Source organism: Candidatus Eisenbacteria bacterium, from assembly GCA_016930695.1.
Classification (GTDB): domain Bacteria; phylum Orphanbacterota; class Orphanbacteria; order Orphanbacterales; family Orphanbacteraceae; genus JAFGGD01.
Genome location: JAFGGD010000004.1, coordinates 1 through 46,326, shown reverse-complemented (window position 1 = coordinate 46,326; position 46,326 = coordinate 1). Strand labels below are relative to the sequence as shown.

The window sequence follows — 46,326 nt, the reverse complement described above, 5'->3', positions numbered from 1 at the left end:
GCGAGAAGAGGGAGGATGCGGAAGCATCCGGACCGTGCCCCGAAGGGAGACCGGTGGGGGAAGAGAATGAATCGATACCGATTCCAAGCGCCCCGGACTCCGAGAAGGATTACCCGTCCGTCCTCTTTCCCACACCGTGCCCCGAAGGGAGAGCCGGGGGCGGAAGAGGGAATCCGATTTCGATTTCGATTTCGATCGCGCTTCGAGTACGGGGACGTGTGAGGGAGTGTTTGAGCAAAGCCCGCCCTCCCCCGGCCCGCCCCGATTGCAGAGACTCTCCTCATTCGCGTCCCCGCGGGGCGGGAGAGAATCCGTCGCGAGGCGGCGGAACGTGAGGCGAGAGGTGGATTCGGACGAGCCCCTTCCCGGAATCGTAGCCCGAGCTACGATGAGGAAAGGGGCGATGGAGAATTCGCCTCGCAGCCCGCGGACCGGCGCCGCAGCAGGATTCTCTCCCGCCCCGCGGGGACTAAAACTCGGCGCTCTTGGGCGCGCGGGGGAAGGGGATCACGTCGCGGATGTTGGCGAGGCCGGTGGCGTAGTTGATCGTCCTCTCGAAACCGAGGCCGAAACCGGCGTGGGGAACGGTGCCGTAGCGGCGGAGGTCGCGGTACCACCAGTAAGGCTCCAGGGGAAGGCCCATCTCCTCGATCCGCCGGTCGAGGACGTCCAGCCTCTCCTCGCGCTGGCTCCCGCCGATGATCTCGCCGATGCCGGGGGCGAGCACGTCCATGGCGGCGACGGTTTTCCCGTCGTCGTTCTGGCGCATATAAAACGCCTTGATCTCCTTCGGGTAGTTCATCACCACCACCGGGCGCCCCACGAACTCCTCCGTCAGATAACGCTCGTGCTCCGACTGCAGGTCCGCCCCCCATCCGACCGGAAACTCGAAGCTCTTCCCCGACTTTTCCAGCGCCTTCACCGCGTCGCCGTACTCCATCCTCTCGAAGTCCGACGCCACCAGCTTCTCCAGGCGCGCCACGCAGCCCGGCAGAACGCGCTGGTCGAAGAAGGCCATGTCGTCGGGGCGCTCGTCGAGCAACGCACGGAAAACGTGCTTCAACATCTCCTCGGCGAGTTCCGCCGCATCGGAAAGATCGGCGAACGCTATTTCCGGCTCGATCATCCAGAACTCGGCGAGATGCCGGCTCGTGTTGGAGTTTTCCGCGCGGAACGTGGGCGAGAAGGTGTACACCTTGGTGAGCGCCTGGCAGTAGCTCTCGACGTTCAGCTGTCCCGAGACGGTCAGATAGGCCGGCCGGCCGAAGAAGTCCTCGGCGAAATCGATCTCCCCTTCCGGCGTGCGCGGCGGGTTCAACAGATCGAGCGTGGAGACGCGAAAAAGCTCCCCCGCTCCCTCGGCGTCGCTGGTGGTGATGATCGGCGTGTGAACCCAGACGAAACCCCGCTCGTCGAAGAAGCGGTGGATCGCCATCGCCATGCTGTGCCGCACGCGCGCCACCGCGCCGAAGGTATTGGTGCGCGGCCGGAGATGCGCCACCGTCCGCAGATACTCGAAGCTGTGCCGCTTCGGCGTGATCGGGTAGGTGTCGGGGTCGTCCACCCAGCCGACCACCGTGATCCGCGAAGCCCGAAGCTCCACGGTCTGTCCCTTCCCGCTCGACTCGACCAGTTCCCCCTCCGCCTCGACGGCGCAGCCGCTGGTGAGCCGCAGGATTTCGCTTTCGTAGTTGGGCAGGTCGGCGGGCGCCACCACCTGGATCGGCGCGAAGCAGGAGCCGTCGCTCACGTGCAGAAAGCTGAAGCCCGCCTTCGAGTCGCGGCGCGTGCGCACCCAGCCGCGCACGATCCCGCGCTCCCCGGCCGCCACGCCCCCGGCGAGAAGACCCGCGATGGACCAGACCGTCATGATTCTCCCCGATCCGGCGCGGCCGCGCCGACCCCGGCGCGGCCGCCCGATGTGATACAGCGAAAGCAAAAAGAGCGAGGCGCGCCCCCGCGTCTACTCGTCGACTTCGATCACCTTGGTGCCGGCGAACTTATCCCCCCAGCGCCGCCCCTCCTCGTCGGAGAGGACGAGCACCACCTCGAGGATCATCACCACGAGGGAAAGGATCGGCGCGAGGATCCACCCCAGAACCGGGATGATCATGAGCACCAGGGGAATCGCGAAGATGAAGTTCCGCTTCACCGAGACGCTCACGTCCACTTCGCCGCCGTCCACGCGGACCGGGCGCAGCTTCATCAGTTTCTTGCCGAGAGAACGCTTGTCCATGAAGTCGAAGTTGAGGCCGTCACGGGTGAGCATGTACGCCGCTCCGATCAGGCCGCCGATGACCGGAACCAGGCCGATCAATCCCGACAAGATCCCGTCGATCAGGATCGCGACGAAACGCTTGCCCAGGTCCGCCTTGGCCGTGGCGCGGTGCGCCGGTCCTTCCGGCTTCGGCTCCGGCCGGGCCTCTTGGTTTTTGGTCTCTTCCATTCGCTCCCATCCTCCCTCGGTCGGGGGTTTCGGGGGGGAAACGCCACGGGACCGGACGGGCGACCGAGACCGGCCCGGGACCCCGCGTTCCTCCGGATACTCCTCATCCAGGTTAAAGGATCGGATCGTGGGAACGCAAGGACGGACCGCGCCTCAAAGGAGCGCCGCGAGGGCCGCTTCGTAATCCGGTTCCTTGGAGATGTCCGGGACGAGCTGGGCGTGGACCACCTTACCCTCCCGGTCCAGGACGAACACCGACCGCGCCAGAAGCCCCGTGAACGGCCCGCCGGTGATCCGGAGCCCGTAAGCCCGTCCGAAAGCGCCTTCGCGGAAATCGGAGAGGGTGATCACGTTCTCCAGTCCCTCGGCGGCGCAGAAACGGGCCGCCGCGAAGGGGAGATCCATGGAGATGCAGAGCACCACCGTGTCGCGGCGCTTGGCCGCCTCCTCGTTGAAGCGGCGGACCGACGCGGCGCAGGTCGACGTGTCGAGGCTGAGGAAGACGTTCAGCACCACCTGCTTCCCCTTCGCCTCGGCGAGGGACATCTCCGACAGATCCCCCTTCACGAGGGTGAAATCGGGGGCTTTCGTCCCCGGCGCCGGGAGCGCGCCGACCGTCTCGACAGGGTCTCCCCGGAAAGTCGTCTTCGCCATCTTTTTACTCCTTTCCCGAACGGGGCTTGGCGCCCTCGTACATTTCATAACGGACCACCCGCCCGTCGAGGCCGCCGCTCGTGAGAGGGCGCTTCCAGGAGGGCCGGAGGCCGATCGAGCGGATCCACTGCCGCTCTCCGAAATATAGGGTGGCGTCGGAACCGGCGCACCGCTGCTTGAGGAAATCGCCGACGTCGCGCCAAAAACGGTTCATGTCTTGGTCCGGCACGGAGCGAATCCCGTAGGGAGGGTTGCTGACGATGGCTCCCCCTTCGACGCGGGAGATTTCCTGGAAGCGGCGGCGCTCGATGCGCACCCGGTCGCCGCCGGGGAGGCGGGCGAGGTTGGCGCGGGCGGCGCGCACCGCCAGAGGATCGGCGTCGCTCCCCGCGACGAACCCGGCCGGCAACGGGCGGAAACGGCGGTCCTCCTCGCTCCGCACTCTCTCCCAGACGGCGCGGTCGAAGTCGGGGAGGCGCTCGAAGCCGAAGCGTGTCCGGAGCTTCCCCGCCGGGATTCGGCACCCCCGCATCCACGCCTCGGCGAGTATGGTGCCGCTGCCGCACATCGGGTCGAGGAGGGGGCGGTCGCCGTTCCATCCGGCCATCTCCAGAACCGCCGCGGCGGTGGTCTCCCGCATGGGCGCTTCTCCTCCTTCGAGACGATAACCGCGGCGGTGAAGCGATCCGCCGGACGCGTCGGCGTGGATCGTCGCGTGGTCCGCGTGGATGTGGACATGAACGAGAAGGCTCGGGTTCTCCCGGTCCACGTTCGGGCGGCGGCCGAAACGCCCCCGCATCGCGTCGGCGACGGCGTCCTTCACCCGGAGCGCGGCGAAGCCGGAATGGCGGATCCGGCTGTTGGCGACGCCGGCGCGCACCGCGAAGGTGTCGTCCGGCCCGAGCAGAGACGCCCAGTCCAAGGAGAGGGCGGTCTTGTAGAGGTAGTTCGGGCTGTGACAGTCGAAACCGATGAGCGGCGCGAGAACGCGCGTCGCCAGACGCGAAGCGTACACGATCCGGTAGAGCGCCGCCCGGTCCGCTCGAAAAGCGACGCCCCGGAAGACGGTCCGCGCCGTCTCCCCGCCGAGCCGTTCGATCTCGGCGGCGACCAGCTCCTCCGTCCCCTCGCCGGCCTGGGCGAAATAGGCGTCATCTTGCTGATAGGTGAACATCGTTTCTCCGGTGCCGGTGATAGAAAACGGGGACCGCCTCCCCGTGCGCACCGCCCATTGTAGTGGGGGGGCTCTCCACAAACAAGCGGATCCGGTTATAAGAACTGAGGTTACACGGTAACCCGAGGGCGTTTATCGACAGGAAAAGAGTGGATCCGGTTGTCCGTCTTCACACAAGCGAGATTCGAAGTCCCTTCGATATTCTGAATCCGCGGTACGAATCACAAGCATCCGCCCTCAACCGCCGGTAATCGCCTTCCAGAGGAAGGGAAGCGACTCATCCATCCGATAATTCACGTCGGAATGGTTGTCGTCGAACTCTTCGTAGCGGTGCGGGATCCCGGCGCGCTTCAGTTCCCGGACGAAGACGCGGTTTCCGTAGTGCAGGCGGTACTGATCCCGGGAGCCGCAATCGATGTAGAGCCCGGCGAGGCGGCGCAGGTTCTCCTGGCGCTCCGGCTTCCGGACCATCGTGATCGGATCGTGCTCCAGCCAGCGGGCCCAGCGCTCCTCGTCCATCTCGCAGGTCTCCGGGTCGACGGGGAGCCGCGCGCCGAAGGGCGCCTCCGGATCGGGATCGTAGGTGGCGGCCATGGCGAGCGCCATCAGCGCGGTCAGATCCCCGCCGTCGACCTTGCGCGCCTTCTTCATGTGGTTCACGAAGGCGATCGTGTCGTGGCCGAAGGCGGCGAGCCGGTCGAGCGCAGCCGGAAACTCCACGCGGTAAACCAGGTCGAAAGCCATGTCGCCGCTGTGGCAGGCGACGGCGTTCCACGCGTCGGCGTGCTTCATGGCGTGGACGACGGCGCCGTAGCCGCCGCTCGACTTGCCGAAGAGCGCGCGGTGCTCCCGCCCGCGCCGGATCCGGAACTCCCTCTCCAGCGCGGGGATCATCTCCTCGACGAGGAAGACCTCCCAGAGCCCCATCGCGACGGAGTCGATGTACTGATTCCCGCCGAGAGATGTGAAGCAGTCCGGGAAGGCGAACACCGCCGGGCCCATCTTCCCTTCCGCGACGAGACGGTCGGCGCGCTGCGGTAGGCTCTCTCCGAAGAGGGTCCATGCGAGGTGCTTCGGCCCGCTCCCGGTATAGCCGGCCAGGTCGACGAAGAGCGGATATTCCTCCTTCGAGTCACCGTACCCTTCGGGGAGGTAAACCCAGACGCTCCGTTCCGCCGGGTCGCCGAGAAGGTTCCCAAGGAGCGCTTTCGAGCCGACGGTGATCCGCGCGATCTCCCCGCGAGGCGCCTGAAAATTGTGAACCGGCATGACGCTCCTCCTCCCGTCGCGGGTTCTCTTCGTCAGTCCTCCGGCGACCAGGGTCGTTGAAACCAGAAGTGATCGACCGGGCCGCGGCCGCCGCCGATGTCCGGGCCGCCGCGGATCGCGCCGGTGACGTACGCCTTGGCGCGGCGGGCCGCGGCGGGAACATCGTCCCCCAGGGCGAGGCGCGCGGCGAGGGCCGACGCGAACGTGCATCCGGTGCCGTGGGTGCCGCGCGTGCGAATCCGGGGCGCGGAAAGAGCGACCGTCTCCGTCCCGTCGGAGAGGAAATCCGTCGACTCCTCCTCCTCCTCCAGGTCCCCCCCTTTGAGGACCGCCCATCCCCGCGCCAGCCGCGCGATCTCGGCGGCGGCGGCGCGCAGATCCTCCGCGCCGCGAAGGTCGCGCCCGATCAGCGCCGACGCCTCGAAACGGTTGGGCGTCACCACCGTCGCGAGCGGAACGAGACGGTCCCGGAGCGCCGGGAGCGCATCGCCGCGCATCAGCTCGGCCCGGGTGGTGGAGACCATCACCGGATCGACGACGAGCGGCCGCGGACCCGCACGCTCCAACTCTTCCGCCACGCAGTCGATGATCGCCTCCGTGGGGAGCATCCCCGTCTTCACCGCCGCCACGTCGAAATCGTCGAAGAGGGCGCGGATTTGAGCGCGCACGCTCTCCACGGGCGCCTCGTGGACGTGGGTCACCCCCCGCGTGTTCTGGGCGGTAAGGCTCGTGATCGCCGACAGCCCGTAGACGCCGAGGGCGGCGAACGTCTTCAGGTCCGCCTGAATCCCCGCGCCGGCGCCCGAATCGGAGCCGGCGATGGTCATCACCTGGCGCATGGCGCCTCCCTTCTCTCGCGCCCATGACTATAGGGGAACCGCCTCCGCCGGCCAACCCCGCCCTTGCGGAGGGGCGGGCCGTGCGGATACACTGAGCGGCGCGCGGCCTACGCCGGGCCGCCGCGAACCCGCGGGGGAAAATCGTGGCCGGAGAGATGCGCTGGGAAAGGCTGCTCTCGTCGGAGCGGCTCGGCACGCGGTCCGGGCCCGCGCCGGACGAGGCGCGCAACGAGTTCCAGCGCGACTTCGACCGGATCGTCTTCTCCCCCGCCTTCCGCCGCCTCCACGACAAGACCCAGGTCTTTCCGATGCCGGAGAACGACCACGTGCACTCGCGGCTCACCCACAGCCTGGAGGTGAGCTGCGTCGGCCGCGGGCTCGCGACGCGCGTCGGCCGCGAGTTGGTCCGGCGACGCGGCCTCGACGACGACGACGACGCCCGCGACATCGGAGACATCGTCGCCGCCGCCTGCCTCGCTCACGACATCGGCAATCCCCCCTTCGGCCACTCCGGCGAACACGCCTTCCGCTCCTGGTTCCGGGAGCGGCGGGACATGCTCGCGCCCCGGATGACGCCGGAGGAGTGGGCGGACCTGGAGGGCTTCGAGGGAAACGCCCAGGGCTTTCGCGTGATCACCCGCCTGCAGATGGCGCGGGGACGGGGCGGGATGCGCCTCACCCACGCCACGCTCGGCGCCTACATGAAATATCCGCGCGCATCGATCATCGCCGTCGACCCGGGGAAGCGGCGGAGCGGCAAGAAGCACGGTTTCCACAGGAGCGAGAGGGATCTCTTCGCCGAAACGGCGGAGGTGCTCGGCCTCCCGCCGGTGGAAGGCGCCGGTGATTGGTGGCGCCGCCACCCCCTCGTCTTCCTGACCGAGGCGGCGGACGATATCTGCTACCAGATCCTCGATCTGGAGGACGGATACCGGCTCGGCAAGGTCGCCTTCGACGAGGCGCGGGATCTCCTCGCGGCGATCGTGCCGGAGAAGAGCCGCCACGGCGTCGAGACGGCCGAGGAGCGCCGCGCCTTCATCGGCTACCTGCGCGCCCGCGCCGTGGACGCCCTGATCCGCGAGACGGCGGACCTCTTCCTCGAAAAAGAGGAGGAGATCCTCGCCGGCGCGTTCGACGGGGCGCTGGTCGACGCGATCCCCTCCAAGGAGAAGGTGGACGCCATCACCCGCCTCGTGCTCCACACCTGCTACCAGGCGCCGGAAGTGCTGGAGACGGAGATCGCCGGTTTCCGAGTGATCGCCGCCCTGCTCGATCGTTTCGTCGAGGCGACCCTCGAACCGTCCCGGCCCGGCGCGGGGAAGATCCGCATCCTGATGCCCGATCTGTTCCGGGAAGCGGAGGGGGACGACGACTACCGCCGCATCCTCCGCATCACCGATTTCGTCTCCGGTATGACCGACGGCTACGCCGTTTCCGTCTTCCGCCGGCTCCAGGGGATCGTTCTGCCGCGCTGACCGGCACGGCGGACGGCTTGCCGACCCGGTCCGACCCGACTATGATGGAAGAGAGGGGCGCCCGCCCCTCCGAAAGGGTCAGCCATGAAAAGCCGCGAACGCCTGTTCCGACGATCCCTTCTCCTTCTCGGTTCCGTTCTCCTGCTTCTCCGGTGGCACGCCGGCGCGGCCCCCCCTCCGGAAGAACCGTCGGCCGAGGGCGATACCGCCGCCGTCCGGGCGGAGGCGGCCGGCCCGGTCCTCTGGGCGACCTACCAGGGGGTGATCGGCACCATCTCCGCCAGCTATCTCGAAGACGCCGTGGCCGAGGCGAACCGAACGGACGCGGCCTGTCTCGTCATCGAGCTGGACACGCCGGGCGGGCTGGACACGTCGATGCGGGTGATCGTGAAGAAGATTCTCGCCAGCGAGGTTCCGGTGATCCTTTATGTGTCGCCCAGCGGCTCCCGGGCCACGTCGGCGGGCGTCTTCATCGCCCAGGCCTGCCACGTCATCGCCATGGCGCCCGGGACGAACACGGGCGCCGCGCATCCGGTCAACCTCGCCGGGGGCTCCGATTCGACGATGACGGAGAAGGCGACCAACGACGCGGTCGCCTACATCCGGAGCATCGCCGAGGAGAAAGGGCGGAACGCGGACTGGGCGGAGGATGCGGTCCGGAAGAGCGTTTCCGTCGCCGCCCACGAAGCGGTGGAGATCGGCGTGGCGGACCTGATCGCCGAGAGCCGCGGGGAGCTCTTGGAGAAGCTGGAAGGGCGCGTCGTGACGACCGCCGGCGGCGAGAAGACGCTGCGCACCGAAGGGGCGGAAACGCGCGAGTTCCCGATGAGCAAGCGCTACCGCCTCCTCAACATTCTGAACGATCCGAACGCCGCCTATCTGCTCCTCCTGCTCGGGTTCTACGGCCTCTTCTTCGAACTCTCCTCGCCGGGCTCGATCTACCCGGGCGTGATCGGCGCGATCAGCCTGGTGCTCGGGCTTTACGCGCTCCAGAGCTTCTCCATCAATTACGCGGGGCTGTTGCTTATGGTTCTCGGGGTCGTTTTCTTCATCGCCGAACTGTTGACGCCCACCTACGGCATACTCTCCGCGGGGGGAGTGGCGTCGCTCACCATCGGTTCCTTGCTTCTCTTCCGCAGCCCGGAACCGTTTTTCCGGGTCTCCCTCGCGGTGATCCTGCCGGCGGTGGCTTTCTCCGCCGCCTTCTTCCTCTTCGCCGTCGCCATGGCGTTGCGCACGGCGCGGCGCAGGCCGGCGGTGGGCCGGCGGGCGCTCGTCGGCGCCGTCGGCGAGGCGCGCACGACGATCGCCCCGACGGGAAAGGTCTACCTGGACGGCGCTCACTGGACCGCCGAATCGGACGAACCGATCGAGGCGGGGGAACGGGTGCTGGTCGAAGAAGTACACGGCATGACGCTCCGGGTCCGCAAAGCCGGCCCGGATCGCAAGGAGGGTTGAAATGATCGCGCCTCCCCTGTTTATTCTGTTCGTGCTGATCGTGATCGTTCTCGCAAGCGCTCTGCGCGTGCTACGCGAATACGAGCGGGGCGTGATCTTCCGGCTCGGCCGCCTGGTCGGCGCGAAGGGGCCCGGGCTCATCTTCCTCATCCCCGTCATCGACCGAATGGTGAAGGTCTCTCTCCGGGTGCTCGCCATGGATGTCCCTCCCCAGGACGTAATCACCCGCGACAACGTGACGGTTAAGGTGAACGCGGTGCTCTATTTCAAGGTGTTGGACGCGGAAAAGGCGGTGGTGGCGGTGGAGAAGTTCCTCTACGCCACGAGCCAGATGGCGCAGACCACACTCCGGAGCGTGCTGGGCGAGCACGACCTGGACGACCTGCTCGCCAACCGGGAGAAGATCAACCAGCAGCTGCAATCGATCATCGACGAACGGACCGATCCTTGGGGCGTGAAGGTAACGGCGGTGGAGGTGAAGGACGTGGACCTGCCCCAGGAGATGCAGCGCGCCATCGCCCGCCAGGCCGAGGCGGAGCGCGAGCGCCGCGCCAAGGTGATCCACGCCGACGGCGAGTTTCAGGCGGCGGGGAGGCTGACCGAGGCGGCACAAAAAATGGCCGTGGAACCGGTGGCGATCCAGCTCCGCTACCTGCAGACGCTGACGGAGGTGTCGGCGGAGAAGAACTCCACCATCATCTTCCCCCTCCCGCTGGAGATGATCGAAGGGCTCTTCCGGAAACTGGGGGGACACCGCAAGGGCGAGGTCGAGCCGCCCGCGGTTTCTTAGCGCGGATAAACCGGCGGCCGCGCGCCGCGATCGCGAAAAAAAAGAGAAGCCCGGGGCGCGCGCTCCGGGCTTCTTTCATGAATCGTCGCGTCGCGGGCGATCAGGCGGTTCGCGCCGATTGCCGCGCGTACGCCTCCTCCATGCCGCGCAGCGTCTCCTCGGCGAGGGAGACGACCTCCGGCGAGAGGTCGATCTCTTCCCCCTTCTTCACCGATCGGGCGTGTACGTCCGACACGATCCGGTCTCCCGGATAGGCGGCGCCTGCGAAATCATAGATCCGGCGCAACCAAGCCGCCGGCTCCACGACCAGATCCTCGTAACGGATCATCCGTATCCGCGGGTCCGCGTCGAAACGACGCTCCAGAAAGACCCGGTTCCGGGCGCACCAGAAGAGAACCGCCGCGTCGTAAGGCTTCATCTCCTCCGAGTAGAACCGGCGGATCAGGGCGCGTGTCTCCTTCGAAACGCCGTCGTTTCTCCAGTTCGCCGGATCGTTGCCCGCGATGGGGCGGAGGTCCCGAACGCCGTTGTCGATCCCGAATTTTTTCAGGTTCGACGCGGCCACGTCCCGGTAATGGCGGAAGGCCCAGAGCGCCCTCGCGCCGGGAACGCCGTCGAGAAGCTCCGGCGTGTTCTGGCTCTCCACGATCGGCTTCAAAACCACGAGCCGGACACGGTCCGACTCGATCCGCCGGCGCACGCGCTCGATGGGGTCGAGGCGGAGCCCCTCCTCTTTGTCCCCCGCGGAGAGGGGGCTGTACTCGCCGTACACCCGCGACCGGGGATCGCGCTCGAAGAGCTGGCTCAGCATGGTCGTTCCCGACCGCTGGCATCCCATCACGAAGAGAACGCTCTCCGGCGGGCGCCGGGTGAAGGGGGACCGCCTCCGGATTGCCTTCCGGAGGCGGAACCACTTCCAGGAGAGCCCGCTCCACTCCGCCGAGACGGCGTGATCGGGGCGGCTCGATTGCGTCATGCCATTTCCCCTTCGGGCCGGGCGCGCCGGGCCTACTCTCCGCCCACGGAGACGAGCGCGATCCGCGCCGCCCGCGCGTCCAGGACCCGCGCGAGGAAGCCGCGAAAAGCGACGTAATCCTCCGGGCGGACCGGTTCGCCGCTCCAGAGGAGACGGGCGTTCATCGTGAGCCGGCTCCCTTCGATCGTGCGGGAGAGGCCCGCTTCCGCGCCGTTCCACTTCGCGTCTAAAGGATCGACGTCGAGAACGCTCCTGTCCCCGGGGATCTCGAAAACCCAGAGCGCCCGCGCATCGACGGGCCCCGCGGGAAAGAGGACGGCGTCACAGGCGCCGTGAGAACGCTCCATCCCGGGCGGCGTGAGGCCGGAGAGATCCGCCGCGAAAAGGGGCGGCTCGATCACGATCCGACCCCGGTCGTCCGGCTCCGGCGGGGAGGCTTCGATCTTCGCGGAGAACCGGATACGGTCCTCGCCCGACTCGTGCACGCGCAGGTCCTCGACGGAGGCGCCCTCGCACCAATCGGCGACCCACGCCCCGGCGAGTTCCTCCGGTTTCTCCGGACCGAGGGCGGCCAGCATCGGGCCGCTCATCACGACCTCCGCGCTCCCCTCGCCCGAGACGAGGTTCCAGAAGACGCGCACGTCGATCCGGTCCCCGCGGACCGGCGCGGTTTCGCGGCGGACCCGGGAGCCGTCGGAGGCGAAATAGGGGATCCCGCCGTCCATCGGCGGCAGGGAGGACACGGCGCCGCCCATCGGGTCGACCCACCAGAGGACTCCCCCGTCGTCGGTCACGCGAAGGAGCGGGTCGCCGAGCGCGTTCAGCGCGGGCGCGGCGACGGAAAGGGCGGCCCAACGGGCGGGAAGGATCAGCTCCGTCTTCCAGCCGCGGGTATCACAGCAGGCGAGCAGCAGCGCCGCCCGCTCCGCGGGCGTGGCGTAGGCACGGTCGAGCACGGCGCCGACCGTCCGGGGAGAGGCGAGAAATTCCCAAGGCCGATAGTGGATCGTCTCGGTCCGCTCTTTCGCCATCGACGTCCAAGACTCCAGCGTCTCCCGAACGCCGAGGGAAGGCCGCTCCTCCTCGATCTCCATGAGCGCCGCCCGGAGCGCCTCGTCCGCCTTCGCCGCGCGCCGCACCGCTCCGTCGAAATTCTCCACCGCCTCCTGCCAGTCCTTCGCCGAAGAGAGAGCGATCCAGGGAATCTGGTCGCCGAGCCGGCGGCCGGAGTCGTGGGGCCTCGCCGGAAGATCCTTCATGGTCCAAATGGTTCGCCCGCCCCGCAGCTCCGCCTCGGGCAGCGTGAACAGGCGGTCCGGAGGGTTCACCGTCTCGGCGGTGAGCCCGCCGCCCACGGAAACCGTCCCTTCCAGAATCGGGAACTCGCTCTGGGGAAAGAGAAGCATGTGGAAGGGGAGCGCGGCCGGCTCGAGATCGCGGATCGTGTAGTCCAGGAGAATGACCGCCTCCCGCACGAGCCCCACCCGGGTCACCACCATCTCGCGGATGTCCAGGTGGTCGACGGCGAGGGCGAGTTCGTCGGGCGTCACCTCGTTGGTGCCGCTGTAGCCGTTTTCCTCCGGAGTGGGCGTGTCCACCACGCCGCCGCCGGGAAGGTAGGTGCGGCTCGCGTGAACGATCATCTCCTGCCGCCCGTCGTCCCAGGGAATACGCGGATCGCCCAGGTGTTCGACGGCCCATTCCGTGTACATCTTGGTCAACCGCTGGACGCGGACCTCCGCCCTGCCGTCCCGCCAATCGACCCAAACCCCCTCGAAAAGGATCAGCCCGTCTTCGCCCGGGCGGGCGGCCTCGGCGGGGGCCGCGCCGACGATGGACCGGATCGCCTCCTCGCCGAGCGGTCCGTCCACGCCGCGATGCGCCGTCTGGCCCGCCGCCGGAAGAACCGCGACGAACAGGGCCAGAAGCGCCGTCCACAACAATACCTTGCTCTTGGTCATCGCTTCGTCCTCCCTATCGCGTCGCGAACAGGTCCGCTTCGGTCTTCTCCCGAAGCTCGCGGATGGTTTCGATCACGTCCGGATAACCGTCGACGGTGACGAACCGGTTCTTCAATTCGTATTCGGCGTTCAAAACGAGGCGGCTCCCCTCGGCGTTCCAGTCGAGCCGCGCCGCGGCGAGCGTTCCGTCCTTGTCGAGCCCCTCCGGCGCCTCCGCTTCGTATCCGCCGGGAAGGCGAACGGTCTCGTCGATCGTGACTTTCTGCGGACCGTAGAGGAAAACGCCGGTCGTTCGCTCGTCGCTCTCGGGCACGTTGTGGAGCCGGGAGATCCGCTCGTTGCGGGTGATGAAGAGGAGCGCCGGCGAATGGAAGGCGAGGTCGTCGCCGAGCCGGTCGGCATAACCGGGCACCCGATAGGTGAGGCGCATGACGCTGTCGATGGTGAAGTCGCGGTGGTCGGTGATGTCCACGTCGATCAGCTCCACCCGCGGATCGATGGCGCCGAGCCACCCTTCGAGAAAGGCGCGGCGGCCGTGCTTCGGTTGATCCCCCACGGCGCTCCGGATCCGTCCGTCCGAGATCCCCTTCCCCTCGAAGCGGAGCGTCCCCTCCAGCGCGCCGTCGGGGAGGATTCGGGCGTCGCTCCGAATCGCGAAGAGGTTGTCCTCCGGCTTGAAGGCGGGGATCATCATCAGCTCCTCCCCCTTCTCGCTGCCGATCACGTAGTGCTGCTCCCCTTCCCAGCGGCTCCAGAGCGGGTTGTTCCAGGGCGCCCAGGTCGGATCGAGCATCAGATAGCTTCCATCCTCCTTTTGCAGCGCCACCACGCAGTGGTTGAACTGGTCCGCCGGGATCGCCTCCACGCGGGCGCCGGCCATGGTCATGGCGGCGAAGGTGGGATAACCGGCGGCGCGGAGCATGGTGACCAGCATGCCGGCGATGTCCTTGCACACGCCCGCGCGGTCCCGGAAACTCATGATGCCGGGGTGGATGGTGTACCCCTCCCCCTCGCCCATGTTGAGGCCGCTGTAACGGATGTTCTGGGCGACCCAATGCAGGAGGGCGGCGATCCTCTCGTCGTCGGACTTCATGCCGGCGGTGATCTCGTCCACCTTCTCCTTGATCTCCGGCGTCCAGGCGAAGATCTCCCGGTCCTCGTTGACCTTGTAGAACCAGCGGCTTTTCTCCGGCCAGTCGGAGACGGTCGCCATCACCACCTTGGGAACGTAGTCGGACAAATCGGGGGCGCGGCGCTCCTCCGGGGCGGCCGGCGCGTCGTGGATCCAGAAGTGGTAGATGAAGCTCTCCTCGCCGAAGGTGAGGCTGCTCATAACCGCCTCGTTGTAGATCGAGTACTGGAGCGGTTTGTCCCGGGGGACGTGGACCGTGTACTGTTTCTCCAGCATCGGGTCCGCGTCGCGGAAGAGAACCACGTCGTAGAAGTGGCCCCGCATCGGCGGGATGTACTTCTCGTCTTCGCCGCCGGCGTCGAGATAGGCGATCTGAAAACCCTTCTTATAAGTGATCGTCTCCACGCCGTCCCCCGGCTCGAGCGCGGGGAGCGGGAGGACCAGCATCCGACCGCCCCAGAAGATGAGATGGGCCGGCGCCTCGGAATCGAGGACCGTCGTCAGGTCCACGTCCTCGTGCCCCCCCTCCTTCCGGTGAATCCGCACGGCGCGGAACTCGGTCAGGTTGGTGGCCGGATCGTAGTCGAATCGGACGGCGCGTAGTCCGCGCGCGCCCTCCCAATCGAGCACCTTGAGGAAGCGGTGCTGGAAAACGTGGGAGAGGCCGCTCTCCTCCACCTCCACCTCGGTGCGGTCGAAGAGGAGCAGGCGAGCCGCGCCTTCGTAGGCGTCGTCGTCCGTCCCTTCGAGAAGCGCCGTCGCCGCCCCCGGTTCGAGGAGATCGGGCCCGGCGATCACGGCGGGCGCCGCCGGGGCGAGAACGAGGATCAACAGCAAGAGAGCGGGCAATCGCATCCGAACCTCCTTGGGTGATCGGGGGGATTCTCCCGGATGGAACAACAGGGTTGATTGGAATCGCTGCATGGAAAGCCTATTGTCCAGGAGAAGCCGGAAAAAATCAACGATGCACGAGTTTGCGCGGACTCCGGTGCCGGTGCCGGGAATCGGAACGAGGACACCGGAAGGAGAGCCGCTGAAACCCGGATGATCCTGCTGCGTACTGAATTATGTTGGCCGGTAACGAGATTCGACGCCGAAAGCAGAGGAGGTTTCACGGAATGAAGCGTACCCCCATCGCCCTCTCCCTCACGGCTCTGCTCCTCGCCGCCGCCGCGGCGCCCGTCACCGCGGCATCCCTCGACCTGGGGGCGGCCCGGACGGGGATTTCTTTTGGTAACTCTAAAAAATGGAACGGGTTGCGGTTCAACCTCGTGGACGAGAGAGTGCGGAGCGTGCGGGGGGTGAATGTCACGCTTTGGATCCCCGAGGAAAATAACCGTTTCCATATGGATGGGATCGCGGCCGGTCTGGCGGCCCCCTGCTTCGGACGGATGAGGGGGATCGCCGTCGGCGGAGGCGGTCTGGCGGGCGGCGACATCTACGGGATCGGCATCGGCGGGATCGGTTGCGCGACGGAGAAAGTGAATGGAGTGCTGATCGGCGGTCTGGGGTGCGCCACGCAGGACGCGACCGGGATCATCGCCGGGGGGATCGGTTGCGCGGCCGAGGACGTAAACGGGATCCTCTTCGGCACCGTCGGCGCCGCGGCTCAGGATCTGGACGGAATCGCCTTCGGCGGCGTGGGGATCGCGGCGGAGGACGTCCGGGGGATCCTGATCGGCGGAATCGGTGCGGCGGCTCAGTCGGTGCGCGGGTTCGCCTGCGGATCGATCGGCCTGGCCAAGGAGGATTTCACCGGGATCGGAATCGGCGGAGTGGGGATGGCGGGCGAGAGGATGGCCGGTCTCTTCGTCGGCGGGATCGGCGTCGGCGCCGAGAGCGTGCGGGGGATCGTGATCGGCGGCGTGGGCGTCGGCGCGCAGGACATCCATGGGCTGGCGCTCGGCGGGATCGGCCTCGGCGCGGAGAGAATACGGGGAATCGCGATCGGCGGCGCGGGGGTCGGCGCGAAGCGTTTCCGCGGGTTCGGCGCCGGACTGGCCGGCGTGGGAGGCGGGAGTCTGCGGGGCGCCTTCGTCGGCTCCTTCATCGCCGCGGAGAGGGTGCGGGGCGCCGCGATCGGCGGCCTCTACACGCACACCAAGAGTTCCTTCCGCGGTTTCGCCACAGGCGCGGTGACGCGAATGGAGGGAACCAGCCGGGGCCTCACCATCGGCGTCGTCAACATCGCCGCCGTTCTCGACGGCGTTCAGATCGGCGCGATCAATTACGCGGGGAACAACGAGGGGTGGCGGAAGGTGCTCCCTCTGGTGAACTGGCACTGAGAGAATGCGGGGGGAGGGAAACGACGAAAACGCCCGGACCGAGCGGTCCGGGCGGAGGTTTGTTTCGCGATCGGGGGGGCGGCTTTCAGGGCTTCGTGCGCCCCAGCTCCCTCTTGGCGTCTTCGAGGAAAATGGCGAGATCGGCCAGGGAATCGTCGGAAAGGACGATGCGGCCTTCCTGATCCAGATCCACTTTGGTGATTCCCGGATTGTCCCGTTCGAGACGTTCCATGACCGTCGCCTGCTTCCGCACGGTGTGTAGGAGATCGCGGCTCGTGGCGAGCAAATCCTTCTGCTCCAGGGCGGAGCGGATGACGGCGGCGAGTTCCCGGGAGTCGATCGGCTTGGTGCAGAGACGGAAAACCTCCCCTTTATTAATCGCTTGAAGGGCCACATCCAGGTTCGCGTTGCCGGTCAGGAGGATCCGGATGACGTCCGGGTAGCGCGTCCGCACCAGATCGAGGAGCATCGTCCCCTTCAGCCCGGGCATCTCTTGGTCGGTCACCAGCACGTCGATTTCGTGCTCGTCCAGGACTCCCAGGGCCGCGGCGCCGTCTTTCGCCAACAGAACCCGGAAGGGTTCCTCCCGCATGCTCCTGCGGAGTCCCTTCAGGAGATGGGGATCGTCGTCCACGAACAAAACGGTATGTGCCATATCAAACGCCTCCGGTCAAAGACGATGAGAGCTGTTTTCCGGACGCCTCGCCGCCGGCTTCGTCGGTCGTTTTGAGAATTGTGCGGATCGGCTCCCGGATCCCGATGCGGTTGTGGAAGCTGTATATCCGCTTGAGCACGCTCTCGGTCACCTCCTGCCCCTTCACGATGAGCAACGTACCGGTTTGCGCGCGGACGTCCTCGTCGATCACCATGCCGGGCGTCAGCTCCTGCACGCGGAGTTCGCGTACATCCTGTTCCTTCTCCGGGCGGCCGTGGATGTCGCAGAAGAGGCCGAGCAGCTCGGGATCGTAGGCGCCCTCCCGCCCCCGCAGGGTGTCCAACGCCGCCGGAACGGAGAGCCGTTTGCGGGCGAGAAGGTCGTCGAAATCGGTCACGATCTTCAGGATGCGCGCACCGGTCGGAATTTCCTTGCCCTTCACACGGCTATGAGGGATGTCGCTCCCGTCAAAACGGCTCGTCTGATAGGCCAGGATCTCGCGCACCGGTTCGAGGCGGGGGATGTTGGCGAGCATCTGATCGGTCACGGAGAAGAGCTGCCCGACCTGTTCCAGATCTTCGGCGTCGAGATCCTCATAGTGGTAAAGCTTCTTCACCAGCTCGGGGTGAAGCGTGAAGCATCCGAGCTGGGAGAGCATGGGAGCGATCTCGATCGCCCAGCTGTCCTCCAGGTCGAGCGCTCCGATGAAGTCGACGATGTACTTGCGGAAACGCACCGCTTTACCGAACGCCTCGGGGTGCACCAGGGAGAGGATGTCGGTGAGGAGCTTGATGCTCCCGCGGAGCGTGTGTTGGAGAAGTTCCCTCTCCGCCACGATGAGGCGATACTGACGGACTCCCTCGTCCAACGCGCGGGCCAATATCTCGTGCTCGCAGGGCTTGCTCAGGAAACGAAAGATCTGGGTCTGGTTGATCGCCGAGATGGTGCTCTTCAGATCCGCCTGTCCGGTGAGCAGGATGCGGACCGTGTCCGGGTGTGCCTGGCGGACTTTTTCCAAAAACTGGATGCCGTTCATGTTGGGCATCCGCATGTCCGACACCACCACGGCGAAGGGACCCTTCTCGCCGAGGATACGAAGCCCCTCCTCGCCGCCCGTCGCTGTATGCACCGAGAACCGGAGTTGGAGAAGCCGCGAGAGGGCTTTCAACACCTGTTCCTCGTCGTCGACGCACAGAATCGGCGGTTTACTCCAATTCACGGCGCACCCCCCCCTCCCGCGAATTCACTGCCTGCGTTCTTCTCCACGCCCGGCGTGCGGGCATTCCTTCGGTCGACATCACTCCTTCGCTCCCGTGTACTCTTCCGCGCGATCCTTTCGGCTGTTCACTCGTTCGTTAGCCCGATAGACGGCGGTGGTGACGTCGAGCCCTTCCGCCATGGGGGCCGGCGGATTGTGATGGTAGGTAACCGCCTCGACGATCGTGTAGGGTAAAAACCAGAGTCCTAAAATGTATCCGCCCACGTCGGCGTGGGTGACCTGCCAGATCTCCCTCTCCGTTTCGACGCAGGAGCTTTGGCCCGATTCCGCGCGGCGCAACACCTCCTGATACTGATCGGGGTGCTCCGTCAGCAGAACGAGCTTGCCCACGTCGTGCAGCATCCCCGCGAGAAACGCGTCGTCCCGCTCCCGCTGCGTTCCCATCATCTCCGCCGCCTCGCTCCCCACCTCCATCCCGTGGTTCTGGAATTCCTCGAGCGAGAACTCGGCGGGGATCTTGCCCTCGAAGGCCCGGAAGGCCTCGGCGGACAGGAAGAGGCTCTTCAACACGGTGATCCCGATGTAGGAGACGGCCTGATTGATTTTGGTGATCCTCTGCTTGGGCGCATAGAACGCCGTGTTCACCAAATGAAGAATATTGGCGACCATCCCCACGTCCCGCTCGATGATTTTCACGACCTCGTCCAGCGCCGCGTCGGGATCGCTCAGTAGGCGAACGAGTTCGTGATAGGTGGTGGACAGGTTGGGCAAGCCGCCGATCTTTCCGATCCTCTGTTTCAGCTCTTCGTTGTTCAGCCGGTCGTGCATGTCACAGGCGCGCTGCACCAGCCGGATGATCGTCTCGCTGTCGCACGGTTTGGCGATATAGTTGTGGGCGATGGGAACCAAACGCATCGCCGTCTCCAGCTCGGTGTGGCCCGAGAGGACGATGCGGACCGTCTCCGGATAAAGCGATCGCACCTTCTCGAGCAATTCGGCGCCGGTCATCCCCGGCATCCGCATGTCCGAAACGATCACGTCGTGGGGTCGTCCTTCCAGAATCTCAAGCGCCTCCCGGCCGCCACCGGCGAAGGTGAGATCCCAGACGCACCCGGAGGCCATCAGCATCCTCCGAAGGGCGGAGAGAATGTGCGGATCGTCGTCGACGAAGAGCACCGATTTCTCCATGTCCGTCTCCTGCCCCTATACGATGGGGGATTCCGTCGTTTTCTTCTCGCGGATGGGCAACCGCACGATGAATGTGGTTCCGACCCCCGGCTCGCTCTCGCATCGGATGACGCCGTCGTGCTTGTCCACGATGACGCTTCGCGCGATCGCCAGGCCCTGACCGGTTCCCTTCCCCACTTCCTTGGTCGTGAAAAACGGCTCGAAGATCCTCCCCAGGATCTCCGGAGGAACGCCGCCGCCCGTATCGCCGATCCGTATCTCCACCCAATCGCCGTCCCGTCTCGCTTTGACGCGGATCATTCCCTTTTCGTCGGTACTCCCCTCGATTTTCGAGGCGATGGCGTCCGCAGCGTTCACGATCAGGTTCAGGATCACCTGATTGAACTCGCCGGGATTGCAAGGCACTTCATCAAGCCCCTCGCCCACATCGATTTCCAGATCGGCTACGTACTTCCAACGGTTTCTCGCCACCGTCGCCGTCGTCCGGACGGCGTGCTCGATATCGGTAGGCACTTTCTGCTTTTGGCCGGGGTGGGAGAACTCCTTCATGGCCTGCACGATCTCGCTGATACGGCGGATGCCGTCCCGGGAGTGATTCAACGCCTCCGGGATCTCTTCCCGGTAAAACGCTATGTCGAAATTTTTCAGGGAGCGGCGGTTTTTCTCCAAATCTTCCGGCGACCAGTCCGGCCCCTCCAACCGCCGTACCAGATCGGCGTAGTCCTCCAGATGGTCCAGCATCGCCTTGACGACTTGGGAGAGAAAGATGATGTTGTCGCTCAGAAACTGGGTGGGCGTGTTGATCTCGTGAGCGATCCCCGCCGCGAGTTGGCCGATGCTCTCCAGACGCCGCGCCTGCTCCAGCTCGGACTCCATGCTTTTCCGGTCCGCGATGTCGATGAAAACCTCGAGCAGGTACTCCTTGCCGCCGATCCGGACCGGAGCGACGCTTTTCAGCACCGGGAAAGCATTCCCCTCCAGGGGGTAAAACCACATCTCTTTGTTGCTGAAATATTTTCCCTGATCATAAACGGGACAACAGCCCTTCTCGGCATGGCAACACCATTTCGAGCAAGATCTGCCGATTATCTCTTCGCGCCGGAGTTCTCCCGCCATCTCCATGCCGACCAGATTGATCCATTGAATCTTCCGTGTCTCGTCGATCAGGATCACGCCGAAGGGAAGCGTGTCCAGAATCATGTTCAGCTCGTCGCGTGCTCGCTCCACCGTGGCGACCCGGTTCATCCGTTCGGTCACATCGGCGCCGGAAACGACGAAACCCGTCCGGGCGCCTTCCCGATCACGTACGGCGGTGATGATCCAGTCCACCATGCGCTCACCGGCGCCGGGGAGCGCGGAAGTGCACTCAAATCGTTCATCCCCATCCGACGCGTATTCGCCCGATCCGCCCCGGCTATTCGCCCACTCCCGGAACTCCGGCGAGTCGATGACGTCGAACAGGGGCTTGGAGAGCACCTCCTGTTTCTCTTTTCCGAGAGCTTCCAACAGTCCCGAACCGACCAGCACGATATTGTTCGACCGATTGGTGACGATGAGAAACCCGCCGGTGTTGCGCACGAGACCGCGAAGCCGGCGGGACTCGACCTGTAGCGCGCTGAGCGCCCTCTCCGTTCCGCGGCTCAGGCTCTCCGCCTCGTCCATTGTCGTAAAAACGTCCAGGATCGACGCCGTTCCTTCCAGTTCCTCCAGTTCGAAATGGCGGAGGTCATCCCGGCCGCGAACGAGGGGACGGCCGAGAAAAAGGCGCCCTCGCTCCGATGGGACCCAGAACCCGGCGAGCGGTACGTCCCCGCCGTCGGCGATGAGCGCAGCCTCCACGGAACGATCCGGATCTCCGGCGAAAAACGCCGCCCAGCCTCCCGTCGCCGGACCGCGCAACAGATCGTCGATCCGGCGCCCGGCGGGGCGAGTGACCCGGCTGAGGACGGCGGCGGAAACGTCGAGAACGATCCCGTTTCCGTCCGCCTCAACCGCGAATGGAAACTCCAGCCGCTCGGGCCGGACCGTCACACGGAACGCGCCGGACTCGGTTGTCTCACGAGGCTCACTTCGAACCTGCATTCGTTTTCTCCGATGTCGCCGTTCGTTTCGATCTCACGAACGGTGATCGGTCGATCGAAAAGATCGCCTACGCCTTCCAGTAAACCTTGGAAGAGGGCGAAGAGGCGGCGTTCGGATCGATAGCGCACGACCATACGATCCTCCCCCCTTTCCAGAACTTCGATGGAGGGAGGCTTGGCGTTCGGGATGCAGCTCACCACTTTGCGATGGATTAGACCCACCCGAGCCAGGAAGGAAAAGACGTCGTTTCCGGCGAGGGCGATGTAGGTGGGGTAGACCCGCTTCAACGTGTGCGGAACCAGGAAACGGCCGATGTCCCGTAGCAGGTCTTCTTTGATCCGGCCGGAATCCGCGCTGAGATGATCCAAGAGCCGCGCGGTCCACTCGTCGGGGTAATCCCGGGAAGGGTTGAAGCTGACCTCCCGGATGCCCGTTTCCTCTCTGATCTTCCACCAGGCTTCGTCGCCCCGGGTATGGACGACATACTCCTGGATCGCTTGATTGATGATCCCCTTCAACGCCGGAACCCCCCACGGATTATCGTTGTGGCCGCGAATCCGCCCACAGTTCCCCTTCACCGTTGCGTTAGCGAGGTGCTTTCGATCGAGGAAGTCTCACACGAATTATCGGTAGGATGGAGCAGCGTCTTGATCTTTTCGGGCGAGAAGGCCCGCAACACCCTTTTTATAAACGAGGATCCGGCGGTTTGAGGAGAACGGGCGCGCCGGGGGCCGGGGGGGGCCGGGGTGGGAAAGCCGGGACGCGCGAGGCCGAAAGAAAGGCGCCCGGACCGTGGAAGCCCGGGCGCCGAATCGGGAACGTTCGCGTTGCCGCGGCTATTTGCCCACGTATTTCTTCACCGCGCGGTACTGACTCTCGCCGTCCATACCCGCCTCCTTGAGCACCATCGCCGCCTGGCCGGAGCCGAGGAAGTGCCCCTTCTGGAAGGGGTGGAGCGTCGCGGCGCGGCCCCGGTCGGAGCGGATCCAACGGTACATGGTGGAGAGGGTGAGGCCGGTGATCCCCATCGCCTTTCGGGCGGCTTCCTCGGGGAAGATCCGGTCCTGCTCCTCCTTGGGCAGAAGGTCGAACAGCTCCGCGCTGGAGACATGGTAAACGTCCAGGTCGACGCCGTCCTTCTCGAGAAGGGGAAGCGCTCCCTCGACGAAGGCGTAGGCGGCGCCGCTCCCCTGGAGGACCACCACGCCGTCTCCTTTCCCCTTGGCGGCGCGCAGACGGTAGACGCCCTTTACGGACTCCGACGCGCTCGCCAATCCGAGCGCCTTCCGATCGAGGATGTTCTCGTTCGGACGAGTGACGAATGGGGCGATCACCGCGGGGCGCTTCGCGAGCGCCGCGCTCACCAGGTACCACATCTCCTGCGGGTCCCAAGGAGTGAGGGTGATCATCGTGCCGCGGGGGAAGTTCTCCTGCAACAGCTGAAGCGCCTGCGGGTCCGCGTGCGTCGGGCCGTCCTCGCCGGTCTTGATGCCCGCGTGGGCGCAGATCAGGAAGAGGGTGTGGAAGGGTTTGCCGCTCGCCTCCCGCTTCGCCTGCATGCCGATCGCGTGGAGCCGCGCCGGGATGTGGCCGAGGGGAGCGATGAAGGCGCCGTAGGAGGAGCCGGCGCCGATGTGCCGGCCGTAGGCGCCCAGACCGGACATGATGCCGATCATCGCGTCCTCGCAGATGCCGCCGATGGAGAGCAGGCGCGCCTCCGGGTTTGTCGCGGCGTTGTAGAAGCCTTCGGGGAAACCGCCGGCGACGAGGTTCACGCTCGTGGAGCCGAGCAGGTCCGCCGCGGCGGAGAAGAAGGCGCCGCCGGTGGCGAGGTTGTAATGGTTCAGCACCTTGCCCAGCTCGCCGCGGAGCGTGGCGCTCGATCCTGGCTCGAGGGCGAGCGACGCCGGCCTCTCCATGACCGACGAGGCGGCGAGTTCGTACGCCTTCTCGTTGTCCGGCGCCCCCTTGCGCGGCTTCCGGGCGCGACGGTCGAGTCGCTCCCGTGACGCGACGAGGGCGGCGGCGAGGGCGTCCACCATTTCACCATGGCTCTCCATCGCCTTGCGGATCACCAGAAGAGCGTCCCAGAAACACTCTTCCATGACCGCCGCTCCGTCCGGGCCGTCGCAGCGGTGCTTCCCCGCCGCGCATTTGGGCAGTTCCATCTTCTCGCCGGAGAGGAAGGGCTCCACCGACTCGAAGAAACCGTCGGTGCAGAGCTTGTGGCCGGCGCCGTGGGATGCGCGGCCCTCGATGCCGTAGCGCCAACCTTTGGTTGTGGTGTAAACGATCGCCGTGGGTTGATCGTTCCCCATCTTCAACGCCTTCCGCTGCGCCGCGGCGATCTGCTGGAAGTCGGTGCCGTCCGGGACGGCGATCACGTTCCAGTCGTGGAGGAAGAACAGCTCGGTCGGGTCCCACTGCACGTAATCGCCCGGCTTGTCGCCGGTGCGGCAGACGTGGTTCGAGTCGATGGAGGCCTGGTTCCAGTCCACATGGACGATGGCGTTCCCGATCGAAGCGGTGCCGGAGGCGGCGAGCGTCTCGGCGACGCGGCCCGGCGTCAGGCCCCCTTCGCCCTCGATGACGTGCACCTTGGGCGCCGCGTCCTTGCCGTAGTAGTCGATGGCGCCGTAGGCGAGGCCGAGGGAGGAGGCGACGCCGACGCCGGAGGCGCCGGTGGAAAGGCGCACGAAAGGAGTGGCCGGCGTGGGATGGCCGTCCAGCGCCTTGGAGTGGAACTTCTTGAAGAGGGGGGTGTCGGTGACCGGGTTGCGGCGGAAGCCGAGCAGGTCCTCCAGACGGAGCTGGTTTCGCGCGTCCTTCGGAAGGAGCTGGGGCGCGCCGATGCGGGCGATCTCGTTCCGGAGCGCCCACATGGCATAGAGACCGAGCGCCTTGTGGCCGGCGGCGTAGCTGATCAGGTCCGCATCGGCCCTGTCCGGATCGCTCACGTCGTAATCCATGGTCCGGAAGAGGACGTGCTGCACGAACCGCCCCGAGGAGATCGATCCGCCCGGATGGCCGGACATGGGGACATAGTTGAAGAGAAGCGCGCAGAGCGAGCGATAAATCAGGTCAAAGGTTTCTTGGTGCTTTTGCTCCTCGCTTCCGAGAGGGGCCTTGCCCGTTTGGAGTTCCTTTGTGATGTCGATGTAGACGCCGCGTCTCGGTCCGAGTTCGAATCCCATGGTCGTCTCCTTGTTCCGCGTGCCGTGAAGGCGGGGAATCCCCGCCGCTTTTGTGTCGAGGAAAACAAGTATACATGAGTCTCCCGGGAACCCCAACGGCTTCGGGCGGGGTGCGAGGGGCGGGGTCGCCTCCGTGAAACGCGATCCGGGGAGGGGCGTCAATTCGTTGCACTGAAAAGGGTTGAGCGCCGGGCTCGGCGGAATGCTTCGTATGTGGTATGATTCGGAGGCCGGACTTTTCTTCCCCGCGCCGGCGCGAGGTGACGCCATGCGCCCGTTCCGCCCGTTCCCGTTCGCGCTCTTCCTCTTCGCCGCGCTCTTCGCCGCCGCGCCGGGCATTCCCCTCGCCGCTCCGCCCGATCCGTCTGAGCCGCGTTCCGCAGAAGAGGGGACCGGTTTCACCTGCCTCGGACTCCTCACCGAGGAGGAGGAGGCGAAGCGGACGGGCGCGCTCGACTACAGGGTCGTCGATCTGGAGCCCTACCCGATCCGGCTCGCCGAGACGGTGAGCGCCCGCGACTCGGTCTACATCGTGGAGCTCTTTCAGACGCTGGTCCCTTACATGGAAAAGGTCTACGGGCCGGTGCTCTACGATGGCGCGCTCGGATTCAGCATCGACAGCACCCTGACCAACATGGCCTACGCCGGATACGGCGCTCTCCGGATGCCGAGAATCAGTCCCACCATCGGCGCCGACGGGGATGGCGACGGGCTCGTCGACGAGGATCCCTACAACGGGATCGACGACGACGGCGACGGCCGGATCGACGAGGATCCGGACAATGTCCCCTCCTGGGACAACATGTTCATCCATGAACTGACCCATGTGTGGCAGAGCCAGCTCATCTGGAGTCCGATCACGCCGAACTGGCTCGTCGAGGCCTTCGCCCGGGCGGCGGAGTACCTGATCCCCTTCGAGGCGGAGCGGGACGGCTGCCCTCGCCGCCTCGGCATCGAATCGATCGCCGAGCCGGTGGCGAATCTGGACCTCCACGACGAGGCGGGGGCGCAGGTGCTCGGCGGGGGAATCCGGCTGATCGACCGCGTGGACCGGAATCTCGCCTACCGGCACGCCGGCGCGACGCTTCTACTCCCGATCTTCGCGGAACTGGCGGAGGGGAGAAGCGCACCACATCCGATGCGGCGTTTCGTGGAGGAGATGAATGCGGAACGTCTGTCGTACGAACCTCGTATTCTCAGATCCGCCGTGGACCGCGCCTGGAACTCGCCGGTGGACGGTGTTTTCCCGCCGAGCCGATGGCTCTCCGCCCGCTCCATCGCTTTCGAGGATTTTCGTTTGGGCTCTTTCCTCGCCCTCTTCCCCACCGCCGCCTCCGGCGGCGTGAATCCGGGATGGCTCTACGTTCTGCTTTTCGAGAGGGTGACGACCTATTCCTATGACTATCGAACCGACGGGCGCGTCCTCGTCTACACGGGTCCGGCGGGAAGCGCGGTGCAACCCCTGGAGGAAGGGCCGACCTTCATTCATCCCCCCGCGCTGCCGCCGGGGGCGTATCTCGTCGAGGCGGAGGCGACCGGCGCGGAAGGGGAATCACTGCGCGCCCGCACCTGGATACTGAAGACGGCGGACGGGAGGAACGCCTTCTCCGAGTGGGGGGGCTCGGCGGTCGTCTTCGCGGGACCGGACGGAATCCCCTACGACCCGGTGGGCCTCCGCACCAACGGGCGGATCGTGGAGCGCGTGCCGGGAGGCGCGATCGTCGATCTCCCGGGCGGCGGATCGCTTCATTTCGAAAGCGACGCCGGCCCCCTCGGAACGATAACCATACCGGAGGGGTTTCCGAGGTTCGCCGTGATCGGCGCGAACCGGGATCCGTCGGAAGGTGTCGTCTCCTGGTCCCCCTATCATCCTCGACCGGGGGAGGAGGTAACCGTCTTCCTCCACAAGGGCGACTCCCCGCTCGATTCGGGAGGGAGCGATCCGCTCTTGAGTGTTTCGTGGTCGACGAGCCCGCTGCAGGTATTTCTCTCGAGAATCGCGGACCCCGATCTCTGGACCTGCCGAATCCGAGTGCCACCGGGCACGGAATACATGCATCTCCATTTCTCGTCCAGATACGATGATGGACATAGATTCAGATATTTCGCCGTCCCCCCGATCCTCTTCGACACTGAAAGCGGCGCGGGGTTTCTAGAGGCGCGCGTCGAGGGCGGGCGGCTCGTTCTGCTGTTCGACGGATGGGCGAACCGTTCCCGTTACCACCTCGCCTCGGCGCCGTCCGACGACGGACCGTGGACCGAGCGTCCCGACCCTCCGCGTCCGTTGAACGGCGACGCGACCCTCCTCGCCTGGGATCTGGACGATGGCGCGGCGGGACTCCGCTACCGCGTGATCGAACGCGCTTACGGGATGGAGAAGACGCTCGTCACGCTCGCGCATTCGATCGGGACGGAAAGCGCGGCGGAGGCCTCCGCCCCCTTCCCCAATCCGAGCCGCGCGGCGGTACGGTGGACGATCGAGACGCCCCGCCCGATGGATGCGGACTTCTCCGTTTACAACGCGGCGGGACGGCGCGTCCACGGGCCGGAGACGCTCCGGATCGACGCGGGGAGCGCGGAGATACTCTGGGACGGGCGCACTTCCTCCGGGCGCCGCGCCGCGGAAGGCGTCTACCTCCTCCGCATCGCCGCGCCCGGTTTCGAGGCGACCCGCAAGGTGGTGCTGATAGGTAAATAGGGACGGATCCCGAGTTTCTTCCCCTCGCCCCGCATCCCCACAAAAAAAGGGACGGACGAGTCGCCCGTCCCCCGCCGGCGGAGGGTCCTTTGGGTGCCAACAGTCCGGATCAGGGCGCGGGCGCGCAGGAGATGTCCTCCCGGTTCTCGTCCCAACAAGCCTCTTCCCCGCCGTTGTAATCCTCCACCAACAGACTTCCCGTTCCGTCCGCCTCGTTCCACCGGATGAACCAGTCCGCCCCCGCCGCGTCTTCGTGGTAGTCGATCCGGCAGTCGGCGTCGTAACGGATGTAACTCAACTCGTCCCCCGGATTCTCCATGTGATCCGTGACGCGCAGCTCCTCGAAGTCCGCGTCGTTCTCCCACTCTAGGGTCACCATCTTCGGCTTCCCCGCCAGGTTCCAGTCGTAGAAACGGAAAACGCCGGAGTGTCCGCCCGGACTCGTCTCTCCTTCGAACCAGAGTTCGCGGTCGACCGGCGGGTCGAGATGGAGGGCGGTGACCCGCATCTCCCACGTCGCGTGGTCCCCCTCGTCCTTTCCGCGGAGGCGGATCTGCACATCCTCGTCGGCCATCACGTGCGTGTACACCCAGAGGTATGCCCCATCCGGTTGCCGGCTCGGAAAAGTGTGCACCGCGAGGGCGAGGGCGGCCACGGGCGGCGCGAGGGCGATCTCGGTGAACGCGTGAAGGGCGACCACGCGGATCGCCGCGTTCAAAAAGTTCTGATGCGAACCGTTCAGCGCCTTCGCGCCTCCGTCGAAGAACCCGGTTTCAAAATCGAGCGAGGCCGCGTCCGGAAGGACCGGTGGTGATTCGTTCTTCTCCGGCGCGGTGGGCGCGTTTTCGGCGCATCCCGCGATCAGCGCGAGCCCGATCAGCGCCGCCCCCGCCCTGCCGATCCATCGCTTCTTCATCTCCTTCTCCTTTCCCTGCGCGTCGTCCTCGGCCCCCCGGAGGAAGCCCGCCTTTCCCTGACGAAGAAGATGTATTGCACGAGCCGTGCCAGGGAAGCCGCAGGAAAGCCGATCCGGCAATCCATTCCAAAACAACGCGTTGCCCGTTGGGGTCCGCGCGAACCCCGGATCGAGCGCCGTCGCGCGCTTTCACGGTTGCTGTTTCTTTTCACGGGAAAAGGAACGGGGCGCCCGGCGGAAAGACCGGACGCCCCGAGACGCGAAGCATGGTCGGGATCAGAAGTAATAGGAGAGACCGATCATCAGGTTCCCTCCCTCCCCCTCTTCCTCGATGGGCGTTTCCACGCGGAAGGTGGTCCCGTCGGGGAGCTTGGTCTCCGCGGTCTTGTTCGCCCAGTTGATGAAGGAGAGGCGGAGGCAGGTGTCGAGGGCGAAATGATCGTTGAAGAAATAGACCAGTCCGCCGCCGATCACCGCGCCGGAACCGGTGGTTTCATAGGAGTACGCGTCGCCCTCCTCGGCGGACATGAAGAAACCTCCCAACCCACCCATGACGTAGGGACGGAGGGGCCGGCCGAGCCGGAAAAGGTAGGCCGCCTCGAAGACGCCGCTGCCGGAGTAGAAATCGATATTGTCCTTGTCGGTGTCGTGCTCGGCGACGGAGAGGCGCAGGCGGAGGAGGAAGGATTCCGTGAAGGCCCAGCCGAGCTGCAGATCCAGCCCGCCGCCGTCCTCGTCGATGTAAACGCTCCCCGGCGGCGAACCTTCCTTGCGGTCCTCCGCGCCTAAATTATCGGTGTGCAGCCCGAGACCGAGGAAGAAGCCCTCCACCTCCGCCTCCGCCCGGGCGACCCGTGGAACGAAGAAGAGAAGCAGGACGGCGAGCGCCGAGAGGTAGACGCCTCCCATTCTCCGTCCGGTGATTCGCTGTCTCATGACGTTACTCCTCGCGAATGGATCCGTCCCTCTCCGCTTCGATGCGGTAGGCCTGGATCTTCTTGTGCAAATTGGTTCTGTCGATTCTCAAGAGGCGGGCCGCCTCGGAGACGTTCCCCTTGGACTCGGAGAGCGCCTCGCGAATACAGACCGCCTCGAACCGGCGCCGCGCTTCGACCAGCCCGCCGAGCCGGAGGATCTCCCCCGGCGGGGCGGCGCTTATCCCGCGCTCCGCCGGCGCCTCGTCCCCGGGCGCCGAATCGGCGAGAATCCCCGCCGCTCTCAGATCGGCGAGACCGATCTCCGGCCCCCGGGACATGATCACCAGACGCTCCACCACGTTGTTCAGTTCGCGCACGTTGCCCGGCCAGGGAAGGCGGTCGAGAACGACCTGCGCTTCTTCCGAAATCGCGCGGGGCGGCTGGTTGTTCTCTATGCGATATCGCTCGAGGAAATGAGCGGTGAGCTTCGGAATGTCCTCGCGGCGCTCGCGTAGCGGCGGCACCTCGATCGGCACCACGTTCAAACGGAAAAAGAGGTCCTCTCGGAAGCGACCCTCCGCGACCTCCGTATCGAGATTTTTATTCGTGGCGGCGATCACCCGCACGTTCACCTTGATCACGCCTCCGCCGCCGACTTTCTCGATCTCCCCCTCCTGCAGCACCCGGAGCACCTTCGCCTGGGCGCGCAGGCTCATGTCGGCCACCTCGTCCAGGAAGAGGGTCCCGCCGTCGGCCTGCTGGAACTTCCCCTCGCGGGAGGAGACGGCGCCGGTGTAGGCGCCCTTCATCGCGCCGAAGAGCTCGCTCTCGATCAGCTCCTCCGGGATGGCGGCGCAGTTCACCTTGACGAAGGGCCGCCCGCGTCGCGGGCTCGACTCGTGGACGGCGCGCGCCGCGAGTTCCTTGCCGGTGCCGCTCTCGCCGCGGATCAGGATGCGCGCGGTGGTCGGCGCCGACCGCTCGATCTCGGCGCGGACGCGGCGCATTGCCGGCGAATCGCCGAGCATGACGTGGCGACCCGCCTCACGCGCCTTCAACTCCCGCACCTCGCGTCCGATGGTGCCGAAGCGGAGGGCGTTCCGCACCGCCACCAGCACCCGTTCCTTGGTGAGCGGCTTCTCCAGGAAATCGAAGGCTCCCTCGCGGGTCGCCTCGACGGCGGTGGCGACGGTGGCGTGCCCGGAGATCATAATCACCATCTGCTCCGGCTCGGCCCGTCGAATCTCGCGAAGCGTTTCGATACCGTCCATGCCGGGGAGCTTCACATCCAAAACGACAAGGTCGGCGCCCCCTTCTCCGAACAGGCGAATCGCCTCCTCCCCGCTCGCCGCCTCGACGGTCTCGAATCCCTCGGGTCGGAGAATCATGTCCAGGGTGCGGCGGATGTTCTTTTCGTCGTCGACGATCAGGATCTTACCGGTCATGGCCGTCCTCGGGTTCCGGCGCTCCATACGGCGCCTCGGGCAGTTGAATCGTAAAGGTCGTTCCGCGGCCCGGCTCGCTCCGGATGCCGATCGTCCCGCCGTGGGCGGTGATGATTCCCTCCACGATGGGGAGGCCGAGCCCCATGCCGCCGCTCTTGGTGGTGAAGTCCGGCTCGAAGACGCGCTCCCGGTCGGCGTCCGGGATGCCGCATCCGCCATCGATCACGGCGATGCGAATCCCGTCCGCGCTCTCGGCGCGAAGGCGGACCCTCTCGGGGCGGCCGGCGGCGCGACAGGCGGCGAGGCCGTTGTCGATCAGATTGATGAGCGCGCGGCGCAGCTCTTCCGGATCGAAGCGGGCGGCGACGGACCCCCGGGGCGCATCGAGCCCGACCCGTTCCGGACCGTAGAGGCGCGACAGCTCCTCCAGGAGAGCGATCAGATCGCCGCGGCGCGGCTTCGGTTCCGGAAGGCGGGCGAAGTCGTGGAACTCCCGGACCAGCCGGCGGAGCGCCTGCACCTCCTCGTCGACGATCTCCGTCGCTTCTTCGAGGAAGCGGCGGTACTCGTCGTCGCCGTCGCCGGGATAACGGTCCCGGATCTCCTGCACCGCGAGCTGGATCGGCGTGAGGGGATTCTTGATCTCATGGGCGAGGGTGCGGGCGAGGTCGCGCCACGCCGCTTTCCTCTCCAGCCGGGCGACGGTGACGCGCTGCTCCGCCAGGCGCTCCACCATCCGGTTGAACGCCTCCTGCAGGACCCGCGTCTCGCCGCCGCCGCGGATGGGGACGCGCGTCTCCAGGTCGCCGGCGGCGACGCGGCCGGTGCTCGCCACGAGGTCCTCGATCGGCCGGGCGAGGCGCCGAGCCAACACGGCGCCGATCGCCACGGCGATGAGCAGAAGGAATAGATAGCTGAGCAGGAAGGGAACCGCGTAGCTGCGAACCACGGCGCTCCGTGAGAGGCGGAGCCCCTCGATGAGCGACATCGCCTCCACGATTCTCTCCGCCCGCTCGATCATTTCCGGTTCGAGGGGGCGCGCGAAGAGCACCCGTTCGCCGTCGGGGAGGGCGGCGACGAGGGCGAGCCTCCCCCCGATCCTCTCCGGCGCGGTGGTTCTCTCTCCCGGAACGGGGCCGCGGCCCGCCGCCCAGGCAATCAGCTCCGCGTCCTCCGGAGACGGCCCGGCGGCGGCGTCCCTCCCCTCCGAGAGCGGAAGGATCAGCAGATTTTCCCCGCCGGGGAGGGCGTTGATCGTTTCGATATCAAGCTTGTTTCGCGCGATCCGCGGCAGCCAGATCCTCTCCGTCTCGCCCCGAAAATCCGCTTTCGCCGCGCGGAGTCGCGCCCGCGACTCGTCCAGGCCGGCGGCGAGAGCGCCGGAAACCACATCGCCGGTTCCGGGGCCGAGACTCCGGGCGAGGAGATGCCACACCAAGAAACTCGCGGGAATCGCCGGGAGCAGGCTGACCACGACGAAGAGGGTGATGAGGCGATTCCTAATCCTGCGCATCGCGAAGCTCCTCGGGACGGAACCAGTCGGAAGAGGCGGCGCCCTCCGGCGGTCCTTCGTCGCCGCCGCCGAAGAAATAGCGAATCAACCCGCCGAAGCCGAGGGAGACTTCCCGGCGGTCCGCGTCGCGATCCGTTCCCGCGTCGCCGCCGGAGATCCAGTCGCCGATCCTCTCCTTCTCGGCGGGAGCGATGGCGTGGGAGACGATGCCGGCCCGGATCCGGTAGCGACGGCTTCCCTCCATCGCCGCGAGGGGCGCTACTTCCAGGCCGCTCAGGTCGCGCAGAAAACGCCGGAGGGAATCGATGTCCTCGAGGCGGCGCTCCGCGGCGGCGCGCCCCTCGTCGCGTACGCGGAAGATCTCTTCCCAGAGGTCGTAGGCGATCCGGAAGCGGACGGAACGGCGGACCAGGACGCGCTCCTCCTCGTCGACCAGCTCGACGACCACGTCCAGCGCAGACGGGAGCCCGCCCCGCATCGACTCCGCGGCCCGCTCGTCCGGCAGACCGGCGGTGGCGACGTCGCAGAGAAGGGTATCGCCGGAGAGGACCGCCTCCACGGCGACCACCCGCGGCCCTTCTTCGGACGCGGCGGCGGCGAGGGCCGAAAGCGCCGCGACGAGAAGACCGGCGAGAACGACGGGACAGATATGGGAAAAGGGGGGCCGCCGCTTCATCAGAAGGTCCACCCGAAAGAACCATTGATGTGATAACTTTCTTTCGCCGGCGTATCGGTGAGAGGGACGCCCACGTCCAAGCCGATCCATCCCACCCAGGGGAGGCGGCAGCGAAGGCCGTACCCGGCACCGATCGCCACGTCCCCCCAGGTCGGTTCTCCGTCGACGATCCAACCGTCCCCGGCGTCGATGAAGAGCAGTCCGGCGAGACGCGGGTTCGCCCGGTCGCCGACCAGCGCCCCGCGCATCTCGAGAGAGGCGCTCCAGAAGCGGGTTTCCCCTTCGGTGACGCTGAGGGACTGCGTGGGGAAACCGCGGACCGTGAAGAGGCCGCCCACGTAGAAGCGGTCGAACCAGGGGGCGCGCGGCGTGGTGACGCCCGCGCGGAGCCGCGCGCCGAAGGAGAGCCCCCCCGCGGAGCGATAGGCGCGGACATCGGCGGTGGAATAGGGGAATCCCTTGTCGTGATCGAAGACGCCGCCGACGCGGAGCCGTCCCCAAACGCCGGCGGCCGGGGTCGCGGCGACGAGCCGCTCGCTCCGGTTGTCCCAGATCAGATCGAGGCGGGCCGTTCCCCTTACCCGCTCCCCCACGTCGGCGCGGATCTCCGGGGGAAGGTCCTCATAGGCGAGTTCATCCCCCGTCTCGATCCCCCGCGTCTCCCGATCGTTCCACGCCTCGGCGACGGACTCCACCTCCGCCGCCTCGAAGCCGGCGCCCGCCTCGAGGGTGAGCCTCGAGCGGATCTCGCGGCCGCCGTACAGCTCGAAACCGCCGCGGGCGACGGAGTGCTGGTACTCGACGCCGTTTAAAAAGTAGATCCGCCCGTAGCCGATGGCGGACCCGTACAGGCCATAGTAGGATTTGCGATCGCCGAAGCGAGGTTCTTCATATCGAAAGGTCGCTCCGCTCATGCGATTGCCGATGACGACCTGCGCGCGCACTCTTTCGCCGTTGCCGAGACGGTTGTCGGCGCGAAACTCTACGGGGATCAAGTACCAACCGGAGAGGTCCTGATAGCCTGCGCCGAAGCGCCACTCCACCGGCTTCTCTTTCGCGTCGACGATGAGGACGATACGTCCCCTCTCCGAGCCGCGCCGCGAGGAGACATCCACATCGGCGAAGATCTCGCTCTCGCGGAGGTTCTCGATGGCTCGGGGGAGCGAATCGGGCGGCACACTCTCACCCGGTTCCAATCCGAGAGCGGCCCAGATCGTCGACTCCTTGGTGCGGTCGTTCCCGGTGACTTCGATCGCCTCGACGATCAGCCCGTCGCCCGACTCCTCGGCGGCGGCGAATGCGCCCGTCGCCGCGGCGAGAACGGAGCCGCAGACGAGGTAAAGAAGAAGCAGCCCGCGCGTCCGTCTTCCCGCCATTTGCCTGTTTCGTATCAAAGAGAACACCCTCTCCACCTCCGGTTCCTAGCCCGGAGAGAGTCCATCGCAAGGGCCGTGCCCGCGCGTCTCCACGGGAACGAGCGGGCTTGCTTTTTGTAACCCATTTTAGATCAACGCGTTGAAAAAATATATCCGGGACGGTCCCCGCCCGACGCGGTCAGACTAGCAGGTGGTGTGAAAATTCACAACAGGTATCGATTCTCTCCTGTCGCGCCCCTTCCACAGAGGGGATGCGATGAAAGGGCCCTCGGAACCGGATTCATTTTTCTCGGGCGAAGCGGAGGAAAAGGTATGCGGTTCCGGGCGCGCGCCGATCCCCCCTACTCCCCTCCGAGCTCCGCCGCGATCGCGAAGATGGCGTGGGCGCCCGGCATCGGATACCCGGTGATCGTCTCGTAATCCTCGTCCAGCAGGTTCCGGCCGGCGACCTGCAACTCCACGCCGGCGCCGATCGAACGGGCGAGGGTGAGATTCAGTAAGGTGTAGCCGGGGAGTTCGTCCTTCCGGCCGTTCGCCCCGTAGAGACGGTCGACGCGCCTCGCCTCGCCGCTCACCCGGAAACCGTGGCGGCGCGACGAAACGGTGAGCCCGAGCATCTGCTCCGGCTTGCCGATCGTCTCGTCCTCCAGGTCCTGGAAGGCGGCGAAGAGGCGGCCGCGAAAGAGCGGGTGCGCCCAGCGCAACTCCCACTCGATCCCTTGATGGGTGAACTCTCCGCTGTTCACGTAGGCGGGCGGCGGCGCGGTGAAGAGGATCATGTTGTCGCCGGTCATCCGCCAGAGAGAGACCTCGGTCGCGACGCGGCGCGTCATCTCCCACGCCGCGCCGAACTCGACGTTCACCGTGCGCTCCGGCTCCAGATCCTCGTCCGACGGCGGGAGGAGATAGAGGTCGCGGATCGTCGGCGAGCGGAAGCCGCGCGAGGCGGACGCGCGCAGCGTCAGCACCGGCAGCGCTTCCACCGCCACGCCCCCCTCGGGCACGAAGATCCAGCCGTAGGTGGTGTGGTGGTGCGCCCGCGCCGTGCCGGCCAGCGTGATCCGGCTCGTCACCGGCGCCTGCAACGTGAGCGACGGCGCCGTTTCGACGATGTGATAGGCGCCCCAGTCGGTGACGCCCGTCTCGGTCCGCGTCTCCGCCTCGCCGCCGGCGCGCGAGAAATCGAACCCGGCGGTCGCCACGTATCCACGCCCGAGGGCGCGGCTCGCGAAGGCGGTCACGCCGATCACGCGATCGTAGGAATCCCAGCCGTCGCTGAACTCGTGCCTCCCCCAGTTCACATAGGGGAGCACCCGCGCCGTCGTCGCCCCTTCATGATAGGTCGCCGAGAGGGAGCCGTTGTAGCGGGTGATGTCGATCTCGAGGCCGGGCGCGCCCCCCTCCGGCCCCGGATCCTTCCCTTCGATGGGGACCATCGCCCCCTGCATGCGGAAATCCCACGGCCCGCGCCGCCAGCCGATCGACCCGGACGCCTGCGTCCTTTCGTAGTCGTCCGGCGCGTCGGAGCGGTGGCCGTCGGTTTGTGTGCGGCCGATCGTCATCCGCCAGTCGAGGCCGTTGTGCAGCATGCCGGCCGCGGTGGCGCTGGCGTCCACAGTCCCCCAGGGACCGAACTCGGCGCGGAAGGGGAAACGAAGCCCGGGCGCGCCCTGCCGCCGCGTGAGGATGTGGATCACCCCCCCCATCGCGTTCTGTCCGTACACCGCCGACGCCGGCCCGCGCAACACCTCTACGCGCTCCACCTCGCCGAGCGCGTAGGCGTCCGGCACCGGGTGCCCGAAGAGGCCGACGTAGTCCGGCCGCCCGTCGACGAGGACGAGCACCTGGCTGTTGGGGGCCTCGCCGCCGATCCCGCGCATGGCGATCTGCCCCGCCGCGCCCGGCCCGAGGCCGAAGCCGGCGACGTTCCTTTGCGTGACGTAGAGCCCGGGAGACGAGGACGCGATCGCGTCCAGAACCGACGTCGCTCCGGTGGCGCGGAGTTCCTCCCCCTCGATCACCGACACCGAGCCGGGTACCTTGCGCCTCGCCGTCTCGACGCGCGTGGCGGTCACCACGATCGGGTCGGCGACGAAGGTGGTGTCCCACTCGGCGGCCCCTTCGGCGGGGTTCGGCGCCGCGCCCGCACCTCCGTCCGATGCGGCGGCGTTCGGGACGATCACGGCCGCGGCGAGACAAAGCGCCGCGACGAACGGAATCCGGGCGCGGCTCGTGCGCGCCAAAGTCGCTCCATGCATTTCAGGTCCTCTATATCCGGGGAAGTTCTCGTTTGTCCGAGAGATTCACGCCTGCGCCGGATGAAAACAATACCACGACGGAATAAATAGGGATAGTCACCCATTCGGATCGAGTGAAAACAAGACACCGGATACCGACAACGGTTCCGCGGCACCCGGCGTCTCATTCCGGCATTTCCTTAATAGTTGACATCCTCCACGGCGCGGTCGCAGGATCGGAATCGTCCTGCGGTTTCCCATGCGCTGCGAGGTGCGAGATGAACGCCCGGAAGATCCTCGGTCTCGTCCTGCTCGCGGTCCTCCTCTCCGTTTGCATCCTCTACGGAGACGGTCCGGACCGCGAGGCAAACGATTCGAGAACGGAACAGACGGTCCGATAAAATCAAATAGGGACGGTCACCTGTTATTGCAGTGGTGAGCGCCCCTGTTTGCCTAATGCCCGAACCCGCGCGAGACTCTTCTTTTTTTCTTCTCCGCCTGCTACAATCCGCGAAACATCGACACCGGAAAGAGCCATGTCCGAAGCGAACCACCTACTCACCGTCTGGAATCCCTACTACTGCGCGGACGCGCTCGACCAGCACATCACCATTCTCCTCGACTGGGGGGAACGCGCCCTGCAAAACGGGGCGAAGGAAGAGGACGTCTACGTCTGGTGGGCGAAAGTACGGTCGCCCCGGCGCCCCTCCCCTCTCGATCACATGGAACAGATCCTCGCGTTGAATGAGCAGATCGCCGCCGGTGTGGAGACCCATCTCTACGTCACCGATTATCAGTCTCTCTACGTCGGATGGCTGGCCGGAATCGTCTGCGACAATTTGCGCGGGATGGAATCGGAGAAAGACCATCTGCCGTCCTATTATCGCGAAGCCTCCTGGCCGGTCGACTGCTGGATGAAGCTGCGCGACATCCGCTGCATCGTCGCGCACGACACCACCGAGGCGTGCCGCGAGATGGGAGGGCTTCTCAACACCCGATACGACGACAAGCCGGTCTCCATCTACGGCGGTATGGTGGACGTGCCGCTCATCGTCCGGCAAAAGCGTCCGCGCACCTGGTTCGCCGGGAGGGAGGAAGTAACGGGCGGGCGCATCTGGGCGAGAGCGGACGCCGAACACCGGGGCGAGTCGAGCCGGCTCGCCAAGGAATTGCGGGAAAACCTCTTCGGGAAGGAAATCTGGCACGGGATGGAGCCGGAGACGCGCCGCTTCCTGTCGGCGGGCGAGGCGGTCTACCGCGCCCGCCGGGAGGATCCGCGCTTCGATTTCTCGCCGGTGGTGGTGGAATACGCCAAGGCGGTGGAAACGGAACTCCACGCCCTTCTGTTCCCGCCGATCGCGCGGAAACTGGCGGACGCGCCGGCGGCGAAGAGGATCATCACGTCGGACAAGCGCCCCGAGATCGACCTCGCCGCCCACGACCGTCACGAAACGATCGGATCGATCCAGCATCTTCTGAAGAACAGCACGATCTTCAAGGACGCGGTCCGCGCGGCCCTCCCCCGCCACGCCGTCTGGCTCCTCGAACGCCTCCCGAGCGAGGTGAACGACCTCCGCCGTTATCGCAATCCCGCCGCCCACGACCAAATGCTCGCCCGCGCCGACGTCGATCCCATCCGCGCCGACGTCCTCGGCATCGGCTGCGAGGGGTTGATCGTACGGATCGTGAAGGCGAAGGGAGTTGGGTAGGAGAGGAAAATATGACGACAGCCGGCCCCCGAACCAAGCAAAAAGTAGTCGTCTCTTTGAGAGAGCATGAAAAGAAGCTCAGAAGAAGAGTGGATTCTGAATGGACTCGATGGGCTCGCAAACCGACAAGAATGACCCATGAAAAAGCGAACGGTTTCTTGCTTGGAGCAATACTAGATAGAGCCGTAAACGCGGATCGAGCCTGGGATAACGGCGAATGGGTGGCGGAGGTGCTGACGAGGGATCCGAACGACCCGAAGTCGCTTTGGACCAACCTGCGGTCGATGCCGGCCGTTCGTCTCAGGAACTTCCTTCGGTATGGCCGTGGGGGCCGGGCCGTTCACCGTTATTACAAGGGTTTTTCGAGGTGGCTCAAGGAAACCGCTGAAGTGATGATCGATGAATATAACGGCGATCCCCGCAAGATCTGGAACGCTCAGAGAGACGTGAATGTCGTCCGTGAGCGCCTTCTCGAAATCCCGGGTATCGGCACCGGAATCGCGGAAATGACCCTACTGATTCTCGCCCGCAATAAAGGACTTCTCGGCGGCAGAAAGGCGAAACCCCATATCAACGTCAAACCGGACGTCCACGTTCGCCGCGTTTTCATCCGCTCCGGTCTCGTGAAAAGAGGAGCATCCGACCGGGAGGTCATGGACACCGCCCGTGAACTCGCCCCCGATTTTCCCGGATCCCTCGACGCTCCCTGTTGGGACATCGGACGGAAATACTGCCGGCCGCGCCGGCCGGACTGCGCGGAATGCCCGCTGACAGCGGTTTGCCCGGGAACCGGTCTTTCGACGAGACGCGAGTAGCCGCCTCGAGGAGAAACCATGGATCCACGAATCGATGAAGCGAAAAGGAGGCTCGTCCGAGCCGTTCGTGCCCTTCCCCGGGACCGGCAACCCTCCCCCGGAGGCCCGGAGAAGGACTGGAAGGAGAAACTGTCCCCGGACTGGCTCTGGGACCATCTCCTGCTCAGTTTCGCCACCTGGGGCTCCTCATACGGGGCGGAAGGCCTGATCAACAATGCCGAGAACCGTTCGCAGGTGGAATACGAGAAACTACTGGCAATGCCTTTCGAGAAACGCCGCAATCATATCGAACCGGTTCTCCGCCGGGCGAAGGTGCGTTATCCGGAAAAGAAGGCGCTCTATCTTGCTCGCAACGTGGATTGGATCGCCGAGAGAGGAGGCCCCGCCCGGATAGGTGAAGAGATCCTTGGAATGGAGGGGCTGAAACCGAAAACAAGATACCTCGAACAACTCTCCGGAATCGGCCAGAAGTACTCAAGGAACATCCTCCGCGACATCAACGATCCCGATGCAACCCACTCGATCGCGCTCGACTCGCGATTCAAGAACGTCACCCGCACCCTGGGATTGTCCTTCTCGACCTATGAAGAAGAGGAACGGTTCTATCTCGACGTGGCGGATGAGTTGGGGGTCCTGGGATCGATGCTCGATTACTCGATCTACGAGAATTACAAGGAGATCATCGACAAGCTCTGAACACGCGCCACCGGAAACCGGCGGCCTCTAACTCCCCACAACGGTCACGAACTCGGCCACGACCCGCACCTCGTTCTCTTCCTCCGGCTCGAGGATGATCGGCTCGAAGTCCGGGTTCTTCGGCCTCAGAATCACCCGTGTGTGCTCCCATTCCCCCTCTTCGGCGCCCCGCTTTTCGCTTTCATAGATCTTCACGGTGTACTGGCCGCCGGTATGGGGATCGGACACGCCGGAATGCCAGACGAGAACGACCTTCCCCACCCTCGTCCCGGCGGACGGCGACTTGAATAGACAATACGCGCCGTCCGGGATCATCGGTTCCATCGACTTCCCGTACACCCGCGCAACGAACATGCCCTCCGAGAATCTGGGCGCCCCGTCCCAGACAATCCACTCTCCCGCCCACTCGTCGAAGCGATCGAAGGAAAGCTGCTCCTCCCCGAAACGGCCGGCCGCCGCCTGCAAGGTCGTGAGCGGAACGCAATCCCTCCAAGCGGTTTCGCGATTCGGCTCGACGAATCGGAAGGGCCGGTTCTCCCCCGCCTCCGGACAATGCTTCCGCAGGATAGCCCACAGTTTGTTCGGATCCTCGCAGACCTCGAAATCCCATTGCCCGTATTTCCCCAGGTTATTAACCGCGGCGGTCCATTTCCGCGCGGCGGCGTTCTTCGCCTTGACTTGGTCTTCCGCGTGGATGAGCCCTCCTCCCCCCTTGATCTCCAGCATCACCATCACGCCGTTCTTCAATCGCACGAGGAAGTCCGGCTCGTAGTTGTGCGCGTTTTCGCCGTACTCGTACGGAACGATCAATCCGATCTGTCGGTCGTTGGGAGTGAAACACTCGACGCAGTCGAGTTCCTCCATGACCTCGATCGCCCGGCGCTCTAAATCGCTGAAGATCACCGCCGCGTTCAGGTGGCTTTTCACGAGCCGCCGGACCGGCCGCGTCGTCTTCGAGTTGACATTCGCCGTCGTCGTGTACTGCTCGAAGGAGTTCAACACCGGGAGGAGCTTCCGGTCCTCGCTCGCGACGGCCGGCAGGATGTTGTCCCGCACTCTCTCTCGTAGCATCCGGCTGTACCGTTCGAGGCCCAGTTCCCTCTCGTCCGTGCCGGGGCGGAAGGTCACCTTCTTGCGGATGTACTCCTCCACGATCGCGACGATTTCCGGGAAGAGCTGGTGCCGCGCGAGCAGCTTGATCTTTCCCCGCTCCGACTCGTCCGCCTCGGCGCCCCTGAGGAGATCGTCCAGGATGAGTTGGGCGAGACGGAAGATCAGCTGCTGGGGACGCACGGAATCGTAGTACTCGTCCCTCGTCTGCCGGACGAAATCCCCCGCGTCCGCCCTCTCACCTTCGTCGTCCCGGATCCCCCGCGTCGGCGCGAGCCACACCTCGCCCGGCTCCTGATCCACGATCAAGGGCTCCATCGCGTCCACGTCGCACCGGATCCCCGAGTCCCGCAGGGCGTACACGTAGCTCTCCACGTTCGGCATACGGATCTCGAACGCCGCCCGATCGGGCAGCGCGTAGATGTCGTGATAGGTCCTCGGGACGGGTGGATTGCTCGGCGTCACCGACTTGAACGGAATCAGCGAGAAGGGAATGCCGTAGACGTCGACATACTCCGGCGGCAGCAGCCCGGTCTCCGGGTCGGGCGTATAACTCATCCTCCGGAGCCCGCGCCCGACGACCTGTTCGCAGAGGAGCTGGCTCCCGAAGGCCCGCACGCCGAGCACGTGGGTCACGTTGTTTGCGTCCCACCCCTCGGTGAGCATCGAAACCGACACGATGCACCGTACCTGCTCCCCTGCCCCCCCTCGCTTCCCGACCGTGTCGATGATCTCCCTGAGACGGAGGGCTGCCTCGTCCTTGCTCTCCCCCTCCTCCGTCTCGATCTTCTTGAGCAGATCCGAGTCGATCCGTATGGTGTGCTGTTCCTTTTCGGTGTTCCCCAGCTCGGGCAGGATGGCGCTCGCCTGGTATTTCTTGACCTGGATCGTCTTCCCCTGCTCGTTCGCCGTTTCCTCCTCCTGCTCCCCGCTGATCTTCCGGAAGAAAACCTCCGCCAGATCGGTGTTGTCGCAGACCACGATCATCGCGGGGGGAACGAAGGGTTGCCCGTCCGCGTCCTCCCGGGCCTTTTCGAAGTGTTTCTTCCACTGCGCGGCGAGCGTCGCCAGCGCCCCCTCGGCGTACTTGTAGATCGCCTCCGGCTTGGGCTGTCCCCGCCGGATGTAGTCTCCCGCCTTCAGATCCTTTTGGGTGATGTTATGCCAGAGGCGGAAGTACCTGGGGTCGGGCCGCCCCGCGTCGTCCTTCGTCCCCGCGTCGTCACGGACCGGCAGCCTCGGCACCTTGACGATGCCGCACTCGATCGCGTCCACCAAGCCGAAATCGCTCACCAGCCACGGGAAGGGGCTCCCCTCCGGATAGCCGCTCGTGGAGAGGTAAAATGGGGTCGCCGAGAGATCGACGCACCCCAGAATCGCCGGGGCCGGGCCTCCGCCGTTCCGGCCGGCCAGCCCGCTGTTGTTGATCCGGTCGAGTCCGGCGAGCCAGACGCGCGCCGTGTCCGCCTCCTCCGACAACTCCTTCTTCTTCTCCCGGTCCAGCCCCTCGACCGCCTCCTTCTCCTCCTTCTTGCTGAGCGGCCGCCCCCGCCAGCAGTGGTGCCCTTCATCGTTCAGCACCAGGATCGGCAGACGGCTCACGAGATCGCCGAGCCGGTCCTTGGTGAACGCCTCGGGGGTCTCCTCCCCCTTGTTCACCACCGCGTAGCTCTTCCCCCCTTCCACGTGCTCGCTCTTCGGCGCGAAGACGTGCCAGTTGGTGATGAGCACCTTCCCCGCGTTCAGGTATTCGCGGTACTTGGGCGGCACCAGATCGAAGGCGTCGTAGTAGTTGTCCGGATCCTCCGGGCGGAGTACCTGCAGCCTCTTCCTCACCGTGAGGTTCGGCGCGCAGACCAGCACCCCGCTCGGGTAGTGCGCCGACGCCGGATTCCTCCCCCGGTTGCAGAACGCCCAGGCGATCAGCATCCCCATGATGATCGTCTTGCCGCTCCCGGTCGCCATCTTGCAGCCGAGCCGCAGGAGCGGGAGCAGATCCGCGTCGGAGGGGGGATCGATGAGACGCGGCGGGTGATCGCCGACCAGCGAGGGGAGATCCGGTGGTTCGCCGCGACGGAGCTGATCCACGACCCCGGCGCCCACCTCGAAGTTCTTGAAACCGGTGGCGTGCAGCCGCCCGGGAAGAGCCAGCTCGAGCAGGTAGATGAGTGTCTCCGCCGACTCTCTCTGGCAGAAGAAGAGGCGCCTCGGGCGATCCTCCCCCATCCACCATTCGAGGAGTTCCTTGGTCACCCGCGAGGCGCCGCGGTAACCCGATTCACGCCACCGCTTCACGTCCCCGCGGAGCGCGTTCACCAACGGGAGGCTGTCCCTCTCCTCCTCGGCGAAGAGATCCTGCTCCTTCGCGCCGGTCCTCTTCGTCTTGAACCAGTAGCTCGCCTCCCGCCGCCCGTCCATCAGGCTCGGGACGCCCTCCTTATAGAGCCAGTGCTTGGTCGGTTCGCCGTAGGGATCGTTGATGACCGGATTGTCCACCGCCTGCGTCGGCTTCCAATCGGGCGGCGGCGTCTCCTCGCGGCGGCTCGCTCTCCCCTTGCTCATCGACGCTCTCCCCGCGCTCCTATTCCCCGAGAAGCTCCGGATGGTTCTCCGTGAGCCACGCCCGCGCGTCCTTCATCAGCCCCCGCGCGAAATCCCGGAGTTCCTCCGCGTCCACCTCGGTCACCCCGCCGGCTACGATGTAATCTGCCTCGTTCCGCTTGCGCCGGCACGTCTCCAGGTAGTCCGCGTCCTCCCGCCGTTCCGGCCCAAGAATGAGAGGGAGCGAGGCGAGGGCGCGATAATGATGAGCCGTGTGAGCCGGGCGGTAACCCGACGCGGCGAGGAGGAGCGTGCACAGCTTGAGGGCGGCGTTGTAGGCGATCCCGAAACGCCAGTCCGGCGAGATCGCCCCTCCGGCGTCTTCCAAATCGCGCCGCACGATGCCGAGGAGACCGCGGACCTCCTCACGGCTCGTCCGATGCGTTTGCAGCCACCCGTTACGGCGCCAATCCTCTAAGGTCATCCTCGTTCCCCAGGACGAAGACCTTCGGTCCCCGAAGAACGCCGGCGAGGAAGTGGTCCTTTTCCTTCCGCCGCCGCCGGAACTCCTCCGGCGTCATCACCACCGGATTCACCTCCCGCCCAATCGCCTCGGTCGCACCCCGGAGCGCCCCCGCGATCTTCCGAAGCCCCGCCTTTCCGACGACGAGAAGGTCCACGTCGCTCCCGCCCTTCTCCTCTCCCTTCGCCACCGACCCGAACACGAAGGCGACGCGGATCTCCTCCCCCGAAAGCGCCTCCCGGAGATGGTCCGCGAGCCCCGCCGTCTTCAGCGCCAGGCTCCGGATCTCCGGGAAGAGCGGGTGGCTCCGGTTGGCGGAGTAATAGAGGCGGTTTCCGTCCCGCCTCGCGATCAGAAGGTCCAGGCGCGCCAGCTTCCGGAGTTCCTCCCGGATCGCCCGGTCGTTGAAGCCGGTCCTTCTCTCGATCTCGCGGACGTGGATCTCCGTCTCCGGCCCCGCGAAGAGGAGCCGGAACACCTCCGCCCGTATCTTCGACCCCACCAGTTCGCCGAGTAGACTCATAATGCGTGCTTTTACCACGCAATTGCGTGGTATTTCCACTCAAAAATCATTCCCCGTCCAAATGGGCGAAGGTCATCACCTCGTTCCCCCGGGGATCGATCACCTTGACGGCAATCCTCTTGTGTTTTCCCGGTTTGAAGGGGAGGGAGACGGTCCCCTGAAACGCCTCGAACGCCTCCGGATCGGCCTGGGAGCCGAGCGCCTTGGCGATCTTCCCCCAGGCGTCCCTGTCCGGGAAGAAGGCCTGGGTGACGCAGAAGCAGCGCCCGTCGTAGTCGGCGTCCAGGAACCAGGCGGCCACCTTCTCCGCCTTGGAGGAGCGGATCTCCCCCTTAAGGGGATCGTAGATGTCCACGCCGACCAGCTCGACCACATGCTCCTCTTTCTTCTTCTTCACGCGGATCTCCGGCCGTCCGAAGACGGTGAAGAGCTGGCTGTCCGGCGTCTCCTTGAGGAGCCCTTCCATGCCGGGGCCGACGTCCGGCCGGATGTGGGCCATGTGGATCTTGAGCCGGGGATTGGCCGACTCCTGGATCACCGCCGACGCTTCGGAGTCGAAGCTGAACCCGGCGACCACCAGCTCGTCGTAGCGCCGGCTCGCGCGGATCAGATCCTCCACCTGCTCGGCGGTCACCGGCCCGTGCGGAGGACCGAATCCGACCGCCACGTTGTTGGGGCGCTCCTCGTCCGTCCCCTCCCAGATCCCCTCGGCGTGGACCGTCGTCCCGCTCTTCTCCTCGTAGAGCGCGTCGAGGCGCGCGAAGCGGGAGAAGCGGTTGCCGGGGAAGGTGACGCCGTCCTTCCGGAGAAGGGCGGTCATCCGCGTGAGGTAGGCGTGGAGATTCCGCGCGTCGTCCCGCACGTCCTCCCCCTCTCCGTCGTCACCGTACGATTCCGGCGCGCCGCCGAAGAGGCCGCTTTCGCCGAGGGAGAGTTCCCCGGGGCGGACCCCTTCGACGGTGAAGGGACCGGAGACGCGGACCACCCCCTTCTCGACCTCCGGCTTGTCGACCAGTTCCTCCTGGTCGGCGTTCGCGGCGATGCACGCGTTCACCTCGTCCATCTTCTCGCGCCACGCCTTCCGGTAATCGGTCACCGCGTCTTGTAGATCCTTCGGCCAATCCGGATCGACGTCGAAGGGGACCTCCCAGTCGTACCAGCCGGGGAAATCGACGGGGACGGTCATCTTCGCCTTGATATCGCGGTTCTCCGGCGGGAGGAGCCAGCGCCGCCGGTCGGCGTCGGTGATGGAGCGCTTCTTCTCTTTTTTCTCTTTCTGGAGGAGCTTGGCCCGGCACTTCTCGCGGATTTCGTCCGAGACGCCGGCGAGCGCTTTGTTGCACTTGTCGAGGGCGGCTTTCAGGATCGGCTCGTGCTTTTCGAAGATGGGATCGAGGTTCTGGTTCTGGGCGATGCTCTTCAGTGTGATGTGGGGGACGGTCTTGTAGAAGAAGCCGCTCGACGGGCCACGCGATTCGTCCCGCAAACGGTATTGATCGTACTTGGCGGTCAGGATGCGCTGGCGGGCGATCGCGACGGCGACACGGCTCGTGTCGATGGTGATCCAGCGGCGCCCCCACTGCTCGGCGACATAGGCGGTGGTGCCCCCGCCGCATGTAGGGTCGAGGACGAGGTCGCCGGGATCGGTGGTCATGAGTAGGCAGCGTTCGATTACTCGTGACGCGGTTTGTACGGCATAGACCTTCCTGTCGACCACGCTAAATGTACTGACAACGGTATCCATCCAAACAGAAGTGGCCCCTATTCCTTGGACAGTCAGGCGGCTGAGCTAAGGTGGACTCGGGTGTCTTGATCATGCCGCCGCTTCCTGATG

At 65.9% G+C, this 46,326-nt stretch carries 33 protein-coding genes and 1 pseudogene; 8 read left to right on the top strand and 26 right to left on the bottom strand.

From position 1 onward, the window contains the following. Nucleotides 1-469: 469 nt before the first annotated feature. The 6 genes from asnS to thiD form a co-directional block, all read right to left on the bottom strand. Entirely contained in the window at nt 470-1,873 is a 1,404-nt protein-coding gene (gene asnS / locus JW958_00315; protein ID MBN1824672.1) for an asparagine--tRNA ligase, read from the bottom strand. A 90-nt stretch (nt 1,874-1,963) separates the two neighbouring features. Next, nucleotides 1,964-2,446: an RDD family protein gene (locus JW958_00310; GenBank protein MBN1824671.1), complete on the bottom strand. Its 483-nt coding sequence runs from the start codon at nt 2,444-2,446 to the stop codon at nt 1,964-1,966. Between the two features lie 153 nt (nt 2,447-2,599). After that, complete coding sequence (tpx, locus tag JW958_00305; protein ID MBN1824670.1) at nt 2,600-3,100, bottom strand: thiol peroxidase; 501 nt, start codon at nt 3,098-3,100, stop codon at nt 2,600-2,602. A gap of 4 nt (nt 3,101-3,104) precedes the next feature. Then, nucleotides 3,105-4,274 carry a class I SAM-dependent RNA methyltransferase gene (locus tag JW958_00300; protein MBN1824669.1) on the bottom strand — a complete coding sequence of 390 codons (1,170 nt, stop codon included), beginning with the start codon at nt 4,272-4,274 and terminating at the stop codon, nt 3,105-3,107. A 237-nt stretch (nt 4,275-4,511) separates the two neighbouring features. Next, nucleotides 4,512-5,543 (bottom strand): enterochelin esterase, encoded by a 1,032-nt coding sequence (locus JW958_00295; GenBank protein ID MBN1824668.1) that lies wholly within the window; start codon nt 5,541-5,543, stop codon nt 4,512-4,514. Nucleotides 5,544-5,575: 32 nt separating this feature from the next. After that, complete coding sequence (gene thiD / locus JW958_00290; GenBank protein MBN1824667.1) at nt 5,576-6,382, bottom strand: bifunctional hydroxymethylpyrimidine kinase/phosphomethylpyrimidine kinase; 807 nt, start codon at nt 6,380-6,382, stop codon at nt 5,576-5,578. Nucleotides 6,383-6,537: 155 nt separating this feature from the next. Between thiD and JW958_00285 the strand changes: the two genes are divergently transcribed. The 3 genes from JW958_00285 to JW958_00275 all read left to right on the top strand — a co-directional run bounded on the left by JW958_00285 (nt 6,538) and on the right by JW958_00275 (nt 10,105). Further along, on the top strand, nt 6,538-7,857 hold the full coding sequence (locus JW958_00285) for a deoxyguanosinetriphosphate triphosphohydrolase (protein MBN1824666.1): 1,320 nt from the start codon (nt 6,538-6,540) through the stop codon (nt 7,855-7,857). An 84-nt stretch (nt 7,858-7,941) separates the two neighbouring features. Beyond that, on the top strand, nt 7,942-9,315 hold the full coding sequence (locus JW958_00280; GenBank protein MBN1824665.1) for a nodulation protein NfeD: 1,374 nt from the start codon (nt 7,942-7,944) through the stop codon (nt 9,313-9,315). Between the two features lies 1 nt (nt 9,316). Then, nucleotides 9,317-10,105, top strand: coding sequence for a slipin family protein (locus JW958_00275; protein MBN1824664.1), 789 nt, complete (start codon nt 9,317-9,319; stop codon nt 10,103-10,105). A 100-nt stretch (nt 10,106-10,205) separates the two neighbouring features. Here the strand turns inward: JW958_00275 and JW958_00270 are convergent, their stop codons facing one another. Genes JW958_00270 through JW958_00260 form a run of 3 tightly spaced genes read right to left on the bottom strand, consistent with a single transcriptional unit; the run spans nt 10,206 to nt 15,029 of the window. Beyond that, nucleotides 10,206-11,081: a sulfotransferase gene (locus tag JW958_00270; protein ID MBN1824663.1), complete on the bottom strand. Its 876-nt coding sequence runs from the start codon at nt 11,079-11,081 to the stop codon at nt 10,206-10,208. Between the two features lie 32 nt (nt 11,082-11,113). Continuing rightward, nucleotides 11,114-13,042, bottom strand: a complete 1,929-nt coding sequence (locus tag JW958_00265) for a DUF3857 domain-containing protein (GenBank protein ID MBN1824662.1) — start codon at nt 13,040-13,042, stop codon at nt 11,114-11,116. Nucleotides 13,043-13,055: 13 nt separating this feature from the next. Beyond that, nucleotides 13,056-15,029: a DUF3857 and transglutaminase domain-containing protein gene (locus JW958_00260; protein MBN1824661.1), complete on the bottom strand. Its 1,974-nt coding sequence runs from the start codon at nt 15,027-15,029 to the stop codon at nt 13,056-13,058. A gap of 263 nt (nt 15,030-15,292) precedes the next feature. Between JW958_00260 and JW958_00255 the strand changes: the two genes are divergently transcribed. Beyond that, nucleotides 15,293-16,459, top strand: coding sequence for a hypothetical protein (locus JW958_00255; protein MBN1824660.1), 1,167 nt, complete (start codon nt 15,293-15,295; stop codon nt 16,457-16,459). Between the two features lie 85 nt (nt 16,460-16,544). Here JW958_00255 and JW958_00250 read toward each other — a convergent pair whose 3' ends face one another. The 6 genes from JW958_00250 to JW958_00225 all read right to left on the bottom strand — a co-directional run bounded on the left by JW958_00250 (nt 16,545) and on the right by JW958_00225 (nt 24,797). Further along, entirely contained in the window at nt 16,545-17,114 is a 570-nt protein-coding gene (locus tag JW958_00250; GenBank protein ID MBN1824659.1) for a response regulator, read from the bottom strand. Between the two features lies 1 nt (nt 17,115). Further along, the gene (locus JW958_00245) at nt 17,116-18,333 is read right to left on the bottom strand and encodes a response regulator (GenBank protein MBN1824658.1); all 1,218 of its coding nucleotides are present in this window, start codon (nt 18,331-18,333) and stop codon (nt 17,116-17,118) included. A gap of 78 nt (nt 18,334-18,411) precedes the next feature. Further along, entirely contained in the window at nt 18,412-19,521 is a 1,110-nt protein-coding gene (locus tag JW958_00240) for an HDOD domain-containing protein (protein ID MBN1824657.1), read from the bottom strand. A 15-nt stretch (nt 19,522-19,536) separates the two neighbouring features. Then, nucleotides 19,537-21,603 (bottom strand): PAS domain-containing protein, encoded by a 2,067-nt coding sequence (locus JW958_00235; GenBank protein ID MBN1824656.1) that lies wholly within the window; start codon nt 21,601-21,603, stop codon nt 19,537-19,539. Next, entirely contained in the window at nt 21,549-22,121 is a 573-nt protein-coding gene (locus tag JW958_00230) for a heme NO-binding domain-containing protein (protein MBN1824655.1), read from the bottom strand. Before JW958_00230 ends, JW958_00235 begins: the two co-directional genes overlap by 55 nt. A gap of 318 nt (nt 22,122-22,439) precedes the next feature. After that, the gene (locus JW958_00225) at nt 22,440-24,797 is read right to left on the bottom strand and encodes a hypothetical protein (GenBank protein MBN1824654.1); all 2,358 of its coding nucleotides are present in this window, start codon (nt 24,795-24,797) and stop codon (nt 22,440-22,442) included. Nucleotides 24,798-25,065: 268 nt separating this feature from the next. On the opposite strand from JW958_00225, the gene JW958_00220 reads away from it, so the two are divergent. Then, on the top strand, nt 25,066-27,495 hold the full coding sequence (locus JW958_00220; GenBank protein ID MBN1824653.1) for a hypothetical protein: 2,430 nt from the start codon (nt 25,066-25,068) through the stop codon (nt 27,493-27,495). A gap of 109 nt (nt 27,496-27,604) precedes the next feature. Here JW958_00220 and JW958_00215 read toward each other — a convergent pair whose 3' ends face one another. From JW958_00215 to JW958_00185, 7 genes are all read right to left on the bottom strand, one after another. Continuing rightward, the gene (locus tag JW958_00215; GenBank protein MBN1824652.1) at nt 27,605-28,411 is read right to left on the bottom strand and encodes a hypothetical protein; all 807 of its coding nucleotides are present in this window, start codon (nt 28,409-28,411) and stop codon (nt 27,605-27,607) included. Nucleotides 28,412-28,687: 276 nt separating this feature from the next. Then, nucleotides 28,688-29,347, bottom strand: a complete 660-nt coding sequence (locus JW958_00210) for an outer membrane beta-barrel protein (protein ID MBN1824651.1) — start codon at nt 29,345-29,347, stop codon at nt 28,688-28,690. A 4-nt stretch (nt 29,348-29,351) separates the two neighbouring features. Next, nucleotides 29,352-30,773 (bottom strand): sigma-54-dependent Fis family transcriptional regulator, encoded by a 1,422-nt coding sequence (locus JW958_00205; protein MBN1824650.1) that lies wholly within the window; start codon nt 30,771-30,773, stop codon nt 29,352-29,354. Next, a complete protein-coding gene (locus JW958_00200; protein ID MBN1824649.1) occupies nt 30,763-32,286 on the bottom strand; it encodes a HAMP domain-containing protein in 1,524 nt (507 codons plus the stop codon). The genes JW958_00205 and JW958_00200 overlap by 11 nt, the downstream gene beginning before the upstream one ends. After that, nucleotides 32,273-32,962 carry a DUF4390 domain-containing protein gene (locus JW958_00195; protein ID MBN1824648.1) on the bottom strand — a complete coding sequence of 230 codons (690 nt, stop codon included), beginning with the start codon at nt 32,960-32,962 and terminating at the stop codon, nt 32,273-32,275. Before JW958_00195 ends, JW958_00200 begins: the two co-directional genes overlap by 14 nt. Further along, on the bottom strand, nt 32,962-34,338 hold the full coding sequence (locus JW958_00190) for a BamA/TamA family outer membrane protein (protein ID MBN1824647.1): 1,377 nt from the start codon (nt 34,336-34,338) through the stop codon (nt 32,962-32,964). The genes JW958_00195 and JW958_00190 overlap by 1 nt, the downstream gene beginning before the upstream one ends. A 341-nt stretch (nt 34,339-34,679) precedes the next feature. After that, entirely contained in the window at nt 34,680-36,596 is a 1,917-nt protein-coding gene (locus JW958_00185; protein MBN1824646.1) for a TonB-dependent receptor, read from the bottom strand. Between the two features lie 515 nt (nt 36,597-37,111). Between JW958_00185 and JW958_00180 the strand changes: the two genes are divergently transcribed. The 3 genes from JW958_00180 to JW958_00170 all read left to right on the top strand — a co-directional run bounded on the left by JW958_00180 (nt 37,112) and on the right by JW958_00170 (nt 39,795). Then, nucleotides 37,112-38,284: a hypothetical protein gene (locus JW958_00180; protein ID MBN1824645.1), complete on the top strand. Its 1,173-nt coding sequence runs from the start codon at nt 37,112-37,114 to the stop codon at nt 38,282-38,284. Nucleotides 38,285-38,676: 392 nt separating this feature from the next. After that, nucleotides 38,677-39,099, top strand: coding sequence for a hypothetical protein (locus tag JW958_00175; GenBank protein MBN1824644.1), 423 nt, complete (start codon nt 38,677-38,679; stop codon nt 39,097-39,099). Nucleotides 39,100-39,117: 18 nt separating this feature from the next. After that, nucleotides 39,118-39,795 carry a hypothetical protein gene (locus tag JW958_00170; protein ID MBN1824643.1) on the top strand — a complete coding sequence of 226 codons (678 nt, stop codon included), beginning with the start codon at nt 39,118-39,120 and terminating at the stop codon, nt 39,793-39,795. A 27-nt stretch (nt 39,796-39,822) separates the two neighbouring features. Here the strand turns inward: JW958_00170 and JW958_00165 are convergent, their stop codons facing one another. The 4 genes and pseudogenes from JW958_00165 to JW958_00150 form a co-directional block, all read right to left on the bottom strand. Beyond that, nucleotides 39,823-43,467, bottom strand: a complete 3,645-nt coding sequence (locus JW958_00165; GenBank protein MBN1824642.1) for a DEAD/DEAH box helicase family protein — start codon at nt 43,465-43,467, stop codon at nt 39,823-39,825. A 19-nt stretch (nt 43,468-43,486) separates the two neighbouring features. Then, the gene (locus JW958_00160) at nt 43,487-43,930 is read right to left on the bottom strand and encodes a hypothetical protein (GenBank protein MBN1824641.1); all 444 of its coding nucleotides are present in this window, start codon (nt 43,928-43,930) and stop codon (nt 43,487-43,489) included. Further along, nucleotides 43,905-44,492: a nucleotidyltransferase domain-containing protein gene (locus JW958_00155; protein MBN1824640.1), complete on the bottom strand. Its 588-nt coding sequence runs from the start codon at nt 44,490-44,492 to the stop codon at nt 43,905-43,907. Before JW958_00155 ends, JW958_00160 begins: the two co-directional genes overlap by 26 nt. Nucleotides 44,493-45,840: 1,348 nt before the next feature. Then, nucleotides 45,841-46,236 (bottom strand): annotated as a pseudogene (locus JW958_00150) (site-specific DNA-methyltransferase). Nucleotides 46,237-46,326: the final 90 nt, after the last annotated feature.

Excerpts from the sequence above, each read along its gene's own strand:
- JW958_00310 (MBN1824671.1), bottom strand. The coding sequence starts at position 2,446 with ATGGAAGAGACCAAAAACCAAGAGGCCCGGCCGGAGCCGAAGCCGGAA.
- tpx (MBN1824670.1), bottom strand. The coding sequence starts at position 3,100 with ATGGCGAAGACGACTTTCCGGGGAGACCCTGTCGAGACGGTCGGCGCG.
- JW958_00300 (MBN1824669.1), bottom strand. The coding sequence starts at position 4,274 with ATGTTCACCTATCAGCAAGATGACGCCTATTTCGCCCAGGCCGGCGAG.
- JW958_00295 (MBN1824668.1), bottom strand. The coding sequence starts at position 5,543 with ATGCCGGTTCACAATTTTCAGGCGCCTCGCGGGGAGATCGCGCGGATC.
- thiD (MBN1824667.1), bottom strand. The coding sequence starts at position 6,382 with ATGCGCCAGGTGATGACCATCGCCGGCTCCGATTCGGGCGCCGGCGCG.
- JW958_00285 (MBN1824666.1), top strand. The coding sequence starts at position 6,538 with ATGCGCTGGGAAAGGCTGCTCTCGTCGGAGCGGCTCGGCACGCGGTCC.
- JW958_00280 (MBN1824665.1), top strand. The coding sequence starts at position 7,942 with ATGAAAAGCCGCGAACGCCTGTTCCGACGATCCCTTCTCCTTCTCGGT.
- JW958_00275 (MBN1824664.1), top strand. The coding sequence starts at position 9,317 with ATGATCGCGCCTCCCCTGTTTATTCTGTTCGTGCTGATCGTGATCGTT.
- JW958_00270 (MBN1824663.1), bottom strand. The coding sequence starts at position 11,081 with ATGACGCAATCGAGCCGCCCCGATCACGCCGTCTCGGCGGAGTGGAGC.
- JW958_00265 (MBN1824662.1), bottom strand. The coding sequence starts at position 13,042 with ATGACCAAGAGCAAGGTATTGTTGTGGACGGCGCTTCTGGCCCTGTTC.
- JW958_00260 (MBN1824661.1), bottom strand. The coding sequence starts at position 15,029 with ATGCGATTGCCCGCTCTCTTGCTGTTGATCCTCGTTCTCGCCCCGGCG.
- JW958_00255 (MBN1824660.1), top strand. The coding sequence starts at position 15,293 with ATGAAGCGTACCCCCATCGCCCTCTCCCTCACGGCTCTGCTCCTCGCC.
- JW958_00250 (MBN1824659.1), bottom strand. The coding sequence starts at position 17,114 with ATGGCACATACCGTTTTGTTCGTGGACGACGATCCCCATCTCCTGAAG.
- JW958_00240 (MBN1824657.1), bottom strand. The coding sequence starts at position 19,521 with ATGGAGAAATCGGTGCTCTTCGTCGACGACGATCCGCACATTCTCTCC.
- JW958_00235 (MBN1824656.1), bottom strand. The coding sequence starts at position 21,603 with ATGCAGGTTCGAAGTGAGCCTCGTGAGACAACCGAGTCCGGCGCGTTC.
- JW958_00225 (MBN1824654.1), bottom strand. The coding sequence starts at position 24,797 with ATGGGATTCGAACTCGGACCGAGACGCGGCGTCTACATCGACATCACA.
- JW958_00220 (MBN1824653.1), top strand. The coding sequence starts at position 25,066 with ATGCGCCCGTTCCGCCCGTTCCCGTTCGCGCTCTTCCTCTTCGCCGCG.
- JW958_00215 (MBN1824652.1), bottom strand. The coding sequence starts at position 28,411 with ATGAAGAAGCGATGGATCGGCAGGGCGGGGGCGGCGCTGATCGGGCTC.
- JW958_00210 (MBN1824651.1), bottom strand. The coding sequence starts at position 29,347 with ATGAGACAGCGAATCACCGGACGGAGAATGGGAGGCGTCTACCTCTCG.
- JW958_00205 (MBN1824650.1), bottom strand. The coding sequence starts at position 30,773 with ATGACCGGTAAGATCCTGATCGTCGACGACGAAAAGAACATCCGCCGC.
- JW958_00200 (MBN1824649.1), bottom strand. The coding sequence starts at position 32,286 with ATGCGCAGGATTAGGAATCGCCTCATCACCCTCTTCGTCGTGGTCAGC.
- JW958_00195 (MBN1824648.1), bottom strand. The coding sequence starts at position 32,962 with ATGAAGCGGCGGCCCCCCTTTTCCCATATCTGTCCCGTCGTTCTCGCC.
- JW958_00190 (MBN1824647.1), bottom strand. The coding sequence starts at position 34,338 with ATGGCGGGAAGACGGACGCGCGGGCTGCTTCTTCTTTACCTCGTCTGC.
- JW958_00185 (MBN1824646.1), bottom strand. The coding sequence starts at position 36,596 with ATGCATGGAGCGACTTTGGCGCGCACGAGCCGCGCCCGGATTCCGTTC.
- JW958_00180 (MBN1824645.1), top strand. The coding sequence starts at position 37,112 with ATGTCCGAAGCGAACCACCTACTCACCGTCTGGAATCCCTACTACTGC.
- JW958_00175 (MBN1824644.1), top strand. The coding sequence starts at position 38,677 with ATGATCGATGAATATAACGGCGATCCCCGCAAGATCTGGAACGCTCAG.
- JW958_00170 (MBN1824643.1), top strand. The coding sequence starts at position 39,118 with ATGGATCCACGAATCGATGAAGCGAAAAGGAGGCTCGTCCGAGCCGTT.
- JW958_00165 (MBN1824642.1), bottom strand. The coding sequence starts at position 43,467 with ATGAGCAAGGGGAGAGCGAGCCGCCGCGAGGAGACGCCGCCGCCCGAT.
- JW958_00160 (MBN1824641.1), bottom strand. The coding sequence starts at position 43,930 with ATGACCTTAGAGGATTGGCGCCGTAACGGGTGGCTGCAAACGCATCGG.
- JW958_00155 (MBN1824640.1), bottom strand. The coding sequence starts at position 44,492 with ATGAGTCTACTCGGCGAACTGGTGGGGTCGAAGATACGGGCGGAGGTG.